Origin of the sequence: Algoriphagus iocasae (assembly GCF_014206875.1) — a bacterium.
GTDB lineage: Bacteria > Bacteroidota > Bacteroidia > Cytophagales > Cyclobacteriaceae > Algoriphagus > Algoriphagus iocasae.
Window position 1 is genome coordinate 1,225,677 of record NZ_JACIJO010000002.1, and the last position, 57,671, is coordinate 1,283,347.

Here is a 57,671-nt window from a genome sequence, read left to right on the forward strand (position 1 = left end):
ATCTATCAGAATTTGACGAAAAGCCAATGGTCGTTGAGGAGGAAGATTTTGTCAACAAATCAACTCCAAAATCTGAAAAACCCGCTTCAACTAACGCAGAGGGTAAAGAGGAGAAAATGGAATTCAAGGAGACAAATCCTGTCAAGTCAACGGGCGGGGTGACTAACCTAGATTCCTTGTTTGCTCTGGCAAAAGAGAACTCAATCGAAATGAAAAAGAAAGTAGTGTTCTCATGAAGGTAAGTCATTTTCTCATTTGCTCCCTGCTAATTCTCTCTTTGCCTAGCATGGAATTATTGGCGCAGACTCCTCCGGGCGTGGAAGAATTCCAAGAGGTAGAATCAGATATGGAATCTTTCTACGTCGCATTATCAAGACTATCTCTTGTTACCGGTGCCATCTCAGGGTTACTGGGAGGCCTGAGGGTTTACAACAATTGGCAGATGGGCCGACATCATATTGATGTAGAGGTAATCAGCTGGTTCGGAGCATGCTTGTTTCTCGCAACTGTCAGCTTTTTTCTTAGCGGACTTTACGGAGTTCCACTTACCTAAAACTTTACAACCAATTCAATATAGTCCATGAAATATTTTCTTACTAAAACCACAAATATCATGTTCAACAGAACTACAAAAAAGATCTCATGTGCCTTAGCAATGGCCATTGTTTCAATTTCTTCACATGCCCAGGGAGTACAGGGAATTACTGCTGCTGAATCCTCGCTATTAACCTACGTGGATCCTGTCGCAAGTCTTTGCCTGGTGATCGGTGCAGTGGTCGGGATTATAGGAGGTTTCCGAGTGTACAGCAAGTGGAATCAAGGCGATCAGGATATCAACAAAGAGTTGATGGGATGGCTGGGTTCCTGCATTTTCCTAGTGCTGGTGAGTGTGGTCATCAAAGCATTTTTCGGTGTCTAATGGCTAAGCAATTTCCAATATATAAGGGGCTTCAAAAGCCCCTTATATATCGTGGATTTCAAGGAAAATTTATCGGATGGGGAATTTCCTCATTGATTATCGGAGTCGTGCTGGGTGGAGTTATCGGAAGTTTGACCAGCATGATTGCAGGAGGTGTAATCACAATTTCAGCAATCGTAATTGGTCTATTGGTTACTTCTCAGCAACAAAAAAAAGGGCTGCATAGCAAAACAAGGCATGTAGGAGTATTCCAAATCGCAACATCCTTAAAACCTAAAAAATGATATTGAAGAATAAAAGGAATGAATTTAAGTTGCCCTATGCAGGTATAGAAACTGAATTCAAAGGATTCCATCTACTTTTTAATCTAAATGGGGATTTCGGATTAATTCTGAAACTTGAAAACCCTGTAGTCCAATATTCAGCAGATCCTTCCAGGTACGACTTTTTTCACCAGCAATATACGAACGTCATCAAAATATTAGGTGAAGGTCATTTGATCCAAAAGCAGGATGTTTTTTCCACTGAAAGCTATCATGAGGATAATTCAAAGGAGTACCTGCAGAGGAAATATGATGAACATTTTCAGGGTAGAGAATATGTTTCTCACAATACTTATTTGATTATCACCAAGCGGTCAAAAGGAAGGTATAGTGAAAAATCAGTGAATGATTTTATTCAATCCATCGGAAAAGTTACAGACCTTTTTGAGCGATCAGGGATTAAATCTAATGCTCTGAATAAAACAGAGATTGACCGCTATGTGAAAAGGATTCTCAGTATGAATTTCTACCAGGATAGAATTGTACTGGACAATTTGTTACCGGTGGAAAAACAAGTGGAAAGTGGCGATAGGGCATTCCGATCTATTTCGCTGGTTGACACCGATAAGGTAGAGCTTCCCGAAACGATAGCATCCCATTCAGAAAGAAGTGACAAGGATAGCCTCAAAGGATTTCCAGTTGATAACATGGGTTTTCTATTTGATGTCCCAAACTTCCAAACCATTGTTTACAATCAAGTCATCGAGATCGTAGAGCAAAGACCAACCCAACACAAACTTGAGGTCAAGCGAAAGCGACATTCAGGAATACCAGATCCTGCCAATGATATGTGTGTCCAGGACATTAACAGGTTATTGGAGGATGTGACAAGGAACAATCAGCTTTTGGTCAATTGTCATTTCAATGTTTTGGTTTCGGCTCAGAAAGAACATATCCAGGGAGCTTGTAACTATGTAGAATCGTCCTTATTTCAGCAGGGGATTATTGCCAACAAAAATTCTTACAACCAATTGGAGTTGTTCAGGACTGTCCTTCCATGCAATACAGCTGAACTGAAAGTTTACGATTATTTTTTGACCACTGCAGATGCTGCATTGTGCTTTTTCTTTAAAGAATCACTGAATCAAGATGAAAAAAGTGGTTTTCAGATTCGATTCACCGATAGACAGGGAATCCCCTTGAAAATTGATCCCTCAGATTTGCCCATGCAGACTAATCGGATCAACAATAGAAACAAATTTGTATTGGGGCCTTCCGGGTCGGGCAAATCATTCTTTATGAATGCGCTGGTGGAGCAGTATTGCATGTGGAACAAGCAGCCTGATCCTAAGTGGTTGATGGATGTGGTGATCGTGGATACGGGACATTCCTATTCAGGACTGTGTCAATATTACAATGGCAAATACATTACCTACACCGAAGAAAAGCCCATTACCACCAATCCTTTTGCCATTGCTGAAGAGGAATACAACATCGAGAAAAAAGACTATCTCCTGACGCTTGTTTCACTTCTATGGAAGACAGCTGAAGGTACCGTTTCACAGGTGGAAGCCGATGTGATCTCGTACACCATTTCAGCTTATTATTCTTCATTTTTCTCTGATAAAGGCAAAATTGATCGGCTTTGCTTCAATAGCTTTTATGACTTTGCCCTAGAGACAATTCCGGAAATTATGGAGCGTGAGCGAATCACATTTGAACTGGATGAATTCCGATTTGTGCTCAAAAAATTCTACCAAGGAGGAGAGTTTGAAAATCTGCTAAACGAAGAGGTTGACCAATCCTTATTCACCGAATCCTTTGTGGTTTTTGAAATTGACAGCATCAAGGAGCATAAGGTTCTATTTCCAATAGTGACGCTCATCATCATGGATGTATTTATCCAGAAAATGAGATTTCGAACCAAGTACCGAAAAGCTCTGATCATTGAAGAGGCATGGAAGGCCATCGCTTCTCCTTTGATGGCTGGGTATATTCTGTATCTGTATAAAACGGTTCGGAAGTTTTGGGGTGAGGCGATTGTAGTAACTCAGGAACTTGGAGATATCATTGGGAATGAAGTGGTGAAGGATAGTATCATCAACAATTCTGATACGATTTGCTTGCTAGACCAAACCAAGTTCAAAGACAACTATTCACAGATTGCTTCTTTGCTTTCCATCAGTGAGAAGGAGCGAAGGAAGATTTTTACCATCAACCAGCTGGACAACCAAGAAGGGCGTGGCAGATTCAAGGAAGTTTACATCAGAAGAGGGGCTACAGGCGAGGTATATGGAGTTGAGGTTTCTCTGTTCCAATACCTAACCTACACCACGGAAAAGCCAGAAAAATCGGCAGTAGAAATTTATGCCAATGCATTTGGAGGCTATAAAATGGGTTTGGACGCATTTGTAGAGGATTATACTACTTCTAATCTGAGTCTTCATAGTTTTTTCGAAAAGGTCAACAAAGAAGGATCTCCGCTCACTGATACATTTCTTTCACCGAATTACCGCATAGCATGATGAGGCATCTTCAACTGCTCATATTGCTGCTTTTCTCAGGGTCAACATTTAGTCAGACCGTTTATGTGGACCCGGCTGTTTCGGCTGCCACCGCCGCCCATGCTTTAGTTATAGACTCACAGCTTGAGGCGACTAATGAAAGGATGACTTTGATTGAGCGGGGCCAGCTGGCAATCACTGGAAACCTGACCATTGTCAATACGATGCAGGACAAAATCTACAAAGGACTTTCCGAGGTCAGTTCCATTTTGACCAACCTTTCCAATGTCAAGGAAATCGCACGAATGGCGACTGCCATTTCAGGAGATTTAAATGATGTGATGGAATTGGCGGGTGAGAATCCTGCTTTACTTCTGTTTGCCGAGCGAAACGCTACCATGTTTCAACAACGAGCAACTTCCCTAGCCTTGGAGGTCAGTTCTTTTGTCCTAAAGGGTGGAGAAAATAACCTTATGGATGCCGGAGAAAGATCCAAGTTGATCAACCAAATCTTGAATGAAATGGTAATCCTGAGGTCCTACACCTATGGCATGTATCGATCCATGTACTTTGCCCAGATGAAGGGAGTTTTCAAGGCCTTAAATCCTTTTCAGGGATACATCAATTTGGATATCCAACTCGCACAGGATATCGCCAGAAAAGCCAAAACCCTACAGCCATGAAAACCTTGATTCTAAGTTTAATTATTCTGTTTGCCAATGTCGGGACAAGTCTTGCGCAAACGAATGTAGCCTTACTTCATCAGTTGGTAGAGGAATCTAAGTCCGAGTACAATTTGCAAAAGGAGGCAAAAACAAATCAGGGAAAAAATGCTGTCAATGAGGAGGTCAATAACAACCTAGTTAAATCGGTCAAAGAAAAATACAGAAGGGTTCAGGAACGATTTGCCAAGCTTTCCATTGTCATCGATGCGATTGGAATAGGTACAACTGCTGGACCTTTGGTCAATTCCATCATTGATAACCAACAACAGATCCTGTATTACTGCAAGCAAGATCCTGCTCTCCTCCTTTTTGCAATCGAGACAGAAAAGCTCTTTGTCCAGAAATCCTATTCATTGATGAATTACCTCCTCGGTCTTTCGGCCAGCATAGGGGTGGTCAATCAAATGAAAGTCTCAGACCGAAGGATTCTTTTTCAGCACATTATTGAGGAACTGAGAGAGATCAATGGTATTTCTTACAACGCTTCCCAATCTCTAAAGCATCATTTACAGGGAAACTTAGGAATCAATCCTTATCTGGGATATGTGGCTACAGAAATGGGACTGGTAAACGAAATCATTCAAAACGCCAAAACACTTGCCAGATGAAGAAGCTCCTTTTCTTTTTGCTGTTTATCAATATCGCTCAGGCATATTCTCAATCAGTGACGGTGGTATTTGACAGAAACCATTTTGCGATTGTCAATGCAAATGCCGCTATGAGGAATGTCAGCGAAATAGGATATCACCAAACGTTGGATGTCATCAAGCAAAATACGGATGATATCGTTGTCAATTCATCCAGCCTGGCAATGGTTCAGACGATGATAGTCAAGTCCCTAACTCAGGTCAATGAAGGATTTAAGGATGCGATTCAGGTAAAGATGATTGGTGAGACTGTCTTGGATATCAAATCAATTTCAGCTGAGGCATTTGAGCTTGCCTCTAATAATCCGCTCCTTTTTCTTTTTGTCGAAGAATATACAGCTCAAGCTAAATCTAGAAGCATCAACCTTGCTGCCGAGGTGTCAAGCTTAATCCTAAACGAGGGTGATAATCTGCTGATCAATTACAATGTCCGGGACGAACTTTTAGATACTGTCCAGAAGGAACTGCAGGTAATCCGCGCTCTGATGCTTTCCGCAAAAAACAGCATCTATTGGGCGAAAGCCAATGGAGTAATCCGATCACTTAACCCCTATCAATCCTACGTCAACAAGGATTTAGGGCTGATCAATGAAATTATCATCAAGCAGAAAACTCTTACACGATGAGAACCTTACTTACAATTTCTATCATTTTTTGCATATGTCTCAAGAGTCATGGACAGACTTTAATTAAGGATAAAGCCATTATAGCCCAACAAGAGAGAATGGTTTTCAAGCAATGGGATGAAGACAAGTTTTATCCAAAGCCCATCAAAGTTTTAGGAATCCCTATTAACTACTTGTGGTACTCAACTTGGGCATTGCATCCCAATTATCCAGGCCTAGACAGAAGACCTTTATCAGCCAGCGGAGAGCAGACCCAGAGGCTTGGGTTGGCTGCTGCGATGCAGATCTCTTCCGACTACTATAAACAGCATTCGGATACTGTTAAGAATTTGGCTAGTGCAGAAATAGCTCGAATTTCAGGTGCTCTTTCGGCCTCGGATCCTCTTTATCAACTCTATTATAAGAAGGAACTTAAGCCGTTGGAAGACCCTGTTTCCTCAGCTTTTCAGGGAATTTCTCCAGAGGTAGTGGAGTACATGACCGACCATGGAGCCTATCGATGGTACTTGGACAACATGACATCTCTTTCCGAGCGCTATGGGTTTTCAAAGACCTTAGATATGGAGCGAGGTCAGCGAATCCTGATGTACCACAGGATTATGCTTGAAATGAGAGAAGTCCTTGAAAAATGGCAGTACAAGCTTGATATGTCAACCAATATGCTAGCCTTCCGGAAGCTCCATGAGCGGAAAGCAAATGGGGAGATCACTCTTTCAAATCCGCATGATGAAGAGGACATAGCCAAAAAAATCGCCAATCAAACCCAAGTCCTGAAATGAAGAAGCTTTTCACCGGAATTTTAATGTTCCTGGGCTTTTCGATCACGGGATTTGCCCAGTCTGTCAACCATGACGAGTACAAGGAGACTATCAGCTACTTGCAGGGAAACAGTATTTACGATAGAGGTGTGATGACCTTTTTCGAAGAAATGAGAGATTATGGATTTGCTCATTCCGACCCTTTTATCAGGGATGCGCAGACCTTGGCCTGTATTTTCATGCTGATTTTTTTCAGTCTAAAGTGCTACGAAATGATGGCAGGGGACAAGAGGTTGGAAATCATGCCGCTTTTAAGACCCTTCGCCTTGGTGATCCTGCTCATGTGGTGGCCAATTTTCTGTCAGATCATTGCTTTTCCCACTGATTTAATTGCGGCCAAGACAGAAGCTCTATTCAGTACGCAGAACGACACTAATAATTCTCTTCGTCTTGACCGTGCCGCTTATATGGTGGAGATGGGTGATCAGCTGGTAGAATACCAAGCAGTAACTGAAATGGCTTCGGATCAGGCTGAGGATTCAGATGAGGATTTGGGAACTGTGATCGTGGACGGTGTAAAAGGGTTCTTTTCAGACCAAATCCTTTCACCGATTATGCAAATGCGGATCAGAATGCAAACCAGTCTTCAACTGCTGGTAACTCAGATTATTGAACTGATTGCAATGTGGATTCTGAGGATTTGCGTCTATATCATTTTCATGATCCAGATCATTTATTCTACTGTGCTGGTCATTCTTGGTCCTTTTGCGGTGGTGGTCAGTATCCTACCGGCTTTTCGAGATGCTTTTACTACCTGGATAGCCCGTTTCGTCTCGGTCAATCTTTATGTAGGTGTCGCTTTTTTGATCCTATATATCACTGGAAGGCTCCAGCAATATGCTTTGGAAGTTGAAATCGATAAGTATGAGTATTTACTTTCCACAGGAGGCGGAGTGGATAGGCTTGAAAAGATGGCTTGGTTTGCAGGAAATGGCTTGCTGAGCTTCGGGCTGGTCATCGTCGCTTTTTTCGTCAGTGCCATTGCAATTCTGACAGTTCCCTCCATATCCACTTGGATCATATCTACTTCAGGTATTTCATCAGCTGCAACCACTGCAGGAAGAATGGGATCATCCGCAACCAAAACCATTTCCAGAGCTAAAGTAATCTAAGCATGATCATCAAAAACATAGAATCAAAAATCAGGTTGGCAACCATACTTTCTATTGGAAGTTTTTTGACCTCCATCATCATTTGCGGGTTTGTATCAGCCTATGCCTATCAACAGGTAGCTAACGCGAGACAGTCCATCTATATCCTGGATAACGACATTCCCATTTTGGCGAAGCAGACCAATATGCAAATGAACCGACCAGCAGAGTACAAAGCAGCAGTGGACTTGTTCCACAGCCTCTTTTTTAACCTGACTCCCGATGATAAACACATCGAATATCAGATGGAAAAGGCCATGTACTTTGTGGATGAAACCGGAGTAGGCCAATACAACAACCTGAAAGAGAAAGGTTATTTCAATTCCATCCTTTCATCAAGTTCAGTTTTGTCTATTCAGACAGATTCGATTGTAATTGACCAAAACAGGTTCCGCTATTACGGCAAGCAGAAGATCGACCGAAGAAGCGCAACGATCACCAGATCTATTGTCACTGAGGGTGATTTGATCGATATACCCAGGAGCGAAAACAACAGCCATGGGGTATTGATCACGAACTGGAAAACCATAGAAAATAAAGACCTCTCCAATGTTTCGAAAAATACCTTCTAAAGTAAGAGACACGACCGTGTTCCAAGAATTCAAAAATGAATTCTCGCCACAGGTAAAAGTACTCGAGGGGCTGGCCAGGGCCTTTCTGGACCGGCATGCGAAAGTAATTTTTAGCGTTATGATCCTTCTTATTGTGGCTTCTTTCATTCTGACCTTTTTTGTCCTTAAGCCCACATCGGGCGATCAGTCCCAAGGCAATAAAAAAGGACTGAATGCCATTCCCAGTGATTTGGGCGGTGAACTTTCAGCCCTGCAAGAACTCTCTTCTCGGGCAATTCAGATGAACGAATTGAAGACTCAGATTGAACGGATCATATCCCAGGAATCCATTTCAAAAGAAGATTCCATTTACCTAGAAAAAGCGATTGAACAATTGCAATACTTTAACAATCAACCGAAAGAAGATGAACATTGACTTTAAACAGCCAAAATACATTCTGCCGATTATCATGCTTCCCTTTTTGTGTTTGCTGTTTTACGGCTATAAATCATTCAGCAAGGACAGCCCAAACCAACCCATTCAGGGAACAAGCGGTATCCAGGCTCAGATAGGGAAAGTTTCAGAAAAGATCCAAAACAAACCGATTGACACAAAACTGGATGCGTCGCGGGAAACTTATAAAAGGAAGAATGACGGCTACACTGCCATCAAAGGATTGGAACTCGATATCGAGGAATCCAGTCAGATCAAGAGCCTATACAACGAAGAGGAAAAGAGGCTATTGGATTCCATTGACAATGCCCTAAAAAACTCAAGCTTTTATTCAAACCCATCTAAATCCAGCGACCCGGTTCCACCAGTTTCCCAAGGAAGTTCCAGGCAGAAAAGCTTTTCTGAAGAAGATGAAGAACTGTTGCAGGCTATCAACCAATTGGAGGGAGCAAAAACAACTAGCCCAGCAAATAAATACGAAGACCCAATGGATCTTTTCAGGGCTCAGATGGCCGTGATAGATTCCATTTCAAAAGCGAGTGACCCGGCCTTTCAGGAAAAACAGCAAAAAGAGAAAGAGTCAGAAATACCAAAGCAGGAAACTGAAAGGGATGTTTACCGAGTCCAAAAGACCAATGGTTCGGCAACAATGTTCAATACCATCACCCGAGAGAAAAAGGGGAGGTTTATTGAGGCGATTATTGACCAGGATATCAAGAACGAAACTCTTGGGGCAAGATTGAGAATCCGACTTTTGGATGATATACTGATCGGTAACGCCCTCGTGAGCAAAGGAACTTATCTCTATGCACTTATTTCTGGGTATCAAGCCCAACGGGTGAAGCTTACCATTTCATCGGTGATGGTTGGCGACCAGATTTATCCCATTGAGCTTTCGATTTATGATGTGGACGGGATGGAAGGGCTCTATGTTCCGGCCAGTGCCTTCAGGGAATTTTCCAAAGAACTCGGTAGCAATACCACTGGAGGAATGAGCATCAACATGCAGCAAAACTCGGATGATTTAAGCCAGCTGTATATGTCAGCCCTTCAGAAAATGTTTACCTCAACTTCTCAGGCAGTTTCCAAGACGATCAAAAAGAACAAGGCCAATATCAAATATGGAACCTCAGTCTATCTGATCGATCCCAACGAATTGCAGGAAAACGAAAAAACGATCCAAAACCAAAACTGATCCGCCATGAAACTAAAACTTATATTTCTACTCTTTTGGGCTATTTCTATTTCGGGCAATGCTCAGCAAACTGGAACCTTGTTGAAAACACAGCTTCCCAGAGTTTACATTGACGAGGAAATATCCCTCCATTTCCTTTCTCCGGAACCGATCCAGTATGTAGATATTTCCACAAACGATATGATCGGGGATATTCCCTTGGAAAATGTGTTTCGAGTGAAGGCAGTCCGGGACAGTGTTTCTGATTTGAACGGATATAATAAATCCCTTGGAGTGGTGACCATAATAGGCCAGAAGTTTATTGCCCAATATGATCTTTGGTATTCACATGACGAACGCCAACTGAAAACTCAGATTGAAATCCTTCCTATCAATACGAATCCATTGGAGGTAGGGGAGATTCCCATGAGTGATCAGGAACTTCGATTTTTTGCAACTGAAGCTTTCAAGGATAAAAAAAAGAATAAAATCACTCAAAGCACTCAGTACGGCATCACGGGGAAAGTCAACAAGATCTATACGGTTGATGATTATATCTTTTTGGACATCTCCTTCAAAAACAAAACAAACCTAAAGTTTGACCTGGACCAGCTCAGGTTTAAGATTGAGGATAAGAGAATTCTCAAGGCTACCAATGTTCAGTCCATAGAGATTGAACCCGAATACCAACTGTTTTCGACAGAGAGCTTTGATAAGAAATATCGAAATATCTATGTCTTCAAAAAGGTGACTTTCCCCAATTCCAAGGTGTTTACTATCGAATTGACAGAATCCCAAATCAGTGGGAGATCACTCAAGATGCGGGTCAAATACTCCGATCTTCTAAATGCAGACACACTTTAAAAAATGGGCATGAATGAGAAAAGAGAGTTAAAAAGCCTTCATGGTACATTCCAATTCATCGTTTATCTGATGGTGTTCATGGACATTCTAATGTTTGTCTATGCTCCGAAGCTGATGGAAATGGAAGAGATAGGGAAATTTCTTTTTCCGCTTTTTGATAGACTCCTTAATCTGAAAATCTATCAAAATGTCTTAATTGGGAAGATCGCCATCCTATTTGCGATTTGCCTTGCTACCATCGGTACAAAATCCAAAAAGAACCTGGATCTAAATCCGAAAAACCAAATCATTTTTCCCTTGGCGTTTGGGCTGATCCTTTTTTTTGGATCGGTCTATATCTACACCTTGGAAAACTCTTTTTTGGTAATCGACTATACTTCCATTGAAAATGTCGGTTACATCTTGAGTACATTCATTGGGGCTGTCCTAATTCATACATCATTGGACAATGTGTCCAAAATGATCAAATCCGGACTGGGCAAGGATGAATGGAATATCGAGGGAGAATCCTTTATGCAGGATAAAAAGAAGATCGAAAATCCCTATTCGGTCAATATCCCCATGAAATTCTATTACAAGGGAAAAGTCCGTAACGGTTGGATCAATTTAGTCAATCCATTCCGTGGAACCTTTGTGATCGGAACACCTGGTTCCGGAAAGTCTTTTGGGGTGATCAATCCCTTTATCCGACAGATGATCGGAAAAGGATTTACGATGTGTCTGTATGATTTCAAGTTTCCTGATTTGGCGCAGATCGCTTATTTCCATTACCTGAAAGCTCAAGACAAAAAGAGAAATTCAAATTTCAAATTCCATGTAATTAACTTGGATGAGGTAGAGTACTCCAGACGGATTAATCCAATCAATAGACGTTATCTGAAAACAGTTGCTAATGCATCCGAAACTGCAGAGGCAATTTTCCAGTCTCTTCAAAAATCCGATTCCTCGGGAGGAGCTGACAAATTCTTTGAACAATCGGCCATCAACTTTCTTTCCGCTTGTATATTCTTTGTGTCCAGGTATGAGGAAGGAAAGTACTCGACGTTTGCCCATGTGCTGGATTTCCTCAATAGAGACTATGAGGATATTTTCGACTGCCTAACCAAATACCCAGAGCTCAGGTCAATGATTTCTCCTTTTCGAAGTGCCTACGAAAAGAAGGTTTTCAAGCAACTGGAAGGTCAGGTCGGAACCCTGAAAATTTTCCTATCCAGACTTAACAACAAGGAAACAGCCTGGGTATTCAGTGGAGATGATTTTGACCTCAAAATCTCAGACCCCAACTCACCATCTGTTTTGGTCCTGGCCAATAGTACCGAAACACAAAGTATTACCGGGACATGCTATTCGGTTGTAATTAATAGACTCACTCGTTTGATCAACACCAAAGGGAATCTGCCAACTGCCCTGATTGCGGATGAGGCACCGACCTTTTACATCCACAAAATCGAAAATCTGATTTCAACTGCAAGAAGTAATAAAGTAGCTGTGTTGCTGGGGCTCCAAGAATTGCCTCAGTTGAACCAGTTACAGGGGAAAGAAACGGCTTCTACCATGACTTCGGTAATCGGAAATGTCCTTTGTGGCTCAGTTCGGCATAAGGATACTTTGTCTTGGTTGGAAATGATGTTTGGCAAGCGAAAGCAATTAGGACAGAGTGTTTCCATTGATCGAGAAAGAACGTCGGTGTCCTACAGCGAAAAGTACGAACCGCTTATTCCTGCAGGAAAAATTGCCTCCATGCATACAGGGGAGATTGCCGGGATAATCGCTACAGAGGGAACTGAATTCGACGGAAAATATAAAACCTCCAACGTGCATTGTCGGGTAAATCTTGACATGAAGGAAATAAAGCAGGAGGAAAGCTCTTATCGAACTACTCCGAAATACTATGATTTCAAAGGGAAAAAGGAGGAAATATTAGAAAAGAACTTTGAGAAAATTCACTGTCAAGTAACTGAAATCATTGAAAGACATCGAGAAATGGCTACTGTAGATTAAATCAAAACTTCTATGAATTGGACTATAGGTATGGCTCTTTTTCTTCTTGCCTCTCAGAATGGATTTGCACAATTCAATACCCATCAATTCCAAAAGGGAATTCCTAAAGTAAAAGTGATGCGACAGGCAGTTTCCCTAGAAACAGTCCCGGATAATTTGGGCAATTATTCCCAACTGATTCAGCCGATTGAAAAAGAGAATAAGGTTTTGCTCGCCTCTCTCCCATTGGATAGCTTTTCCGTGACATCGAGGTATGGACATCGGATTGACCCGATTACTAAGGATCGCTCCTTTCATCGAGGAATTGATCTTAAAACCAATAGATCCAAAGTCTATTCTATGCTGCACGGTAGAGTTGAATCGGTAGGAACAGATCCACTTTTGGGAAACTTTATCAAAGTACAGCACGGAAAGTACGAGGCTGTTTACGGTCATCTATCCTATGTGTCTGTATCGAAAGGCGAAAGTGTTTTACCAGGTTCTGTGCTCGGAATTTCTGGAAGTACAGGAAGGTCAACAGGGGATCATCTTCATTTGACCATCAAAAAGGGGCAGAAGTACATCAGCCCTACGCTTTTCATCCAGATGATTTCCAGGATTTCGAGTAAAGAAGAGCTATTAACCTATATATCAAACCAATAACAATATGAAAAATCAAAGTGCATTACCAATGAGGGATTTGGAGATTTTCGGAATCGTCAAAGACGGAAATTTTACCATTCCGGAAAAAGAAGTCCATGCCTTGAAAAATGGGAAAATGACTGATATCGTCGAATTGAAAGATTTGAAGGGGAAAGAGATCCAGATAGATAAGCTGCCGGCAAGACTTTCCATAGTTCGAGGAGAAGATGGGAACCCGTCCTTACGAATTGATCCTGTCTATAGAGAAGCGAACCCTCATCCAGATTTGAGCGAATCAGAACGAAATCAATTGGTCAAGAAGAAATTGGCAAACTTGAAGAAAAGCTACGTGGATAAGGATGGGAATATTCAGTCAGAAATCATAGAGTACGATCATCGAACCAAGCAATTTCTGTCTTACAATCCCAGGGATATTACAGCTCATCAAGAGGTCAATGGGGAAGCGCTTAGTCCGCAGCAAAAAAAGAAATACAAGGAAGGAGAAGTCGTGGCATTAGGAGACGGTACCGAATTTCAACTTTCACCTTCTGCACCCAAAGGCATTCGGTCCAACAATCGGGGTTTAGTCCTATCGGTATTGCTTGATGGAGGGATATCTTACTTGCTGATCACAGGTGTGCAAAAGATGTTGGGTAAGGAAAGCCAGGAAGAAAAGGCTTATAGTAAAGGCTATTTGCAAGCTGTCAAACAGGTTCAAAAACAAGTAGAACGTAGAATTTCCAGAAATCCTAATGACAAAGATGCAGTCCGTGACTTAAACAATATCAAGGAGGAATATTCCAAAATTTCCGCTGATGATAATCTCCCAAAAGAAGTCCGAGATGATTTTGATATCAACAAAATCAAGCGGCTAAACAGTATCGACACTGAAGAAGGAAGAAATCCAAGAAAGAAAAGTGGAGAGCAAGACAATGACCAGGAACGGGACATTTGATATTTTGACTTACAAGGGCGTTGAAAAGGATATTCAGCGCCTTTTTTCCATGCATGCCGTTCAAGATGAGAATGGGCAGGTCCTATTTGATTTTTTTGATCAAAACGGTAAGCTTGTCGATCAAGAGGTTCTCAGTCTTTATCATAATAAACGAGCTTCCTATGGGATTTCAAGTCTAAATTTTTCCGAGACCACACGCTCGGTTTTTGTCTCGGATTCCTATGCTTCCTTGATTTTTTTTACCAACCAGTTTAGGGCTAGGATTTCATTTGAGGAGGCGGGTTTTATGGTTGTGGGTGCAGCTTTTGATGAGTGCCTTTTGAAAAAATCATTCGAGGAAATCGCCAAAAGAGCCAAAATCAATACGGTATTCGGTTCATCGGTTTTGGGTAGAGTGATGGATTGCAAAGTTCAGGACTTAATCCATGATCGATATTGTTCCTACCGTTTGAGCAATGATCTTGTTAAGTTCGAAAATGCGAAGAAAGTTTCTTCAGAATCCATTCAATCATTTTCGCTACGAACCTATTGCATATCGCAAGGAGTGAGGCAAACAGTACGGACTTTCAAGCCCAAAAAGAAAGCAGTTGAGTCTTTTTACGGACTCAATCAACAGGCTTGGGATGTGGTTAAATAATATGGTTTTGCTATATTTAGCAATCAGCATCCTTACGATTACTAAACCAATTCCACAATGAAAAAACTGAATTACCTTTTACTTTTTGTTCTTGCCAGCCTATTCTTCGCCTGTTCCTCCGAAGATGAAGAACCCAAATTGGTGGAAAAAGACGTGACCATTGAAGTCGAAATGGGAGGAGATTATTCTGATTACCTGGTGACTTTTACAGTTCATACCATGCTGAGCGGCACATCCACTTTTGTCACTCCCCAATTGATTGAACCTTCTGCTTTGGAGTGGACTCAGATAATTGAACAAGGGAATTCTTACACCGTTACGTATGAACCTTCAGCGAGTTCTCTTGAGGTTCAATCCACTTCCGATATCCACAGCTTGGGATTTGTATTTAATGCTGTTCCATTGGATAGAAATACTGATGATACGTTTGATCTGATGTCTGCTAGTATTCGAGTTTTGGCAGATGGAGAAGTATATAGAGAATACGATTATGAGGCATTGCCCTCAGATCAGACTTCTGTTCCTTTGGCAGATGAGATCAATATTGATTGATTTAGCTACGAGGCATATTTTCCATTCAACTGCCTTTCATGTCGATGAATTCTAATGCCCCATTCTGGTTTTATCCAATTGTATGCACAAAGGTCGAACTGCCTGTCAGTTTCAAAAAATTGGAGCTTCTAGCAGAATTTTTCAAAAAACAGGGTTTCCTACGGACTACCTCCCAGTTTTTAACTTCTAATTTTTGATCACTTTCCAGACCGTCCTAAATGACCTGCATAAATTTTAACTAAAACCAAAATACTATGGCATTCTCAAAAAAGTACATCGGAAAAGGCAAGAAAGTCGAAAACATGGAAATAGTCGAAGTAAGCCTCAACATGGCTGAACTTCAAAACCACAGCTTCGAATACGAAGGAGAAACCTACGTCAAATTCAACGTCGCTGAGCTGAAAGAACCAGATCAGTTCGGGAAAACTCACACGGTTTATGTTTCTGTCAAAGAGCCAGAATCGGAAGAGTCTTGATCAAAAGCCCTTCGGGGCTTTTATTTATCTGAGAATTCTAATATATAAAAACGAATTTTCGAGAAAACTATTTAGTTCTAATCGACTTTAACCAAACTGGTCTTTCATCAACTTAATACCCAAAATCTTGAATTACTGTAATACAGTAACTTGGTAAGTTTTATTCAGTATTTTTTACATTTAAGATAATTTCGAATCTTGATACAAAGGATTCTAACTCTTTGTCAGAGTTGATAGTATAATCAAGACACTGAGGGCATTTTATGTTTTCTTCAAAAAAGTAATATTCTAAATCTGTTCCTGTAGGGGTGAACTCAAAATTGCATCTTGAACATGTTATTTTATTTTTTTCAAAAATGCTCAGAATTATCTCTAAAATATTAATGTTTGATTCATCTTCTCTGAAATCCCTGACCAGAACCATACTTATTAATCGCCTTAATGCTTTAGATTTTCTTAAAGTTTTATGTTCATGATCAGTTAAGTATCTAAAGTAAAGTTCATCAATCACAGAGGCAGAATACAATAGTAAATAGTAACAGTTGGTATAGAATGCGTGTAAATACTGATCTACATTTGATACTGCATCAAAAATAAAATTTAAGTCTTTGGCTTCGGTTTGATAGTGCCTATGATTTGTGACCACATGTATTGACTTATTTGTAAGCTCTTGAATTGCACCTTTGAAGGACTTATCGTATCTAATATCATAAACCAATGAAGAAAAAATCAAGAGGTTATATTTCATCTTTTTCTTACAATCATCGATTAATTTGAAATGATCTATTTTATTTTTACCTCTATCACTTGATGGGTCATACTTGCTAATATCTCCTTCGATATAAAAATTTTCAATAAACCCATTAGGGTCAACTAATAAACGTTCCAAAATTGTAAGTTCATCAGTAAATGGCTTTCTTAATAATGCAAAAGCGACAGTGGTTTTGCATTTTTGCGCTGAAGATATTGCTTCATAAACAAAATTGCTAAAATCTGATATGACTGCTGAACAGATTTTCTTTGTAATTGTGTCATTTAATTCCCTTCTGAGATTATTATCTAGTAGGAATTTCACAAGGTCATCTTCTGATTTAATATCTTCTAAATCTTCCTTACTAAATTTCCCGCTAAAGTCTATTTTCTGAGTTGTAAATTTTTCATAGTCTGAATACCTATACACATCTACAATCTGGTCATATAAAATTGCACAGATATTATTGATATAGTGAAAGTCCTCAGGTAGAACTGTTTCATCATATTTTTGGATAAATAGCATAGTTGTTTTTAAGTATGATTCTCAATATCACCCTTTTTTCCGTCATTTTTTTCTTCTTCAGAGTCGTAGTCTTCCGGACTTTTTATAAACGAAAGTGTAGCCGTATCTCTATAATTGGCAACTAAAATCACAATTGCAATAAACATTACTAGACTATGAAGATAGATCATTGTCTGGCTATATAATGAAGCTGGCTCAATAGGAGAAAATCCCGACAGTAAAGTTATACCTGAGCTGAAGAAATAGAGTTGTACAAAGTCATAAAAAAATCCACTGGGCTTTACTCCTGAAAATGTGTTTGGATCTGAGATATAGATAGAATGGTAGTATGCAGTAAAGTAAAAGGAGATATAAATCACCATTAAAAAAGTTTTTCCTATAAAGTGTTCGAAGACCTCCTTCTTGGCTAGTGCACGTTTAATGCCCTCTGCTTGAAAGGCCAAAAGATATGTCCCTAGATGGGTTACCATAAAGGATATTATTATCAGTCTTGACGAATTGTCCTCACCAATTCTAAATGGTCCATATGCAATAAGATAGGGTACTATTATCAAAACGAGATGAGGATATAGACGATGTTTTTTCATATGTTTTTATGATGGCGGTAGGGTAGAAAAAATTAGCGCTATCAATTTTTCAGAAGATTTTGATTTTTCTTTAGAGAATATTCCTAGCGAGGATGAAATGATGATTCTGGGACTGTTAATTATCAATAAGTAAGTTTAAGTGGTTCCTGGATAATAAATGCTTTGGCGAGACGGACTGAAATAGTCTAACCTCTTTTATAATGTCTAGTTTTTCAAAGGGCCTAAACGCATATAGCCAATAAAAACAATATATTCTTTCATACTTTCCCATTAGAGCTTCAAGCACATGAAGTTCATTTTTCAAATTTGATTGTATTGAAAAATCAATGATAATCGGAAGAATTCGCAAGTAAGCTCCAATCGACTTTTCGTCCGATATTGCTCTGATAAGAAATGAAAGTTCTTCGACGGATGAATTGTCAAAAGTGAAATCTTCTCTTTTTGGTAAATAATGGTAATTATTCCTTTCTAGGAAATCAGGAGGTATGGTTTATTTCCAGTGGTTTATAGACCATTCTTCTAGGTAGTATAATATGTTTTCGAAGGCAATATCTTCCTTAATCGATTTTATTTTCGGTTTGTATTTAGAAATATCAGAAGCAGGGTATTTTCGAGTCTCTGCCTCGAAATGTGCAAGTTCGCGGTGATAGTCTATAAGATTGTGGTAAGAAACTTGTGACTTTGTTAGAGTATAGGTGTCGAGTAGTTTGAAAAATGTGTTTTTGATTTGCGTCTCGGAATTGAATTTATTTTGTAATTCCAATTGCTCCTTTTGACCTTTGATTTCCACTCTTGTGTCTTTGAGCTCCTGACGATTCATTTCCAATTCTTCCTGTTGCATTAGAATTTGGAGTTGCTGGCCTAGGAAACCAACATATACAAATGCTAGTGCTGCAAAAGAAGCGAATGTTCCCGAAGTTCCACCTATAAAATCTCCAAGTTCATTCTCTCGGAAAAAGGAGTGACTTTGGAATACTTGGAAACCTGCCCAGATTAATGGGATAAGTGCCGCTACAGCAGAAATTCCACCAATCCATGTGAATAAGGTAATGCGTGTCTGAAGTTTCCTTTTTCTTGGTTCTAAATTCATCCTCAAAATCTACCGAATTCCATTTAAACTAAAAATTTTTCGATACTCTGACTTATCCATTCTCATTCTATTCAAATTTTGAGTTATCATCCATACAATAATGGAAGAAATTCATCACTCATTTCTGAAGCCGCCAATAGATTACCTCATAAACACGGTCTGCCCAAAACCTCTCATTTATTCCCTATCCATTTGGTCTCGATAGTTCAAAAGCTAGAAGATAGTAAGAGTTTTTTGCATCTAGAATTCCTCAGAAAGTTAGTCCTTTGGGCTCTGGGTGACCGTAAGCTTCCGACATAAAGCCGCTTGCTGTGCTGCGCTTTTTATTCCTTTGCCTTTCGGTCTTTGTCGCCCACGGCCTGATGAAGCTTCATAATTCATTGTTCCACAAAAACGAAAAAGATTATGGAGACTACAGAAAGAAAAATTGATTTGTTTGAAGTAGCTGAGATTAAGCTGAGCTATAGTGCTAAAGTAAAAAACTCACTTCGTCCTAAAGTGGGTTCGTCCAGACAAGTATATGAAGTATTTGCCCAAGCCTGGGAAGAAGATAGAATTGAGTTTGTTGAAGACTTTAAAGTAATGCTGCTATCCAGAGCCAATCGAGTGCTGGGAATTGTAACCATTAGCTCTGGAGGCACAGCCGGAACCGTAGTTGATGTAAAACTGGTCTATGCAGCTGCCATTAAAAGTGCTGCCCAATCAATCGTGCTTGCCCACAATCATCCCTCTGGAAATTTACTGCCATCAGAACAGGATAAAAGATTGACTCAGAGAATCAAGCAAGCTGGAAATATTCTGGATATTCCAGTGTTGGATCATTTGATCATGACATCAGAGGGATATTATTCCTTTGCTGATGAGGGAGAGCTTTAGGGCTCTCTTTTTACTTCATAAATGGGCGAGTTATTGGAAAACACAGCTAATGGAAGTTGCCGTAAATAACCAATCAATTTAAGAGGCCTGGATCAATGGGCTTTTCCTGACCTGAAGCGAGATAATTTGTAAGAATTTTTTCCATTTCCTTCCTCGGTTTGGTTATGTTGGTGTATTTGGAAACACCGTCCAGACTGAAGATACTGTCGTTTAGGTAGGCGTTAATTTGGGCTAGGCTTCGATAGAATGCTCCGTCCAGATGGCATTCAAGAGTGAACATAATCTGGTTTATGTATCCCAAGGCACTGCGATCTCCATCTGTGGAGTGGAATCTAATTTCGTCCAAGAGCCAATTGACTTGTTCTTGAGTTGCATTGATTCCATCGACCGTTAGCTGTAGTTGAAGCTCTTGGCTGATTTTCTCACGAATGTTTGGAAGATCTTTGGCAGTGAGGTTTTCCAGTATCAGAGAATAGTGGGTTTTGGGGTTGTATAGCAACCAGTTTTTCCTTCGGTTGACATAAAATACCGTAGCATTCCATTTTCCCAAGATCGCTGTATTCTCATCACCAACCGAAGGCGTGATATCCTTTTGGATCAATTTCTCTAGCTTTTTGCTGACGTGGATAGGAGTGGACATGGTTATGAATTTGAAGTGTAAAGGTGGGGATTTTTAAGAATACTATCGATTTATAGGGGCTTCCTTTCGGTCAGGCTATCCGCTCTCAATCTTTCTCTGTGAGCCCCAGGCCTTCGCTGAGAAAGGATTTCCACTTCTATCCCTAAGCCTATTCTTCGTTTCGCTCACTCCCTCTATTCAGATTCTTTCACGACATTTTTTAAATGAATGCTCCTTACTCCTCATTTCCGGAGAGAGCTTTCACTCCCCAAGGCTACCGCTTCACTTCACTCAGCCTTTACTCATTTCCCGTCAAGCCTGTTAATTGGGAAGTCCTATTGGTGAAGCAGTAGCCCAAGCCTCCTTTTGGGGGGCAAGCCGTTGTCCGCTTTTCTTTTCGAACGTCAGGGAGCGTTTTTCTTCCAAGCGGGTTGTCTGATCCGTTCCGGGTTTTTACTGGCGTTAAGTCCGCCCAATCAAGCAAAGATGAAAACCAGAATCTGGGATCGTCAAAAATTCGCTTCGCCCTGATGTGAAAAAGACTGTTTCCTACGGACTGCCTCCGACTTTTTCATTCAGGTTTTTGCCATGCCCAGAACCCAGTTTTCCATAGACGCTTGTCGGTCGGTACCTCAACACCAGTGGATAAAAAAAATGTCACTTCTCAGTCAAATATCCCCGCTCTCCCAAAAAAACAATGCTGTCCTGACTTTCGGGAAAAGCTCAGTAGTTGTCGGGTCGAGTTTCCTAACATCCTTGGATATGAGTGTGGATGCTTTGGCTAGGACAAATTCCTTTTTATCACTTAAAAATCAATCAAAATGAAAGCTTGGGAAAACTTCAACAAACTAGCGGAGACTGTCACCAATGAAATCATCGAGGGAATCCAAAATGAAAACCTTACTTGGGAGCAAGTTTGGAACCCTAGAAATGGGCCGAAAAATTATGCTTCAGACAGAGTTTATACAGGTTTTAATGCACTGTGGCTTGCCTGGGTGACAACTTCAAAGAAATTTAGTACTCCTTATTTCCTAACCTTCAAACAAGCAAAGCAATTGGGTGGAAATGTAAAAAAGGATGAAAAAGGAACAAAGGTTGTATTCTGGAAGATCTCCAAGTTTGTCAAGGAAAAGACTACTAATGAAGAAGGCGAAAACGAGGATGTTTTGGGCAGGAAGTTTACCCCCTTTATCTGGACGGTTTTCAACATCGATCAAATAGAAGGGATCGATTTTTCAATACAAAACACCGAGGAGGAGCGAGTTTTTTCGCCAATCGAAACCTGCGAGGCTATTATTTCAGGTTACAGTGATTGCCCAAATACCGTTTATCAAGGCAATGAAGCTTATTACAGCCCTGTCAATGATTATATCAATATGCCCGAGAAAGAAGCTTTCCAAGGGGAGGAGCAATTTTATTCCGTGCTTTTTCATGAGGCAATCCATTCTACGGGTCATTCAAGAAGATTAGGTAGATTTTCAGAAAGACCTGCTTTGGTGGGGTACCAATCTGCAGAATATTCTAAGGAAGAATTAGTTGCGGAAATGGGAGCAAGCTTTCTAAATGCTTACGCTGGAATTAAAGAAGTCAATTTTAAAAATTCCTTGGCTTACCTCAAAGGATGGCTCAAGCCTCTAAAGGATGATCCAAAAATGCTGATCTATGCAGCACAAAAGGCACACCAAGCAGCCAATTACATACTTGGAATTCAAGCTGAGGGGGAGGAGTAATTTCCCCTCTTTTTCTTATGCTTCGGTTTTTACTAACTTAACTTTTCTTAGGCTAAATCACTTAAACCAATATGTCGGAATCTTTGCTAATCGTGATATTATTTCTTGGAACTGGATTTGCCCTTTCCCTGATCCAAGATTCACACCTAAAAAAGCCCTTTCTTTCCAGAATGGGCTTTACATTGGTTAGCTTTGGTTCGTTTTGTTTTTTTCTGTTGGGATCTTTCGCTTCTTTGAAATTCCTTTTTGGATTCTAGAGTTTATCTAGGATTTCTCTGATTAGCCTTTCTCTGTCTAGTTCCTTTTTTCTTTTTGCTCGTAGGCTCAGGATATAAAGGATCCACACTCCCCAGGCAACTGCAAAAAGTGGAAAAGGATTTTCTGCTCCCAATGCCCCAATCATTGCAATGAAGCTGATGAATATTGTTCCTAAAAATTTTATTGTTGGCCACATAACCAGATAGTTTACTTGATGGTCTATAGTATTAGTTTACGATTAATTTTTATGAGAGTTCTTAAAAATGTAAATAAGTAAAGATGTTTTTATATAAAAATATTATTCATTGTGCTGATATAAATATTTCGTCATTTTTGCTTCTTTAGCAAGGTTGTTCCACCTTTTCTCCAGAGTCCAATATTTATCTCCAGGCTGGGCGTAAATCATATTTCTTAGATCATTTTCATCGTTTCCATCCGCCTTCATCCTAGAAAACATCATTTTTCTCATATAGGATGCCCCAATTGAGGTATAGAATTCAAATTGCTCCCAAGGAAATGTGTCAACGGAATATGTGCCCAATTCCCTTTCGTTCAATTTGTGTATAAACCACTTTTTAAAATCAAGTAAATGCCGAGTCGCATCTGAATATTTTTTTAGAGCCCTTTTTACATCATTGTCGAGATTATTTAGGTCATTCAAGAAATGAGCCCATTCGCCAAAATTCTTTCTTCGAATAGAGGCTATATTTTCAAGTTTATCTTTAAAGCTATTCGAGATCAATCCTTCTTTTGGATGATTAAGCAGAACTCTTAGGAAACCCATTGTGAAATCTTCCTCAATTTTAAAAGCAGATTCAAAATCCTTATCAATTAATGAGGTAGCATGATCCCAAGGGTAATGCAAAATGATTTGTGGTTTAACTTTTACAATTTCTCGTATTGCTGCTTGTACCTCTGCTAGTTTTATTAGGTTGTTTGGCGAAAATGCCAATTCCATTAATGAAAGCTTTGTGCATACTAGAGTGTATTGATTTGGGTCGGGAACCTGAATTGTATTTTTGCTCAATTCATACCAAATCATGGTATCACAAATAATTCTTGTCATTGAGAGGAAGTTTTAGTGACAATGAAGAATGGATATTTCAAATCGGCTAAAATTAACTTATTTCTTCTTTTCTCAGATTCCCAGATGCTTACCTCCAACAGATATTTTTGAAAGGATGACACAATTTGTCAGTTTAAAGAGAGTATAAGTCAATCAGATCTTTGCTCACCAATTCTCTTGAACCGATTCTTAGTACTCATTAAATATGAAGTTTGTATTAAAAGGCCTATCTCAAAAAATGAGATAATTGGTTTTTTTCTCTATTTTTAGTTTCGGACTTATTAAAGAGATGAACAGGATTAAAGAAGTGCTTGAGGAAAAGGGTATTACCCAAACTTGGCTTGCAGAGCAGCTGGGGAAAAGCTACAATATGGTCAATAGCTACGTCCAAAACCGTCAACAGCCCCGTTTGGAAATTCTTTTTGAAATCGCCAAAATCCTCCAAGTAAGCGCCAAAGATCTCCTGGTGGATCAAAATCCTGCAAATCAGTCCAATTGAAAAACAGCAAAAGATAAAAGACGAATGTCAGATCATACTACACAAGAAATGGATGGAAAGAGCCTTTCACCCACTGAAGAAAAATTGAAAGCTTTGAGGGAAGTACTTCCTGAGGTTTTTACCGAAAATCAGATCGATTGGGAAAAGCTCAAAGCCACTTTAGGTGAAAACATCAATTTTTCAAATGAACGCTATGTGCTCAACTGGGCTGGAAAAAGTGATGCTTTTAAGATACTTCAAATACCTTCCACTAAAACTCTGGTTCCTGCCAAAGATGAAAGCGTAAACTTTGATGAAACCCAAAACATCTTCATCGAAGGGGAGAATTTGGAAGTGCTGAAGGTGCTCCAGAAGAGTTACTTTGGCAAGGTCAAAATGATCTACATCGACCCTCCCTATAATACCGGTAATGACTCTTTTATCTATCCCGACAAGTTTTCAGAAACTAAAGCAGACTATGAGAAGCGTGTAGGCGATAAGGACGAGGATGGCTACATGACGAAGGATGGCATGTTTAAAAAGAACAGCAAGGAAAATGGGCAGTATCATAGCAATTGGCTCAATATGATGATGCCAAGACTCTATCTGGCCAAAAACCTACTACGACAGGATGGAGTGATCTTCATTTCCATCGATGACAACGAAGTCCATAATCTTCGCCTTTTGATGAATGAAATTTTCGGAGAGGAGAATTTTGTTGGACAGTTTATATGGCAATCGAAAAAAGGGGGAGGAAGTGATTCGACTACAGTAGTTCAGGATCACGAGTATGTAATTTGTTATTCAAAGTATATGCATTTTTTAAAAATTGGAATGGTTGAGATTATTTCAGAACCACTTGATAAGAAAGATGAAATTGGGGCATATAGACGGGGAAGAGAGCTAAATAAGTGGGGATCCAATTCAAGAAGGGTCGATAGGCCTACTATGTGGTTTCCTGTCCCTGGTCCGAAAGGCGAAGACGTTTACCCAATAAAGAATGATGGAAGTGAAGGATGTTGGAGATTCGGTAAGGAAAACATGATGAATTTTGTCAAAAATGGAAATGTTGAGTTTGTAAAAAGAGATGATGGATCTTACGTTGTGTATGAAAAAATCAGGTCTGAAGAAAGTAGATTTAAGCCATATAGAACCCTTTTAAAGGATGTTAATGCTACCTCTGAAGGGTCAATGACTGTTAGGGATCTTTTTGACGGGGAAAAAGTGTTTTCGTTTCCAAAGCCACATTCTTTACTTAAGAACCTGTTTAGTATTGGTGCAACAAGTTCGAAAGGGGAAATTATATTGGACTTTTTTGCTGGGAGTTCAAGCACAGCACATGCAATTATGGATCTAAATAAAAGTGACGGAGGTCATCGAAAACACATCTGTGTGCAACTTCCAGAACTTTGTGAGGAGAAAAGCGAGGCTTTTAGGGCAGGATATTCTACCATCGCAGATATTTCCAAGGAACGGATTCGCAGGGCGGCTAAAAAGATCCAAGGTGAAATTGAGGAGGAAGTCAATTCGCTTAGGCAAAAACTCAGAAAGCTGGAAGGAGAGATTCCGACTGGAGAGGTCAAAACAGAAATTGCAAGCCTCCAAGAAAAAATCCAATCGCTACAAACCCAGGATCTGGGTTTCAAGGTACTTAAGTTGGATGATAGCAACTTCAAGCAATGGAAGCAGCTTTCCGGTCACAGTGCCCAGGCTTTGGCCGAGCAGATCAAGCTCTTTGTTGATCCAGTAGCTGAGTCTGCCACTGAAGAAAGCATGGTCTATGAGCTCCTCCTTAAGAGCGGGAAAGATCTCAATAGCCAAATTGAGAAAAGATCAGATGCCTACTGGATCAATGGAAAAGAGCTAATCTTGATCTTGGACAAAGTTCCCGAAGACACGATCAAAGAAGTGATCGATGCAAAGCCCTCCAAGGTCATTGCTTTGGATAGGATCTTTAAGGAGAATGATCAGCTTAAAACCAATACCGTCCTGCAAATGAGAGATGCGGGGATAGAATTCAAGACGATTTAATCCATGGAGTTACTTGCTTATCAGTCACTTTTTAGTGACATCAAACAAAAAATCCAAAGATCTCAGATCAAGGCCGCTGTGGCTGTCAATTCTGAGATGATTCTATTGTATTGGGAGATTGGTAAATCCATCGCTGAAAAGCAAAGCCAAGAGGGTTGGTCTGCCGGTGTGATACCCCAATTGTCAAAGGACTTGCAAAAGGACCTTCCTGGCACCAAGGGTTTTTCAGAAAGAAATTTAGGTAGGATGTTGGCCTTTTACAGGGAATATCCAGAAGCTTCAATTTTGCCACAGCTTGTGGCAAAATTGCCTTGGGGTCACAATATCCTCCTAATCGAGAAAATCAAAGAAAAGGAACTACGGTTTTGGTATGCGGAACAATGCATCGCCAACAATTGGAGCAGAGATATATTGGATACCCAAATCAAAACCAATTTGTTCGGTCGGATAGGTAATTCAGTCAATAACTTTGAAGAAACCTTGCCTGCGCCACTTTCAGATCTTGCAAATCAAACACTGAAAGATCCCTATATTTTTGATTTTCTTACACTGGACGCACAACATCGAGAGCGGGATATTGAAAAGCAATTGATCCAGCACATTACCCAATTCCTATTGGAGCTTGGGAAGGGTTTTGCCTTTATAGGAAACCAGTATCACTTAAAAGTTGCAGAAAGCGATTATTACCTGGATCTGCTTTTTTTCCATACCCGCCTGAAATGCTATGTGGTAATAGAGCTGAAAAACACACGATTTATCCCTGAGTATGCAGGAAAGTTAAATTTCTATTTGTCAGCAGTAGATAGCTTGGTCAAGGATGTTGCAGACAATCCTACGATCGGGATATTGCTATGCAAAGACAAAAGTAATATCGAAGTGGAATTTGCCCTAAGAGACATCAATAAGCCGATGGGAGTGAGTGAGCTTAAATTGGTCGAAAACTTACCGGATAATCTCAAGAGCAGTCTTCCGACTATTGAAGAAATTGAAGTGGAATTTGATAAGATGAAGAAATGAAGCTAAGCTTTGAGTCAAACCTAGAACATCAGCTAAAAGCTGTCAAGTCCATTACAGATATTTTTGAAGGCCAACCTTTAGAGGATTCATTGGTAGAGTTCAACCTCCAAGAAGAAGGAACACTGAACTTGATCAATGGTGTCAGCAATAACCTTGTTCTTTCCGAAGAGCAAATTCTGGCTAATCTGAAACAAGTACAATCAGATAATGACTTGCCTCTCTCTAAGAAGTTGGACGGCATGCACTTTTCCGTGGAAATGGAGACAGGAACGGGTAAAACATACGTTTATCTGAGATCTATTTATGAATTGAACAAACTATACGGTTTTAAGAAATTCGTCATCGTGGTGCCTTCTGTGCCAATAAGAGAGGGAGTTTTGAAAAATCTGGAAATCACCCATGAGCATTTTCAAACGCTCTATGACAATACTCCGCTCAATTTCCAAGTTTATGACAGCTCAAAGGTTTCATCGCTGAGAGGCTTTGCTACCACAAACACGATTGAAGTTCTGGTGATCAATATTGATTCCTTTTCAAAGGATGAAAATATCATCAATAAGCCCAATGACAAGCTGAATGGCCAAAAACCATTGGAGTTTATCCAATCAACTCATCCAGTGGTGATTGTAGATGAGCCACAAAACATGGAGACAGAGAAAAGAACTGTAGCAATTGAAAATTTGCAAGGTTTGTGTACGCTCAGATATTCTGCTACCCATCGAAATCAATACAATCTTTGCTATAGTTTAAACCCTGTGAAAGCCTATGATTTGGGATTAGTGAAGCAAATCGAAGTTGATTCAGTGATGGAAGAAAATGCTTTTAATGATGCATTTATATCCGTAGAAGCGGTCAAAGCAACCAAAACAAAAGTCACTGCAAAGCTTGCTATAGATAGCAATGAAAAAGGCGGAGTGAGAAAGAAAACTGTAACAGTAGCAGTAGGAGATGATTTGTACAAGCTTTCGAATGATCGGGAGGCTTACGCTGATGGATATCTGATTGAAGAAATAGATGCAGCGAATAACTGTATCACAATTTCCAATGGGAATATCATTTATAAAGGAGATAGCCAGGGTGGTTTGACTGAAGAAGTGATGAAGTTCCAAATCCGTAAAACTGTTGAAGAGCATCTAAAAAAGGAGAAGCTTCTCAACAAACAAGGCATCAAAGTGCTCTCACTATTTTTTATTGATAAAGTTGCTAACTATAGGCAGTATGATGCTTCAGGTATTCCTACCCAAGGAAAGTTTGCACAATGGTTTGAGGAGATCTATTCGGATTTTATGGCGAAGCCCACATTTAAAGAATTGGATAAATTTCCACTGAAGGATGTGCATAATGGCTACTTTTCCCAAGACAATAAGGGAAGGATAAAGGATACCTCGGGTGAAACCAAAGCGGATGATGATACCTACAGTCTGATCATGAAGGACAAGGAAAAATTGCTTGGACTGACCAATCCGCTTCGATTTATTTTCTCACATTCTGCTTTGAGGGAAGGTTGGGACAATCCCAATGTATTTCAGATATGTACCTTAAATGAAACCAAATCCGAAATCAAGAAACGCCAGGAAATCGGAAGAGGTCTCAGACTTGCTGTAGATCAGAACGGAAAAAGAACCTATGACCGGAATATCAATAGACTGACTGTAATTGCGAATGAATCCTATGAGGATTTTGCCAAAAGTCTTCAACAGGAAATCGAGGATGAATGCGGTGTGTCATTTGCCGGACGAGTCAAAAACAAACAAACCCGCACGGCAATCAAATACAGGAAGGGCTTTGAGGCGGATCCGGCATTTTTGGATATCTGGGAAAAGCTCAAAAAACGCACCACGTACAAAGTGGATTATAAAACGGAGGATCTGATTGACAAAGCAGCAAAGCAACTTAAAGACCTTCCAAAAATCAACGCCCCATCTATTCGGTCTACAAAAGTTAGGATCAATATGGGTACAGCGGGAGTAGAAACAGAATATGCTGGTGACAAACTGGAATCATATGGTGGTTATTCCTGGAAGATTCCTGATGTATTGGGCTATATCCAAAGTAAAACTGAACTGACCAGAACTACTATTGAGCAAATCCTGGTTCAGTCTGGAAGGATAGAAGATATCTTGATTAATCCACAATTGTTTTTGGATCTATCCATTCAGACTATCAAGAGGGTTCTACATGACCTGATGATTGATGGAATTAAATATCAAAAGATTGGTACCAAGGAATATGAAATGTCCCTTTTTGAATCTCAGGAACTAGAAATTTATTTGAATACCTTTTCCTACAAGGTAAGGGACTCTTCAAAAACCATTTATGAAGAATATATCCCTTTGGATTCAGGTGTTGAGAGTCAGTTTGCTCAGGATTGCGAAAGCAGCGAACAGGTAAAGTTTTATTTCAAATTGCCTAACTGGTTCAAAATCCCAACGCCAATAGGAAATTATAATCCAGACTGGGCGGTAGTATTTGAAAATGAGGAAAAGATCTATTTCGTCGCCGAAACCAAGGATACAGGAACTCCAGTCGTTGATGTTTATAAGTTAAGTCCCGATGAACAAATGAAAATTAAATGCGGCAAAGCTCATTTCGAAGAGTTTAAAGATCTGGAATATAGGGTAGTCAGTAGAGTGGGACAGTTGATTTAGAAAGATGAGAGATAAACCTTTCAAATATTTTATTGAAGATTTTTTAGCTCCAATAATTAATGCAAAGCTCCAATTGGCTGAAATTCAAGTAGATTTAATCTCTGTAGAAAAAGAATATATGAGGAAAGGGATATTCGTGTTTTCCCTCTCCTTATTTGAGTCAAGCTTGTTAGACCTTCTCAAAATTTATTATTTTAACAGTCCCCAATCTATTCCTAAGAAGAGAATCCAAGAAATGGACGTGGATTTAGTAGTAAATACAACTTACTCCCATGAATTTCTTGAAGTAATTGTCTCGAACTACCTGAAATCAGCTACATATGACAGTATAATAGATATCATTTTACAGGTATGTTCAGTTCTGGATCTTCCAATAAAAGACTTAAAATTCAATCATAAGAACCTCAGAGAAATTAAAGCCAGAAGAAATGCTATTGTCCACAACAATAGTAGGGTAGATAAAGCATATGTTATATCAGCTTCTGTAAATCCAAATTTTATTAACACAAAACTGGGAATAGATACTCACTACTTCTTGGAAGCATTAAGCATTTTTGAAGAGATCTTAAATTCTATTGAAATCAAAATTAGAGAAAAATATTCTTCCCATACTAAGCAAAAGTTCATCACAGAAGCTTGGGAATATTACTTTTCTACCCTTCCTTTCAACAAGTTCTGTTTTTTTCAAGACGGTAACTTTCGGTTTCGGTCTAGTGTAGATTTGAAGGATGTTAAGTTGAATTTAAGTTCTAGTGAAAGGTCTTTATTGGCCTATTTTTGTCAAAATTATAGCCCTTCTATTTGTGATCTGATTTTTGAGTTTAGCGATCTTAACATGCAAGTCAGTACTCATAAGATGAAAGAAATGGTTGAGTTGTTTGATAGGCACCCGCTACTTTTGCAAGATGAAGGGTGAATTTGATTTTCTTATAGGATGGGGCGTCTCGGTTCATTTGGATAGATACTCTGATTTTTCTTTAATTCTATTGAATGGTCATATGTCACTTGAAAAAGTAATGGAACTAAGATTGGATCGATTTGGTGTTAAAGATCCAGAGAAGTTGTCCTTTTACTCAAAAGTAATAAAATTGAAACACCTGTTGGGGCAATCACCACATTCAGATTCTATAATTTATTCTTTGACAGAGCTAAATAGACTGAGAAACAAATTAGCTCATGAATTTAAATACGATGCAAAAAATGGCGAGTTCCACAGCTGGTCAGAGCAAGTCCATCTTAATTTTGAAGGTGAAAAATACACCAAGTTTACTCCAAGAACTAAAATTGTCCATGCATTCTCTTTTTTGGCTATAAATATTTTGGAGGCATCAAATCAAGAATAATAGTGACAATTTAAACTAGCAAGTTCCTCCCTATATGAGGGCAGTTCCCGAAAATTTTATTGCTGACCAGATAATTAGATAATTTGATTGATTTTCAGAGTTGTTTTTAAAAAAAAGTAAAAGAGTAAAGATGTATTTATATAATTAATACTCTCAGATTGTTGCCCTTTTTAATTCTCCAAAATTCATCTAGCTATATCAAAAGTATAGGCTATCTAATATACTGTTTCAAGATAGCGGTAAATAAAGGTAGTCTGATATAGAAGCTCTAATAAGCCATATTCCTTTTTCAGAAAAGTAGTAAATTTGAGTTGCTCCTAAAAAGGGAAATATGGAGTTTGATGCAATGAAAAATGATTATTTTCATGCTGAAAACAATCTGGAAACTATTTATTAAGACTTTAATTTGAAGCCATAACCCTGATTAAAATGAAAATATTTACACAAAAGGTCAAAAAATTGATTGAGAGAAAAGATTTTCAGGTGCTGGCTAAATTACTTTCAGAAAATCCTAATCTGGCAAACGAAGAAATTACGATTCCTTTCGAATTTTTTTGTAGACAAAAAGAACACCCACTTCATAGGATTTGCGATGCTATTTTTGCGAGAAAAATTTCGGATGATGATGGAATCATATTTGCAAAGATTTTCTTGGAAAATGGAGCAAAAATAGATGGCAACAAAATTAATGGTGGTGGAACTCCCATTCTTGCTGCAGCCAGTCTTCACGCTGAAAAACTCGGAATATTTTATATTGAAAGAGGTGCTGACATTCATTATACGTATCAGAACAATGGTGAAACTGCATTGCACTGGGCAGCATTTTGTGGTAGGGATAAATTAGTTGACCGGCTAATAAGGTCTGGGACCAAAATTGATGGACAAGACAAGACTTATAACAGCACCCCACTTGGCTGGGCAATCCATTCATTACAATCAAACGATACAGTAAATAAATTCCACCAAGTCGATTGCATAAAACTGCTCTTACAACACGGTGCAGAGGCAAAAAAGCTGGATAAAGGGAAAAATGACTACTTGCAATTGATGGCTAAAAATGATTTAGAATTGCAAACCCTAATGAATTGAAAAATTTGTAACGCCAGATATTACTCTATGAAGATAAATAGGGGCTGTCAATATTTATATTTTTTCAATGTTTAAGAACAACAAGGCTTGTTATCTTGAATAGGAGGACAAGGCACTGTTCCATAGGAGCAATAAACACAGCAATCTCCCTTCTTAGGTTTTAATATCACTTTACAATTCTCACATTCATAAAAGAATTGACAGGCGTCTGTCGGCATGGTTTCTTCTTTTTGATTTCCGCACTCAGGGCAGGTGATTATTGATTTAAGTAGGGCATTCATGCTAATTACTTTTCCTTTCTTTCTGTTACTTTGTATCCTGTGCTATTTATTGCTGTTTCAATTTCAGAAACATTCGTTTTTAAGCTGTCAAACTGTATAACAGCATTGCCGTTATCATATGATGTGGTCGAGCTGATTATTCCAGAAAGTTTATTCACTTCATGGTTTACATGTTCTTCACAACTTGTGCATGTCATCCCATTGATAGAAAACTCTACGGTCTGAAGATTTTCATTGTCAACCAGTTCCGTCTGGCTTCCTGTCTTGGGGTAGAAGATGTGCGAGTAACTTGGAAAGGCAAGCATGAGCATAGCAAATGCAGTCAAAATACCCAAAAATGTTTTAGTTTCAATCAACTTCGGTTTAGCCGGCGTTTCGCAATGGCAATCCGCTTCTCTTTTAGGTTTCAAAATCTGATACCAAGCAAAACCAAGAGTCAAAATTGTAAAAGCAATAAAGTAAGGTCTTGCTGATTCAAGCCAGGAAAAAGTGGATGCGATCCCGCTTGTTCCCGCGACAAGAGCAAAAACAGGAGTAATGCAACATATGGAAGCCGTAAAGGATGATAGAACTCCTGCGCCGATTAGTGTATTATCTTTCTTCATACAGTTTCGAAAACTTTATTTTCCTCAATTAATGTGAATATCGGTTTAAGCAGGATTTTATACTCTTCAGCTAAGGAGTAGAAAATAGTTTGCGCTTGTCTTTCAGCTTCGATGACCTTCTGATTTTTGAGTTTCCTGAGATGTTGAGAAATTGCCGATATGGTCATTCCTAGAATATCACTCAAATCACATACACATAGTTGTTTCTCTTCATAAAGCAGGAAAAGAATTTTCAACCTGACCTTATTCCCAGCCAGCTCAAGTCCCTTTGATAAATAGTCGAAGGATTCGTGAAGCTCAAAAACTCGGCTTTTGCAGCGGTTTAGTTGTTCAACGTCCGCTTGTTGCCTAATACAAGAAATGATATCCATGAATACAAAAATAAGAAAACTTCTTATTTAAGCAAATGCTTAAATACATTTTTACTTTTGTTTTAAAAATCCAATACTCTGCAACGTCAATATCCTAAAATCAAATATTTTTACTTAGTCTGAAATTATCCTTACCTACCGTTATTTCGAATAAAATCACTTCATTTTTTTCTATTTGCTCACTTTTAAAATTCTAAATGCCCCTTGAACAACCAGGACAAAAACAATTGTTCCTATAACTAGATCAGGTGTACTGGATTCTAGCCAATGAACTAATAGGCCTGCAGCAATTACACCTAAATTAATAATCACATCATTTGAAGTAAAAATCATACTTGCTTTCATATGAGCCTCTTCTTTGCTTTTCGATGTTTGCAACAGATAAAGACAAATTCCATTCGCCATGAGGGCAAGAATTGAGACAATAATCATTGTTGAAAAATCCGGAAGTTTCTCGACTCCAAAAAACCTTCTTAATACCTCTACAAATCCGATGATTGCAAGTATGATCTGAAAATATCCAGCCCATTTAGCAATCCGCTTTTTCCTATATATTGTTCCCCCCACTGCAAATAAACTAATTCCATACACAAAGCTATCCGCAAGCATATCCAAGCTATCGGCAACCAGCCCCATAGATTTGGAAATAATTCCCGTGGACATTTCGATTAGAAAAAATGCAAAGTTTATTGCGAGGACAGACCATAGTAACTTTTTTTGGTGAGTGTGTTCTGTAAAGACCGTTTGGTCAGTCTGTTCGGTGGAAATTTTCCTCCCTCCTAAATTTAAGTCCACAACAGACTTTTCGATGGCTTCAATTTCCCCCTGATGAAAAACTGTCAGTTTCCGGTTTGGAATATCAAATTCCAAATTTTTAATACTGGAAATACCGTCCAAATTCATCCTGATAAGATTCTCCTCCGAAGGGCAGTCCATTTTGGTTATCTCAAAGATTGTTTTTTGCATGTTGACTAGCTTGCCTATTGACTGCAAGATTTTTAAGATTTAAGTATATATTATCAATCAGAACTCTTCAGATCAATGTTGATATGGTCGGTATCTATATCGCTTAAAATTGCATGAATCTGTCCTTTTATTGCACTTGCATCCGACAATAATCGAATGTCTGAAACTATAACATGCACAGTGACTACAGCTTTTTCCTCCGTTAGCGACCATATATACAAATGCTCTACCTCTTTAACTTTGTCCAGGCAAAGTATTTTTTGACGAAGTTCAGGGAGATTGACGTTCTTCGGAACTTTTTGAAGCAGTATTTTTAGTGCCTGTACCAATTTATGCATAGCAAATACAAGAACAGTAAGGTTAATAACAATGGCCAGAATAGGATCCAATATTGGAACATCAAAAAGCAACATGACAATGCTCCCAACAAGAACAGCAACCCATCCAAGAGCATCCTCTAAAAGATGAATCATCATAACCTGTTTGTTCATCGATTTACCGGATTTCAACTTCCAAACACCGATTCCATTTAAGGCTATACCCAAAAATGAAATGCCAAGCATCCAATATGCATCAGGGTTCTGTGGATTTATTATTCGGTCAACAGATGCATAAACTATATATATTGATCCGAGTAATAATGTCACCGCGTTTATCATCGCTCCCAATAAAGAAAACCGGGCATATCCATAAGAATATTTATCCGTACTTCCTTTCCTGGATTTCTTTTCGAAGTACCAGCCTGCACCCAGTGAAAGGCTGTCAGCAAAATCATGGAGTGAGTCTGCTAAAATAGCGATACTGCCTGAAATCAAACCTCCTATGACTTCTAACACGGTAAAGGCTAGATTCAGGAAAAAGGCTGTCCTGATATTGTTATCTTTTTTTGCCACTGACTAGCTGTTATTTTTTAATCCACTTGAATGCAGTTTCTTTTTCTGAAATATCAAAGTATTTAACTTCACCTGAACTGAAAAAACCCATTAGGTCAGACATTTTTTCTTCCCACTTTTTTTCGCCTACCATGGCCACTTTATCAAAGTCATTGGCATGTTTTGCATCAAATTTCACATCTTCCCAAAAGGCTTTTAGTTCCCATCCCTCAAAATCAACCATTTCAAAATACCATCGAATCTTTGAATGTTTGTCGAGCGCGTTCTTCAATAATGGTAATAGCTTTTTGTAATCAACTTCAGTTAATTTTCCTGAGGCTTTTGTTGCTATGATACTGTTTTCCGTTTGCTCTAGTATCTGTAGCATACTATTGTTTTTAAGTTAAAATGTCCTCTCTGTATAAGTATTTATTCTATTTCATTACTGTGGCTTATTCATTTTCTCTGGTATCCCAACAGCCTTAAAGCATTTACTACAACGACTATTGTTGAACCTTCATGAATTAGCACTGCAATTCCTATAGAGGCGAATCCAAAGATCGTAGCAGGAATCAATACACCAACTACACCTAAACTGATCCACAGATTTTGCTTGATAATCCCCTTGGCTTTTCTGCTTAGCCCAATTGCAAAAGGCAATACTTCAAGTTTATCAGCCATTAACGCAATATCGGCAGTTTCCAAAGCGACATCAGACCCTGCTGCTCCCATGGCAATACCAACAGTACTTGCAGCCATAGCCGGAGCATCATTTACCCCGTCACCCACCATGGCGATTTTGGATTCTGACTGCTTTAATTGTTTGATAGCTTCCACTTTTTCTTCAGGCAGTAAGCTTCCCCTTGCACCAGTCAGTCCGACTTCATTGGCAATTGCATCGGCGACTTTCTGGTTATCGCCGCTGAGCATGATCATTTTTTCAATCCCAATTTCCTTCAGTTCACTTAAGGTAGCTTTGGCTGATTCCCTAGGGGTGTCCATCAGCCCAATGATTCCAAGATAGTTCTCATTTTTTCTGATAAGGATAGTAGTGTTGCCGTTGGACTCCAACTCTTCAATTTTTTTGACTATCTCATCAGAAGGTTTTTTATCATCCAGAGCTTCATACAAATCCAGGTTTCCGATATAGATTTTATCCGAACCCACATTGGCCTTAATTCCTTTACCCAACACTGCTTCCAATGAATCCGCTTTGGGAATTTCTTTGCCATCCATTCGCTCTTTGCCGTCTCTAACTACCGCTTTGGCAAGTGGGTGATCGCTCAGCTCTTCCACCGCTATAGCATCTGCAAGTAATTCTTCGTTGGAAATTCCTTCCAGGGCAATCACCTCTGTGATTTTGGGTTTTCCTTCAGTGAGTGTTCCTGTTTTATCAAAAGCGATTGCAGTCAAAACGCCTAAATCTTCCAAGGGTCTCCCCCCTTTGATCAACACTCCTTTTTTGGCAGCACGGGCTATACCGCTTAATACAGCACTGGGTGTAGCAATGGCCAATGCACATGGACTCGCAGCTACCAAAACTGCCATCGCTCTATAAAAGCTTTGGCTAAAAGACTCATCAATGACCAAAAAGGCAAAGCATAGTATCACCACCAAAACCAACACTGAAGGGACAAAATACTTTTCGAACTTATCAGTGAGTAACTGAGTAGGAGACTTTTGTGCCTTTGCTTCGTTGACTAAAGTGATCAATCTTGATACGGTGGAGTCCGTGGCTAATTTTAACACCTTTATTTCCAAGGTTCCATTTCCATTTATAGTCCCTGAAAATGCACGGCTTTCCTCAGGAACATCTTTAAGAGATAATTCATTTGAATCAGCATTTTGCATAGCAACTTTGTCCACCGGAATACTCTCACCTGTGATGGGTGCCTGATCAACGGCGCTACTACCTTTGATTACTACTCCATCGGCTGCAATGCGGGTGTTGGGCTTGACTAAAATAATATCCCCAATTTTCAATTCTTCAATACCAACTTCTGTGGTAGTATTCTCATCTTTTTTCAAGGCGGTTTTGGGAGCCAGAGTAGCTAGGGACTCAATCGATTTATGTGCTTTTCCCATAGCGTAGTGCTCCAATGAATGCCCTAGGCTGAATAAAAACAACAGCAACGCACCTTCTGCCCATTCCCCAAGGATCGCAGCACCAATGGCTGCGACCAACATGAGGAAATCAATTTCAAACCCTCCTTTAAGAATAGTCTCAATTGCTTCCTTGGCAGTATAGAAGCCTCCAAAAAAATAGGCTCCTATATAAAACCCAAGACTAACCCACTGAGGAACGGACTCCATAAAACTGAGACCAAACCCGATTCCCAACAAAACACCGCAGCAAATAGAGAAAATCAATTCACTGTTTTTTCCGAATATCCCTGAATGTTCTACTTTTTCCTTTTCCATGATTTCATATACCAGTTAGCGTATTTTTCCTTTGTTTTTCAATGATGCCCACCTTCTTCTTCGCTGTTTTTAGCTTTTGAAAGCAGCGTAAAAGCCCCTTCAGTGACCAGCTTGATTTCCTCATCGTTTCTAGCGGAATCCAATAATGTAACCTGAGTGAACCCATCTTCTTTATTCCCCATCATTACTTCTATCATCTCATAATCATAAGCCGGCTGTCCATTTTCATCCCGCTCCCCCAAGTAGGAAAAAATAAAATGCTTCTCACCAAAACGTACTACAGCATCATCTGGTGCTACCAACGCTTTTTCTGTAGCGATTTCTATTTTGGCAGTCACATACATTCCTGGGAGCAAATCAGTATTCTTGCTGTCAAAATGACCATGAACCGTCACTGATCTATCTTTTCTGACTCCCTTACCTACCAAAAACACATGCGCCTCTCTCCATTCTTCATCCGTATTGGCAATGTTGAATTTGATGCGTTGATCCTTCTTAATTTTAGGAATATCATTTTCATAGACAGAAAGCTCCACATGCAAATCATCTGAATTGGTTAAATCCATGATCACATCCTGCGGACTGACATATTTACCAATATTGGTATAAACATCCAGCACCGATCCGGATACAGGCGAATAGATGTTTACCACGGATTTAATCTCTCCTGTTTCCACTTTCTCGGGATCAAATCCGATCATTTTTAATTTCGCCCTGGATGTCTTTATTCTGGCTTCATTGGCCAGAAAATTACTTCTTGATTCTTCAAAGGTTTTTCCGGAAGCCACTTGTTCACCATACAATTTCTCCTGACGCTCGTACTCAGATTTTAAAAAGGAACTGTTAGCCAGACTCTCTAAATAATCCTGCTGAAACTGAATGAATTCAGGGTTTTCAATGGATACAAGCAGTTGCCCTTTTTTGACAGCATCGCCCGGAAGAAGTGTGGTGTTTTTCACAAAACCTCCATAAGGCATGGTAATGGAAATGTTATTTTGCGGTGGGACATCAATCACCCCATTCACCATAAGTTCACTTCCAATTTCCTTGAATTCCAATTTACCCAGCTCGATCCCTGTCACCTCATATTGCGCTTGAGACAGTTCTACCCTGGATTCATTTTCTTCGTGCTCTCCCTGAATTTCAACACTTTCAACTTTTGAATTACAGGAAGCTATAAAGCCTGCTATTGTTAAGGCAAATAGGCTGTTTATGATATATTTTTTCATTTTATAAGATTTTTAGAAATGGTATTATGGAATCGTGAAATGTTTAAACTCATTCTTCTATGTGACTTTTTAGTCATGCTCGATTTCATATTTTCCATTTTAATTGATACCAGATATGAATTCAATCTGAATGAGTGTCTGATTGGATTTGTCGAGCAAATCCAGATAATCAAAACTTACTGATAAACTTCTGTTTAACCCTTGAGTATATTCCACATAACCGATTGCACCGCTCTGGAAGCCCCTTTGAGATTGATTTAGAATGAGTTCAGCCTGTGGCAGAGCATTCGATTCATAAAAAGCCAAACTTGTCTGGTATTTTTCGTAATCCAGAAGTAAAGAAGCCAAGTGATTTTCAAGCTCGTTGGTAAATGCCGCTTCTTCCTGTTCTGCTTCAGCTATCCTTATGGATTTGGATTGAATGGTTGCGGACTGCGATTTCAGGCTGAAAATCGGAATTGCCAACCCAACCTGAAAACCATCGAATCGATCTTTAGAGGTGAAGAATTCCGGATTACCGGCCATAGTTTCACCCGGGCCATTAAAGGATTGATTGAAATATCCCAGTTTAATATCAGGCATCAACCTTGATTTTTCCACTGACTTTTCCTTTTCTGCAATTGTAATCTGCTGTTGAACCCAGGCTAATGTAGGATTACCATCCAAGCTTAATGAAGTTAAGGACACCTCAGAAAGCTTTTGCTCAAGCTTACCCAAATTAGGTTCGATAGCAGCATCTGAGTTTAAAAGCATTTTCAGCCTTCTCAAGTTAATCTCAACATCTGCCTGATTCTGTGCCAATAATGCTTCAATTTCAGCCACTTGTGCTTCGGCTGTTGCCTTTTCAAGCAGGTTGGTTTCCCCTGCCTCAAAGCGTAGGGTGGCAGCTGATGCAAACCGGGAATAAATACTATCCTGTCTGAGGAGCAGATTTCCCTTTTCCTTTGCTGCCCATAACGCATACCATGTTGACTTTACAGCTCTGATAAGTTCATTTTTACTCATTTCAACGGCCAATTCCCCAGAAGTTACTTTGGCCTCAGCCAGTCCATTTTGTCTGCTATAAGTAGTCGGAAATTCAAAGGTTTGTGAAACCGAAAAACGGGAATCGTTGGTAAATGCGCTGTTGGTCTGACCATACTCCATATCCACAGCAGTTTTGCCAATATTCCAGCTAGCCCCCTTTAAAGCCCGCTGCTGCTCCAACCTGAGCGATTCTGCTTTGACATTGGGATTGTTTTCCAGTGCCAGTTCTATTGCCTGATCTAAGGAAGAAATTCGTTGAGTTTCCTGAGCAAAAGTCGGGATACTTATAACAGCCAGAAACGTGATGGCGAGCAATCCTACTTTTCGGGTGGGTATTCTGAATCCTTTTTCGAAATAATAATACAAAACAGGTAGGACCACCAAAGTCAGAATTGTGGCAGTGATTAGCCCACCGATGACTACCGTAGCCAATGGTTTTTGAACCTCAGCCCCACTTGAAGAAGAGAGTGCCATAGGCAAAAAGCCCAAGGATGCTACAGAAGCGGTCATAATCACGGGTCTTAGTCTGGTACGTGTACCTGAATAGATTCGCTCAAATATATCCGTCATGCCTTCTTTTTTCAGATGGTTAAATTCGGCTATCAATACAATACCATTGAGCACCGCTACTCCGAAAAGTGCGATAAACCCTATTCCTGCAGAAATACTAAAAGGCATTCCACGTAGGGTCAAAGCGAAGATCCCACCAATGGCGGAAAGCGGTATCGCAGTAAATATCAATACACTTTGTTTGATAGATCCGAAAGTGAAGAAAAGTAAAACGAAGATGAGTAAGAGCGCCAGAGGAACGGCAATACCCAGTCTGGCTTTGGCCTCAATAAGATTCTCAAATTGTCCGCCGAATGTGACAAAGTAACCCGTGTCGAAATTCACAGCATTGTCAATTTTAGCTTCAATTTCATTGACTATACTTTCCACATCCCTATTTCTCACATTGAAAGCCACCACAATTCTCCGTTGGGTGTCATCCCGCTGAATCTGATAAGGTCCTTCTTTCACGGAGACTTCTGCTACTTGGTACAGCGGAATCTGATCTCCATTTGCTCGGGCAATAAATAAATTTTGAACATCTTCCAGTTCATTCCTTTTGGTCTGGTCAAGTCTGATCACTAGATCAAATCGCTTTTCCCCTTCGTAAACTTTTCCAGCGGAAGCCCCGGCAAAAGCTGCCTGAATTGAACGGTTTACTTCCTTGATGCTTAAGCCATATTTTGCCAATTGTGCCCGTTTATAATCGATGACGATTTGCGGCACTCCTGTCACTTCTTCTACATAAATATCCTCCGCCCCTTCTACACCTCTCGCTATCTGACCTATCTGATTGGCATATTCAGAAAGTCGGTTTAAATCCTCTCCGTATATTTTTATTGCCACATCCTGGCGAACGCCGGACATCAATTCGTTGAAACGCATTTGAATGGGCTGCTGGAAACCAAAGTTGACGCCTGGCAGGACCGCCAACGCTTCGGACATTTTATTCGCTAAATCTTCTCTGTTAGTTGCTGTAGTCCACTCACTTTTATCCTTTAAGACAATCATCAAATCAGCTGCTTCCACAGGCATCGGGTCGGTGGGAATTTCTCCTGCTCCAATTTTTGATACTACTTCAACTACTTCCGGGAATTGATCCAGTAGAATCTTTTCTGCCTGAGTTGTTGCCTTTATAGTATTCTGAAGAGATGACCCCGTAACTACACGTGTTTCCACCGCAAAATCTCCTTCCTCAAGGGTTGGGATAAACTCTCCACCCATCCGGGAAAAAACCCATCCTGAAATCAGTAATAATAACAAGGCGATACTCATTATTATACCTCTATGATGCATAGCCCACCGGATGGAAGGGTCGTAGAAACCATGGAGAAAATTCATGATTTTGTCAGAGATATTGGGCTTGCTGCTCAGTTTTTTACTCAGAAAAAGAGCTGAAATCATTGGCACATAGGTAAGAGAAAGAATAAATGCGCCAAGAATTGCAAATGCAACTGTCTGAGCCATAGGCCTGAACATCTTGCCTTCTGTGCCGACCAATGCTAGAATCGGGAGGTATACTATAAGAATGATGATTTCACCAAAAGCGGCTGAATTTCGGATTTTGCTTGCAGATAGGAATACTTCCTCGTCCATTTCAAGCTGGGTCAGCTTTCTTTCTTTTTTCAACAATCCTAAATGATGCAAGGTCGCCTCAACGATAATCACAGCACCATCTACAATCAACCCAAAATCTATCGCTCCCAGGCTCATCAGATTCCCCGACACTCCAAATAAATTCATCAATGAGAAGGCAAATAATAACGCAAGCGGGATGACTGACGCCACTATTAGACCCGCTCGTAAATTCCCCAGTAACAGCAAAAGAACAAAAATAACAATCAGTGCTCCTTCTATTAGGTTCTTTCTAACCGTGCCTATTGCGTTATCCACCAACTTTGAGCGATCTAGAAACGGTTCTATGGTTACTCCTTCTGGAAGTGTGTTTTTTATTTCAGCAATTTTTGCTTTCACATTATCGATAACTTCTGCTGAATTTTCTCCCTTCAGCATCATCACAATTGCGCTGACAACTTCTCCTTCGCCATTTCGGGTAGTTGCCCCATACCGTACAGCACTTCCCAGCTGGACATTAGCTACATCTTTTATCAATACCGGAATGCCATTTTCATTAACTCGAACTGGGATATTCTTGATATCATCAAAAGATCCCACTAGTCCTTCGCTCCGTATGAATAGTGCGGTTAGGTTTTTCTCAATGTATGCCCCACCGGTATTTTCGTTGTTATCTTCAAGCGCCTTAAAAATATCTGCGATCGAAACATTTAAAGATTTCAATCTGTCCGGTTCAATTGCTATTTCGTATTGCTTAAGGTAACCTCCGAAACTGCTCACATCTGCAACACCAGGTGTACCAAGTAGCTGTCTTCTTACAATCCAATCTTGGATAGTTCTCAGTTCTCTCGCATCGTACTTATCTTCATAGCCTGGTTCCACACCGACTACATATTGATAAATCTCGCCAAGACCTGTGGTGATCGGAGCCATTCCGGGAGCTCCAATACCTGGAGGAATTTGTTCTTTGACTTCGGACATCCGTTCATTGACCTGTTGTCTTGCCCAATAGACATCCACATTTTCCTCAAAGACAATAGTAACTACCGAAAGTCCGAAACGGGAAAAGCTTCGGATTTCTTCTATGTCGGGAATAGTTGCCATTGTGATTTCAATGGGAAATGTAATAAGCCGCTCAACTTCCTCAGCAGCCAGAGAGGGAGAGGTAGTGATTACCTGAACTTGATTATTGGTAATATCAGGAACAGCATCAATGGGAAGCTGAGTAAGTGAATACCCTCCCACAATGACTAATCCTATGGTAAGTAGGCCGATAATCAGTTTATTATTAACTGAAAACCGGATTATATTATCCAGCATAAGGAATTAATTTTTATGAAATGAAATGAAATGGAAATGGGCACAGGTGCCCTTAGAAAAAACTGAGCACAACAGATTTGATCAGTCAGTTGAAAAGAGCTGATCGAAAAGGGTAAATCTGGTGTGAAACGGGAAATTTAGCTCCTAGGAGGCTGAAAGAGTTCACCTAAAACCGGTGAAGTAAAAAGAAAGGTATAGTAAGTCGCTGGCTCTATTTTTTCATTAAAAGACCGGACTACAGAAAAATCATTTATTAAAGAGAAATAGATGGGAGCGTGTGAACAGGTATGACTACCATGAAAAGGTAAATTTTCATGACTTTCTTCATCATGGCTGGTATTGTTTGATCCATGATCAATATAATCTTCTACTACGAATTCAAATACGGAGTCGTCATGCAAAACTTTATGCTCCCCAAAATGTGAAAGTAAAAACGGGATTTTTTGAATCTGACAACATAGATCTAAATTCATCGATAGCATCCCCAAAAGGAGCAAAGCAATAAAAGATCTGTTTCTTATCAGTTTCATATTCTGCAAATCTATAAAATAAAGTAGTGCAAGGCTATTGCACAAAAACGCTAATCCCAGATTCAAGTGATAAGGCATAGCTACGACGCAATCTGAGCAAGGGAGGATTTTTTTTGTCTTTTCTTATCAGCGGTAACCTTATTTGGATTATTACGTATTTTAGAATTCAATTGGATTTATTTTCATTCTCATGTGAAAAGCCTATAATTGTAATAGTGAAGAAATCATTTTCCATAGTTTTAGCATTCTTACTTCTTTTCGCAAACATCGGTTTGGCGAAGAGCAGCCATATATGCATGGGATCTGAGATGTTAAATGCAATTGGCCTTTCAGCAAAAAATTTGGATTGCGGAATGAAACATCAATCGGAATCTCCTTCGAGTGATCAAGGAGGTTTAAGCAATGCTGATGAATGCTGCCAAAATAGTTTCGAACTCGTTCACAATGACAGTGATCAGAATCTTAAAGTAATACACTTCGACGCTGCCCAACTTATTTTTGTAGCAGCTTTCACCCAAGTATTTATTTTCGGAATTGACCCAGTTACTTCAACTGAATATTCCAACGTATTTATATCTCCCCCTGCGATTGATAAGGACTATACTGTTCTTTTTCAATCTTTCTTGATTTAATCCGGATAGGTAAACTTAGGTCTTGCAGACCGCCTTTTTCTATGAGCTCAATTGCTTGTAGCAAAGTTTATCCAGTATTCCATTTTCTTAGGATTATTTCATGCTTAACTCAATTATCAAGTATTTTCTTGAAAACAAATTAGTTACAGTTCTTTTGCTTATCGCTTTGATAGCTTGGGGAATTGTGACAGCTCCCTTCGGTTGGAAAGTAGGTTCGCTTCCATCAGATCCTGTCCCCGTTGATGCCATTCCTGACATTGGCGAAAACCAACAAATTGTTTTCACCCAATGGCCAGGTAGATCTCCACAGGATATTGAGGATCAAATCTCCTACCCACTTACTACCTATCTATTAGGAATTCCTGGAGTAAAGTCCATCCGTAGCTCTTCTATTTTCGGCTTTTCCAGCATATACATCATCTTCAATGAAGACACAGAATTCTATTGGTCTAGATCAAGAATCCTGGAAAAACTCAGTTCATTACCTGCAGGATTGCTTCCAGAGGCAGTTCAGCCAGGCCTGGGTCCTGATGCCACTGCTCTAGGCCAGGTTTATTGGTACACACTGGAAGGAAGAGATGAGCAAGGCAATCCGACCGGAGGATGGGATCTTCACGAGATAAGGACTGTTCAGGACTTCTTTGTTAAGTATGGCTTAAACGCCGTGGAAGGCGTTTCGGAAGTGGCTTCAATCGGTGGATTTGTACAGGAATATCAGGTAGATGTAAATCCCGACGCGCTTAAAGCCTATAATATTCCCTTAATGAAAGTCATGGAAGCTGTAAAGCAATCCAATAGGGACGTAGGTGCCAAAACCATAGAAATTAACCAAGCAGAATATTTAGTGCGCGGTTTGGGCTATATCAAAAAGGTAGAGGACTTAGAAGAGGCGGTGGTTGCAGTGGAACAAAACGTTCCGATCCGGATAAAAGACATTGGCGTGGTAAGCCTAGGACCAGCCAACAGAAGAGGACTTTTAGATAAAGACGGAGCTGAGGTAGTCGGCGGTGTAGTAGTCGCGCGATACGGATCTAATCCTCTTCAGGTTATCAACAATCTGAAAGAGAAAATCACAGAAATAGCTCCTGGCCTCCCAAAAAAGACCTTAGCCGATGGTCGTATTAGCCAGTTGACCATTGTTCCATTTTACGATAGATCTACACTGATTCAGGAAACCCTAGGCACCTTGGAGGAGGCGCTTTCTTTGGAGATTCTGATTACTATTCTGGTTGTGATTGTGATGGTCTATAACCTGCGAGCATCTATTCTGATTTCAAGCTTATTACCAATTGCAATTCTGATGGTTTTTATAGCGATGCGCTATTTTGGGGTAGATGCAAATATTGTAGCTCTATCTGGAATAGCTATCGCCATCGGTACGATGGTGGATTTGGGGATAATCCTTTCAGAAAACATTATCAAGCACATCGATGAAGCTCCTCCAGAGCAGAAGTTGGTCACGACCATTTACAAAGGATCATCAGAGGTAGCCACTGCAATCCTTACCGCTGTGTCCACCACTATTGTGAGTTTTATTCCGGTTTTCACAATGGAGGCTGCCGAGGGGAAATTATTTGGACCTTTAGCCTATACCAAGACTTTTGCACTTATAGCAGCATTGATCGTATCCTTGCTTATTCTGCCAATGTTGGCTCATGTGTTCTTTGGTTTCAAAATCAAAAATCGGCGAAATAAGCTTCTAGGAAATGCATTGTTGTTAATTCTAGGAGTAGGAGCACTGATTTACGGCTACACTTGGGCAGGAATTATGTTGTTACTATTTGGCATTATTTCCTTCGCCAAATTTTATGTAGAGAAAAAGACTGTTGAAATCCCGAGGCGCATTCAGCCAATTTATAACCAATTGGAAATCATCCTGGCAATCCTTGGGGTAGTTTGGCTTTTGGCCACTTACTGGTTACCACTTGGTGCCTCACATTCCCTGTTCTCAAATGTGATTTTCGTCGCTGTTCTGGTAATTCTGATACTGGGAGCTTTCTCTTTATTAGAATACAATTACAAGCGGGTCTTGACCTGGTGTTTGGATAATAAAGCAGTATTCTTAACAATCCCTGCACTACTGATTTTATTGGGAGGCACGATCTGGCTTGGATTCAATACCACCTTCGGTATAATTCCAAAAGCAGCTAGCCTGATCGGGTGGGATATAAAGTCCAGTAAACCTTGGTCGAGTATAGCTCATACTTTCCCAGGTATGCAAAAGGAATTTATGCCTTCCCTGAATGAAGGCAGTTTCCTACTGATGCCAACCGCCATGCCGCATTCCGGCATAGCTTATAACAGAAAAATTATAGGTCAGCTGGATATGCTGTTGACCAATATTCCTGAAGTGGATCTCACTGTTGGCAAACTTGGTAGAGCTGAATCAGCTTTGGATCCTGCACCGATCTCTATGTATGAGAATATCATTAATTATAAACCAGAATATCTTCTCAATGAAAAGGGCCATAAACAGCGGTTTAAAATTGACGAGGAAGACCGATTCATTTTTACCACGGGGGATACCCTTTCCAACCAAGATGCAATCGCACAAAATAAGCCTGCCAAAAACTTAATTCCTGACGAGGAAGGCATGTATTTCCGAAACTGGCGGGAACACATCAAATCTCCAGATGATATATGGAAAGAAATCATCGCAGTTACCAAAATACCGGGAATCACTTCCGCTCCTAAATTACAACCGATAGAAACCAGATTGGTCATGCTCCAAACAGGTATGCGAGCACCAATGGGTATTAAAGTATATGGACCTGATCTACAGACTATAGAGAACTTTGGTATTCAACTGGAAAACATCCTGAAGCAAGTTCCATCCGTCAAAGAGGAAGCAGTTTTCGCAGACAGAATCGTCGGAAAACCTTACCTGCATCTAAACATCAACCGAGAAAAAATCGCGCGATTTGGGCTGACTATAGAAAATGTACAGCAAACTATAGAAACGGCTATTGGTGGCATGAACATAACCACTACAGTGGAAGGCAGAGAGCGTTTTCCTGTGCGTGTTCGCTATCCAAGAGAATTGCGCGATGACCCTGAAAGCTTGACTAAGATCTTTGTTCCAACTCCTACCGGAGCTCAAATTCCTTTAGGGCAACTCGTGGATTTTGAGTACAAACGTGGCCCTCAAGCCATCAAAAGCGAAGAGACTTTCTTGGTCGGGTATGTGCTTTTTGACAAAAGAGACGGGAATTCTGAGGTGACCGTGGTTGAAGATGCACGACAGTTGATCCAAAGCAAAATTGATTCAGGGGAATTGGATGTGCCCGCAGGAATTACCTACAAGTTTTCTGGTAGCTATGAAAATCAGGTTCGTGCTGAGAAACGGCTGAGTATCATCGTTCCGGCAGTATTGGCCATCATCTTTTTGATTCTGTATTTCCAATTCAAATCTGTCACTACTTCCCTGATGGTATTCACAGGAATAGCCATGGCCTTCAGTGGGGCATTTATCACACTTTGGTTTTATGGACAAGGATGGTTTGCTGATTTTGATCTCTTCGGCACCAATATGCGAGACCTGTTCCAGGTTCACCAGATCAATCTAAGTGTGGCAGTCTGGGTGGGCTTCATCGCGCTTTTTGGTATTGCCACTGATGATGGAGTGTTAATGGCCACATATCTGGATCAAAGTTTTGAACGAAATAAAACTGATACTCCAAAAGGGATACGAATGGCTATTGTGGAAGCAGGTCAGCGAAGAATCAAGCCCGCCGTGATGACTTCAGCTACCACGATCATCGCACTGCTACCTATTTTAACCTCTTCGGGAAGGGGATCGGACATCATGATTCCTATGGCTATTCCAGCCTTTGGAGGTATGATCGTAGCAGCTATCACCTACTTTATTGTACCAGTTCTTTACTCCATTCGGGAAGAACGAAAACTTAAAAAAAGCTGACAATGAAAACTATCATCATATCATCCCTTTTGTTTCTCGGAGTATTCTGCTCTGCAGCTTCCCAAAGCTTGGAAGATTATTTTCAGCTAGGAGCAGAAAATAACCCAGGGCTTCAGGCTAAATACAAAGCATTTGAAGCTGCCATGGAAAAAATCCCACAGGTTGGATCACTACAGGACCCCAATTTATCTTTTGGCTATTTCCTTTCTCCTGTAGAGACTCGTGTTGGGCCCCAAAAAGCAAGGTTTTCATTGACACAAATGTTCCCATGGTTTGGGACACTGCGTGCACAGGAAGATGCAGCTGCATTGATGGCTGAAGCGAAATACCAAGAATTTCTAGATGCTAAAAATCAATTATACAGTCAATTGGCTACGGTGTATTTCCCACTGCAAGAGTCTCATGAGCTGATTGCTCTGGAGGAAGAGAATCTAAGAATTCTTCGCACCTATTATAGTCTGGCTACTTCCAAATTTGAAAACGGCCAAGGGAGTCTAGCCGATGCACTACGGGTGGATATTATGATTCAGACTTCAGAAACAAATTTGGAGGTACTTCATAAGAAAATTCAATCTACCAACTCCTGGTTCAACTCACTGCTTTCTAGACCACATGACAGCGAAGTACCCATAAGTGAAAAATTAAATATTTCAGTACAGGATCGAATGATTCTCCCTGATTCCATCCAGTCCAATCCCATGCTGGAAAGTCTGGATTTGAAAATTCAGGCAAGCGAAGCGAATGAGCGTGTAGCCCAAAAACAAGGTATGCCCAAGTTAGGTGCAGGTTTGGACTATGTACTTGTGGGCGAGCGAGAGGATATGGTGGTCGCTGACAATGGTAAAAATGTACTCATGCCTATGGTGACAATGAGTCTTCCCATTTTCCGTGGAAAATACAAAGGGGCCCAAAAAGAAGCTCAGCTGATGCAGGAATCCTATTCACTGGAAAAAGAGGAGCTTACCAATAGGCTATACGGGTCTTATTACCGCTACTCCTTTGATATGAAGATACAAGATGATTTGCTCCTTCTCTATGACAGACAAATCAAAACCACCGAACAGACCTTGGACTTGCTGTACAATTCCTATAGCAATTCAGGGAGGGATTTTGAGGAGGTTTTGAGAATCCAGCAGCAATTACTCGAATTCCAAAAAATGAAATTAAAAGCCATAGTGACATACAATACTTCCCTGGCACAAATCAATTATCTAACCGCTAAAACCTACTAATTATGAAAAGCAAAAGCTATGTAAAATTCGCAGCAATGATGGCAGTTTCATTCGTCATTATGTATGCAGTCATGTTTTTGAATGCAGATCTTTTCGAGCATGTCATGCTCAGTACCACCAGAACCTATATGACCATTTTGATGATTGCTCCTATGGCAATCTCCATGATGTTATTTATGTGGGGAATGTACGAGAACAAAAAAGTCAACTACCTGATCCTAGGCTCCGCGCTGATCATCTTCATAGGCACATTGACTATGCTAAGAAATCAGACTTTGATCGCAGATGTGCAGTGGATGAAAGCAATGATCCCACATCACTCTTCAGCAATCATGGTAAGCCAAAAAGCGAATCTTCAAGATCCAGAGGCTCAGAAACTGGCGCAAGATATCATTGAGGCCCAAAAGCGGGAAATAGCCCAGATGCAGGATATGATAAAAAGACTGGAGGCTAAAAAGTAACAAGATATGATAAAGCTAAACCAATTACCTCATCTAATCACATTGCTTTCCCTTATGGTTGTAACCATGGCGACTGGTTATTCCCAAGAGATACCGACGGATACTTCGACCTATACACTTACTTTAAAGCAAGCAATGGTCTCGAAGGCAGGAAAGCCTGTCGCTGCAATGACGGTAAATGATGGAATTCCCGGGCCAACTCTGCGATTTATAGAAGGAGGCTATGCTGTAATCTATGTCAAGAATGAAATGGACGAAGAGACTTCTGTGCATTGGCATGGCATCTTATTGCCAAATTTCTTCGATGGAGTACCCTATTTGACAACACCCCCCATCAAGCCGGGTGAAACTCAGAAATATGAGTTCCCACTGAAACAAGCTGGCACCTATTGGTATCATTCCCATACCATGCTCCAGGAACAAAGTGGAGTGTATGGTTCTATTGTGATTGAACCTAAGGAGGAAACATTATCCTATGATTCAGAATTAGTGATTGTTCTTTCTGATTGGACTAATCAAAAACCCCAAAACGTATTACGGAATCTCAAGCGCGGTAACGAATGGTACAATATCAAAAAAGGAACTGCAACTCCTTTGAATCAGGTGATTAGTCGAGGCGGATTTGGTGCTCAGCTTAATTTTTGGAAACAACGAATGGAAAGTGCGGATATCGCAGATATCTATTACAATGCATTCTTGAATAATGGGGAAACCACTACTGAATATCCAGATTTTAGCCCTGGAGAAAAAGTGCGTGTGCGTTTCATCAATGGTTCAGCTTCCTCTCAGTTCTGGCTGACTTTCGGAGGTAAGGATCCATTACTTGTCTCAGCCGATGGCCTGGACGTGGTGCCTATCGCTCACAATAAAACTTTTATCGCTATTGCAGAAACCTATGATTTTATAGTTACGATCCCACAGCAGGGCAAATTGGAAATCCGTGCAACTGTGCAAGATGGTTCTGGACAAACTTCCACCTTCTTAGGAAAGGGAGATATTATTTCTGCTCCTGCTGTTCCCCGACCCGATAAAATAGATATGATGATGAAAATGGCGAAAATGGACATGAAAATGGGTGCTCCTGCTATGAAATTTAAGCCATCTGAGGAGGATCCCAAAGAAATGATGGACAAGTGGGGAATGCAGATGGGTGATGAAATGAATATGGGTGAAATGGATCATTCAAAAATGAATTCCACAGACATGGGCACGGATCATTCCCAAATGATGGACAAGAAAAATCGCACTGATTCTACTAGTAAACCTTCTACGAAAAGCATGGACCATTCCAACATGAACCATAATGATCCCATGGATAATTCGATGCAGATGAATGACAAGATAGAAATGGGGACATCAATGGATAAAACACCGGGCATGGACATGTTTGCTGAGTACAATTATGACTACCTCAAGTCCCCTGAGAAGACCAGCTTTCCCACCGGCCGACCTGTTAATGAAGTACTACTGAATCTTACAGGAAATATGTGGAGATATATATGGAGTATGAATGGAGTCCCTCTTTCAGAAGCTGATAAGATCAAAATTGAAAGTGGAAAAGTAACTCGAATTACTTTAAACAATCTTACGATGATGCATCATCCCATGCACCTACACGGGCATTTCTTCCGGGTGATCAATGATAAAGGAGAATATTCACCGCTAAAGCATACCGTAAATGTACCTCCAATGCAAAAGATCACTATAGAATTTGAAGGGACTGAGGAAGGTGATTGGTTTTTCCATTGTCATGTTCTCTATCACATGATGGGTGGTATGGCACGCGTGTTCTCTTACGACACCCCACGTGATCCAAGATTGAAAGGCTTTCCTTTAAAAAAACTCCTCCATGAAACAGACGACCTATTTAATTGGGGGACGGCAGAAGTTTCTTCTCAAATGCTCGGACTGAACCTGATGTCATCCAATATCAGAAATCAACTGAACCTGAACTTAGAATATGGATACAACCAGAATTTTGAGGCAGAAGTAAGTTACGAGCGATACCTCTATGATTATTTCAGAGTCTTTGCCGGGGTAAACATGGAAAATGAAATCGAAAAAAGCCTGGATGAAATCAGCACAACGGCCGTGATCGGTATTCGATTCCTAACTCCATACCTATTCAATCTCGATGTAAGAATGGACAGTAAGCTGAGACCAGAATTCCGGATAAGCAGAGAGATTATGGTCTTCCCTCGCACCACCATCTTCGCAAATTATGAATATCAAATGGATTTTGGGTGGACTGATACCCTTCCTGAATCCGGAGAAAACTCAAATTATAAGGGAGAAACTACTTGGTCTGCCGGAGCTAGCTATATCCTTTCCAGAAATTTCTCATTGATGGGACTTTATGATAACCGTTTCGGTGCTGGTGGGGGCTTAACTGTCAGATTTTAAGCATTCAATTAAAACTAAAAGAGCTACACTATGGATCATTCACATCACAGCAGTACGCAACATGCCTCTCCTCATAAGGAAAAGCATGAAATGAAAGGAATGGAAGGACATGATCACAGCATGCATCATATGCATATGATCGAAGATTTCAAAAAACGATTTTGGATTTCATTAGTGATCACCTTACCAATAGTAGTCCTTGCACCGATGATTCAGAGCCTTGTAGGGTATGAATTCAGATTTGACGGTGATAGATACCTACAGTTTGCACTTTCATCAATAGTCTTTTTTTACGGTGGCTGGCCTTTCTTAATCGGCATGGTCGATGAATTGAAAAAGAGGAAACCAGGTATGATGACCCTGATAGCATTGGCTATTTCGGTAGCCTACTTCTATAGCTCCGCAGTGGTATTTGGCTTATCAGGAAAAATGTTCTTTTGGGAGCTCGTCAGTTTAATCGACATCATGTTGCTGGGGCATTGGATAGAAATGAAATCTGTTATGGGCGCATCAAATGCCTTGCAAGAACTTGCAAAGATGATGCCCTCCGAAGCAAGGAGAATTAAGGACAATGGAGAATCCGAAGATGTACCCATTGCAGAGCTAAAGTCTGGAGACACCATTCTGGTGAGGCCAGGTGAGAAAATCCCAGCTGACGGACAGGTTCTCGAAGGAAGCAGTCATGTAAATGAATCCATGCTTACCGGGGAGTCCAAGCCTGTAGCCAAGCAAAAAGACGATGAAGTAATAGGTGGGTCAGTAAATGACAACGGTGCGCTGAAAATAATGGTGAAGCACACCGGTGAAGATTCGTATCTGTCCAAAGTAATCGGGTTGGTGACAGAAGCGCAAAAGACAAAGTCAAACACCCAAAATTTAGCAGATAAAGCAGCGGGATGGTTATTTTACATCGCTTTGGCAGCAGGGATTATCACGCTGGTAGTATGGTTAAGTTTAGAAAAAGACTTCAATTATGCGCTGGAGCGAATGGTAACTGTTATGATAATCTCCTGTCCCCACGCATTGGGACTGGCAGTACCATTGGTCGTTGCGATTTCCACCTCTGTATCGGCCAAGCATGGCTTATTGATTCGCAACAGGACAGCTTTTGAAAACTCTAGAAAACTGACCACCATCATATTTGATAAGACTGGAACCTTGACAAAGGGGGAATTTGGAGTGACTCGATTCAAAAGTGTAAATGCAGAAACTGACGATCAAGAATTACTTGCCATCGCAGCTGCTCTTGAAAATAATTCTGAGCATCCTATAGCTGCTGGAATAGTTAGGAAATCCAAAGAACTAGATCTGAAACTTGACAAGGCAGAAAACTTCCAGAATATCACTGGAATGGGTATAGAAGCTAATCTCAATGAAAAAGAAATCAGCATTTTAAGCCCTGGAGGATTAAAACAAAAAGGAATCGAACAACCAGAAGGAGCTTTTAAAACAGAAGACGAAACTGTGGTTTTTGTTCTTTCGGATGAAAAACTAATCGGCTTCATCGCATTGGCAGATGAAATTCGAGAGGAATCCAAAGAGGCAATAGATACCCTCAAAAAGCAAGGGATAAAAGTTCTTATGGCAACAGGGGACAATGAAATAGTTGCAAAGGCTGTAAGTGAAACGCTGGGTTTGGATGGCTACTATGCCGAGGTAATGCCAGAAGACAAGCAAAAGATTATTAAAAACCTTCAGGGGAAAGGTGAATTCGTCGCAATGACCGGAGATGGAGTGAATGATGCACCTGCTTTGGCTCAGGCAGATGTGGGAATCGCAGTGGGCTCAGGAACTGACGTTGCTGCTGAAACTGCCGATATCATTTTGGTCAATAGTAATCCAAAAGACATTGCCAATTTAATCCTTTTCGGGACGGCCACTTACAGAAAAATGATGCAGAATATCTGGTGGGCGGCAGGCTACAATATCGTGGCAGTACCTCTGGCTGCAGGAGTATTAGCAGGTGTAGGAATTATTCTTAGCCCTGCAATCGGTGCAGCTTTGATGAGCCTCAGTACTGTGATCGTAGCACTTAACGCACAATTATTAAAAAGACAAATTAAATCCTAAATAAACGTGCTTTACTTATAATTCCCTGTGAGCAACTAAATCAATTAAGTAACCAATTTAAAATTCAAAATTATGAAAACTCAAAAATCAATTTTATCGCTGGCACTCATTGCCGGACTGGCAATTTCCCTTATCGCCTGTGGAGAGAAAAAACTAGATGACCACGCTGAAGGATCAGAAGAACATAACCATAAGGCTATGTCTGAAACTATAGAAAATATGGATCAAGAAATGACCATGGCCGGAACTGCTTCTAAAACAGAACTTATTAACGAATACTTGGAAATTAAGAAAGCTCTAAGTGCCAACAACAAAGAGGATGCTGCCAAAGCAGCATCCAAACTTGCTGAAAATGCCAAAACGATCTCTTTCGATCAGGTATCTACTGATAATAAAACAACTGTAAATGAAATTCTTGAAGTTATTCAAAAACACAGCGAACACATTGCCAAAAGTGAAATGGATCATCAGATTGAACATTTTCAGGCCATGGGTAAGGATTTTGAAGATCTACTGGCCATTGTAGGTTCGGACAGAAAACTTTATGAGCAATACTGCCCAATGTACAATAATAATGAGGGGGGTATGTGGCTGAGTGATTCAGAAGAAATTGTTAATCCTTTGTTTGCTGGAAAGATGCAAACCTGTGGTTCTGTTAAAAAAGTAATTGACGTCGGGTGAAAAAGGCAACCTTGGTTTACTTGTTTATACTCATAATTGTATTGGTGGGAATTCAATTCATTCCCACCAACCACAATCCAAACATACCTGCAGGTCCAGATGACTTTCTGATTCTCAATAATACCCCAGTCCAGATAGGAAAGATGCTTAAAACATCGTGCTACAACTGTCATAGTGAACAGATCAACTACCCTTGGTACAGTAATTTTCAGCCAGCAGGCTGGCTATTAGATAAGCATATCCGAGAGGGAATGGCAGAGTTAAATTTCTCAGAATTTGGTAATCTATCTGGGCGGATGAAAAAGATGAAATTGGAAAGTATGATCAAACAAATTGAGCAAGAAAAAATGCCTATCCCTTCTTATACACTGATTCACAGAGATGCAATATTGTCTGATTCTGAACGGAAGGAGCTTACAACTTATTTAAAAACTCTGAATTAACCCTAAAATCTACATATGGAGAGGCCTCTTGGATAGATTAAAAATAGATCGCAAAAATGAAAAATATACTCAATAACAAGCTTGTAATGCTTGTCACCGTATTGGTGGTAGGAATAGCTGTAGGCTGGCTGACTAAACCAGATACAGCTCCGAACATGGAAGTGGATGAACATGATCATGTAGAATCGATTGCAGGAATACCTATTACGTACACATGCTCCATGCATCCTCAGATAAGACAGAATGAACCAGGTGATTGCCCTATCTGTGGAATGGATTTGATCCCTCTGGAAAATGAAAATGCAGAAGCTGACCCAATGGCTATCACAATGTCTCCTACTGCTATGCAATTGGCAGGTATCCAATCATTGGTCGTTGGAAATTCTTCAAGTGACAAGTCAATAAGGCTCAATGGAAAGATCCAAGCTGATGAACGCCAAAACTATACCCAGTCAGCCCATATTTCTGGGAGAATAGAAAATCTGACAGTTAACTTTACAGGAGAGTATGTTAAAAAAGGTCAGACTTTAGGACAACTCTATTCTCCGGAATTGGCTACAGCTCAAGAGGAATTGTTTCAGGCTCAGAAAATTAAAGATTCTCAGCCTGCACTTTTCGCTGCTGCAAAATCAAAACTGAAAAACTGGAAATTAACAGATGGTCAAATTGATCAAATTCTGGCAACAGGAAAAGTAACTGAACAGGTACCAATTTTAGCTAATGTTTCTGGATACGTGACTGAGAAAATGGTGAATCTGGGTGATTATGTAAACCGTGGAGAGCCTATCTATCAGATCGCTGATCTCAGCAAAGTTTGGGTGCTGTTTGATGTTTATGAGTCAGAATTACAATGGATTAATAAAGGTGATGAGATTGAATTTACTGTGCAGTCACTTCCAGGAGAGACTTTTACAGGAAAGGTTAGCTACATAGACCCCATGGTCAATCCTCAGACTAGAGTTGCGAAAGCAAGGCTGGAACTGAGCAATTCTAACCTGAAGTTCAAGCCGGAGATGTTTGTTTCAGGAAAAGTTGAGAGTGAAGGTTCCTCAAAGGATAATAGCATTGTGGTGCCAAAAACTGCGGTAATGTGGACTGGAACCCGTTCAGTAGTATACGTTAAGACAGCTACCAATCAGTCCGTAACCTTCCAACTGAGAGAAGTGACTCTAGGCCCGGCTCTGGGGGATCATTATCAAATAGAATCGGGGTTGTTGCCAGGAGAAGAAATAGCAGTGAATGGCACATTCAGTATAGATGCCGCTGCCCAATTGGCAGGAAAACCAAGCATGATGAGTCCTGATGGAGGTTCAGCAATGTCTGGGCATAATCATGGCGGTATGGCAATGCCTGTTTCAAATACCTCAGCTACTGCAAATCCCGAATTCATATCTCAAGATGCTAAAAATGTGTTAAAGCCTCTTTTTGATAGCTATTTTGAGTTAAAAGATGCCTTGACCCAAGATAAGTTAACAGCCTCTTTGAACTCCGCAAGGAAAATGAAATCGATCATTTCAAAAGTAAACATGAGCAAATTCAAAGGTGAATCCCATATGAGTTGGATGAAATATGAAAACAATCTTAAAACCCATCTTGATAAGTTTGTTGAGCAAAAATCACTTGATGAGGTGAGAAAAAACTTCCTTAATATTTCTGATGAAATGGTATCAATGGCAGAGAAATTCCATCCCTATCCTTCAAAAATATATGTTCAACATTGTCCTATGGCAGATAGTAATAGAGGCGCAGATTGGTTAAGTCTCCAGGATAAAGTAGTCAACCCATATTTCGGCCCTTCCATGCTTAGCTGTGGGGAAGTAATTAAAATAATCGACTAATTGCACGAATCCAACTTGTTAAAAATCAATTTTTATTCGTACACCTCGTACACCTCGTACCCCTCGAACCGTACGAATTTTACGAGGTGGAAATGAGAGTCAAAACCATTCAAATGAATTCAATTCTGAAAAACGCTAAAACATTCAAATATGCAGAAATTTCAAAGGTTCATTTTCTGATTTAGACCATACAGAAAACAG

General features: G+C 40.1%; 54 protein-coding genes (1 of these 54 only partly in view). 38 read left to right on the forward strand and 16 right to left on the reverse strand.

Annotation, left to right across the window (positions count from 1 at the left end; translation table 11 throughout):
• The 20 genes from FHS59_RS12675 to FHS59_RS12770 form a co-directional block, all read left to right on the forward strand.
• Window positions 1-236: the 3' portion of a hypothetical protein gene (locus tag FHS59_RS12675; protein WP_184495510.1), read on the forward strand. Its footprint begins 136 nt before the window's first position; 236 of the gene's 372 nt are visible here — the last part of the coding sequence; its start codon lies beyond the left edge, outside the window; the stop codon is at window positions 234-236.
• Entirely contained in the window at window positions 233-553 is a 321-nt protein-coding gene (locus FHS59_RS12680) for a DUF4134 family protein (RefSeq protein ID WP_184495511.1), read from the forward strand. Before FHS59_RS12675 ends, FHS59_RS12680 begins: the two co-directional genes overlap by 4 nt.
• 60 nt (window positions 554-613) lie before the next feature.
• The gene (locus FHS59_RS12685; RefSeq protein ID WP_184495512.1) at window positions 614-919 is read left to right on the forward strand and encodes a DUF4134 domain-containing protein; all 306 of its coding nucleotides are present in this window, start codon (window positions 614-616) and stop codon (window positions 917-919) included.
• Window positions 919-1,203 (forward strand): DUF4133 domain-containing protein, encoded by a 285-nt coding sequence (locus FHS59_RS12690; RefSeq protein WP_184495513.1) that lies wholly within the window; start codon window positions 919-921, stop codon window positions 1,201-1,203. The genes FHS59_RS12685 and FHS59_RS12690 overlap by 1 nt, the downstream gene beginning before the upstream one ends.
• Window positions 1,200-3,707, forward strand: a complete 2,508-nt coding sequence (locus FHS59_RS12695; RefSeq protein WP_221444496.1) for a TraG family conjugative transposon ATPase — start codon at window positions 1,200-1,202, stop codon at window positions 3,705-3,707. The genes FHS59_RS12690 and FHS59_RS12695 overlap by 4 nt, the downstream gene beginning before the upstream one ends.
• Window positions 3,704-4,369 (forward strand): hypothetical protein, encoded by a 666-nt coding sequence (locus tag FHS59_RS12700; protein WP_246388425.1) that lies wholly within the window; start codon window positions 3,704-3,706, stop codon window positions 4,367-4,369. Before FHS59_RS12695 ends, FHS59_RS12700 begins: the two co-directional genes overlap by 4 nt.
• A complete protein-coding gene (locus FHS59_RS12705; RefSeq protein WP_184495514.1) occupies window positions 4,366-5,019 on the forward strand; it encodes a hypothetical protein in 654 nt (217 codons plus the stop codon). Before FHS59_RS12700 ends, FHS59_RS12705 begins: the two co-directional genes overlap by 4 nt.
• Window positions 5,016-5,684 (forward strand): hypothetical protein, encoded by a 669-nt coding sequence (locus tag FHS59_RS12710; RefSeq protein ID WP_184495515.1) that lies wholly within the window; start codon window positions 5,016-5,018, stop codon window positions 5,682-5,684. Before FHS59_RS12705 ends, FHS59_RS12710 begins: the two co-directional genes overlap by 4 nt.
• Complete coding sequence (locus FHS59_RS12715; RefSeq protein ID WP_184495516.1) at window positions 5,681-6,463, forward strand: TroA family protein; 783 nt, start codon at window positions 5,681-5,683, stop codon at window positions 6,461-6,463. Before FHS59_RS12710 ends, FHS59_RS12715 begins: the two co-directional genes overlap by 4 nt.
• On the forward strand, window positions 6,460-7,614 hold the full coding sequence (locus FHS59_RS12720; protein WP_091692301.1) for a plasmid transfer protein: 1,155 nt from the start codon (window positions 6,460-6,462) through the stop codon (window positions 7,612-7,614). Before FHS59_RS12715 ends, FHS59_RS12720 begins: the two co-directional genes overlap by 4 nt.
• 2 nt (window positions 7,615-7,616) lie before the next feature.
• On the forward strand, window positions 7,617-8,225 hold the full coding sequence (traK, locus tag FHS59_RS12725; RefSeq protein ID WP_184495517.1) for a conjugative transposon protein TraK: 609 nt from the start codon (window positions 7,617-7,619) through the stop codon (window positions 8,223-8,225).
• Window positions 8,226-8,241: 16 nt separating this feature from the next.
• Window positions 8,242-8,640: a hypothetical protein gene (locus FHS59_RS12730; RefSeq protein ID WP_091692299.1), complete on the forward strand. Its 399-nt coding sequence runs from the start codon at window positions 8,242-8,244 to the stop codon at window positions 8,638-8,640.
• The gene (gene traM / locus FHS59_RS12735; protein ID WP_184495518.1) at window positions 8,630-9,853 is read left to right on the forward strand and encodes a conjugative transposon protein TraM; all 1,224 of its coding nucleotides are present in this window, start codon (window positions 8,630-8,632) and stop codon (window positions 9,851-9,853) included. Before FHS59_RS12730 ends, traM begins: the two co-directional genes overlap by 11 nt.
• A gap of 6 nt (window positions 9,854-9,859) precedes the next feature.
• Complete coding sequence (traN, locus tag FHS59_RS12740; protein WP_221444497.1) at window positions 9,860-10,696, forward strand: conjugative transposon protein TraN; 837 nt, start codon at window positions 9,860-9,862, stop codon at window positions 10,694-10,696.
• 9 nt (window positions 10,697-10,705) lie between these two features.
• Entirely contained in the window at window positions 10,706-12,697 is a 1,992-nt protein-coding gene (locus FHS59_RS12745) for a type IV secretory system conjugative DNA transfer family protein (protein WP_091692857.1), read from the forward strand.
• A gap of 12 nt (window positions 12,698-12,709) precedes the next feature.
• Window positions 12,710-13,339 carry a M23 family metallopeptidase gene (locus FHS59_RS12750; RefSeq protein ID WP_184495519.1) on the forward strand — a complete coding sequence of 210 codons (630 nt, stop codon included), beginning with the start codon at window positions 12,710-12,712 and terminating at the stop codon, window positions 13,337-13,339.
• A gap of 4 nt (window positions 13,340-13,343) precedes the next feature.
• The gene (locus tag FHS59_RS12755; protein ID WP_091692296.1) at window positions 13,344-14,273 is read left to right on the forward strand and encodes a DUF4099 domain-containing protein; all 930 of its coding nucleotides are present in this window, start codon (window positions 13,344-13,346) and stop codon (window positions 14,271-14,273) included.
• Window positions 14,251-14,910, forward strand: coding sequence for a hypothetical protein (locus tag FHS59_RS12760; RefSeq protein WP_139235861.1), 660 nt, complete (start codon window positions 14,251-14,253; stop codon window positions 14,908-14,910). The genes FHS59_RS12755 and FHS59_RS12760 overlap by 23 nt, the downstream gene beginning before the upstream one ends.
• A gap of 57 nt (window positions 14,911-14,967) precedes the next feature.
• Window positions 14,968-15,462, forward strand: a complete 495-nt coding sequence (locus tag FHS59_RS12765; protein WP_091692294.1) for a hypothetical protein — start codon at window positions 14,968-14,970, stop codon at window positions 15,460-15,462.
• 254 nt (window positions 15,463-15,716) lie between these two features.
• A complete protein-coding gene (locus FHS59_RS12770; RefSeq protein WP_184495520.1) occupies window positions 15,717-15,938 on the forward strand; it encodes a hypothetical protein in 222 nt (73 codons plus the stop codon).
• 160 nt (window positions 15,939-16,098) lie between these two features.
• Here FHS59_RS12770 and FHS59_RS12775 read toward each other — a convergent pair whose 3' ends face one another.
• The 3 genes from FHS59_RS12775 to FHS59_RS12785 form a co-directional block, all read right to left on the reverse strand.
• Entirely contained in the window at window positions 16,099-17,214 is a 1,116-nt protein-coding gene (locus FHS59_RS12775; protein ID WP_184495521.1) for a hypothetical protein, read from the reverse strand.
• An 8-nt stretch (window positions 17,215-17,222) separates the two neighbouring features.
• A complete protein-coding gene (locus FHS59_RS12780) occupies window positions 17,223-17,684 on the reverse strand; it encodes a hypothetical protein (RefSeq protein ID WP_184495522.1) in 462 nt (153 codons plus the stop codon).
• A gap of 607 nt (window positions 17,685-18,291) precedes the next feature.
• Window positions 18,292-18,891 carry a hypothetical protein gene (locus FHS59_RS12785; RefSeq protein ID WP_184495523.1) on the reverse strand — a complete coding sequence of 200 codons (600 nt, stop codon included), beginning with the start codon at window positions 18,889-18,891 and terminating at the stop codon, window positions 18,292-18,294.
• A gap of 405 nt (window positions 18,892-19,296) precedes the next feature.
• Between FHS59_RS12785 and FHS59_RS12790 the strand changes: the two genes are divergently transcribed.
• Window positions 19,297-19,767: a JAB domain-containing protein gene (locus FHS59_RS12790; protein WP_184495524.1), complete on the forward strand. Its 471-nt coding sequence runs from the start codon at window positions 19,297-19,299 to the stop codon at window positions 19,765-19,767.
• A 73-nt stretch (window positions 19,768-19,840) separates the two neighbouring features.
• Here the strand turns inward: FHS59_RS12790 and FHS59_RS12795 are convergent, their stop codons facing one another.
• Window positions 19,841-20,407, reverse strand: coding sequence for a DUF6933 domain-containing protein (locus tag FHS59_RS12795; protein WP_184495525.1), 567 nt, complete (start codon window positions 20,405-20,407; stop codon window positions 19,841-19,843).
• Window positions 20,408-21,207: 800 nt separating this feature from the next.
• Between FHS59_RS12795 and FHS59_RS12800 the strand changes: the two genes are divergently transcribed.
• On the forward strand, window positions 21,208-22,116 hold the full coding sequence (locus FHS59_RS12800) for an ArdC family protein (protein ID WP_184495526.1): 909 nt from the start codon (window positions 21,208-21,210) through the stop codon (window positions 22,114-22,116).
• A gap of 253 nt (window positions 22,117-22,369) precedes the next feature.
• On the opposite strand, the gene FHS59_RS12805 is transcribed toward FHS59_RS12800, so the two are convergent.
• Window positions 22,370-22,570 carry a hypothetical protein gene (locus tag FHS59_RS12805; protein WP_184495527.1) on the reverse strand — a complete coding sequence of 67 codons (201 nt, stop codon included), beginning with the start codon at window positions 22,568-22,570 and terminating at the stop codon, window positions 22,370-22,372.
• Window positions 22,571-22,672: 102 nt separating this feature from the next.
• The gene (locus FHS59_RS12810; protein WP_184495528.1) at window positions 22,673-23,440 is read right to left on the reverse strand and encodes a hypothetical protein; all 768 of its coding nucleotides are present in this window, start codon (window positions 23,438-23,440) and stop codon (window positions 22,673-22,675) included.
• Window positions 23,441-23,729: 289 nt separating this feature from the next.
• Here FHS59_RS12810 and FHS59_RS12815 point away from each other — a divergent pair, with 289 nt between their 5' ends.
• The 7 genes from FHS59_RS12815 to FHS59_RS12845 all read left to right on the forward strand — a co-directional run bounded on the left by FHS59_RS12815 (window position 23,730) and on the right by FHS59_RS12845 (window position 32,046).
• Window positions 23,730-23,939, forward strand: a complete 210-nt coding sequence (locus tag FHS59_RS12815; RefSeq protein ID WP_091692286.1) for a helix-turn-helix transcriptional regulator — start codon at window positions 23,730-23,732, stop codon at window positions 23,937-23,939.
• Window positions 23,940-23,963: 24 nt separating this feature from the next.
• Window positions 23,964-25,949 carry a DNA methyltransferase gene (locus FHS59_RS12820; RefSeq protein ID WP_221444498.1) on the forward strand — a complete coding sequence of 662 codons (1,986 nt, stop codon included), beginning with the start codon at window positions 23,964-23,966 and terminating at the stop codon, window positions 25,947-25,949.
• Window positions 25,950-25,952: 3 nt separating this feature from the next.
• Window positions 25,953-26,966: a PDDEXK nuclease domain-containing protein gene (locus tag FHS59_RS12825; protein ID WP_184495529.1), complete on the forward strand. Its 1,014-nt coding sequence runs from the start codon at window positions 25,953-25,955 to the stop codon at window positions 26,964-26,966.
• The gene (locus tag FHS59_RS12830; protein ID WP_184495530.1) at window positions 26,963-29,614 is read left to right on the forward strand and encodes a restriction endonuclease; all 2,652 of its coding nucleotides are present in this window, start codon (window positions 26,963-26,965) and stop codon (window positions 29,612-29,614) included. Before FHS59_RS12825 ends, FHS59_RS12830 begins: the two co-directional genes overlap by 4 nt.
• A gap of 4 nt (window positions 29,615-29,618) precedes the next feature.
• Window positions 29,619-30,530 carry a hypothetical protein gene (locus tag FHS59_RS12835; protein WP_184495531.1) on the forward strand — a complete coding sequence of 304 codons (912 nt, stop codon included), beginning with the start codon at window positions 29,619-29,621 and terminating at the stop codon, window positions 30,528-30,530.
• The gene (locus FHS59_RS12840; protein WP_184495532.1) at window positions 30,520-30,957 is read left to right on the forward strand and encodes a hypothetical protein; all 438 of its coding nucleotides are present in this window, start codon (window positions 30,520-30,522) and stop codon (window positions 30,955-30,957) included. Before FHS59_RS12835 ends, FHS59_RS12840 begins: the two co-directional genes overlap by 11 nt.
• Before the next feature lie 429 nt (window positions 30,958-31,386).
• Window positions 31,387-32,046: an ankyrin repeat domain-containing protein gene (locus FHS59_RS12845; protein WP_184495533.1), complete on the forward strand. Its 660-nt coding sequence runs from the start codon at window positions 31,387-31,389 to the stop codon at window positions 32,044-32,046.
• Window positions 32,047-32,117: 71 nt separating this feature from the next.
• Here the strand turns inward: FHS59_RS12845 and FHS59_RS23295 are convergent, their stop codons facing one another.
• From FHS59_RS23295 to FHS59_RS12890, 10 genes are all read right to left on the reverse strand, one after another.
• Window positions 32,118-32,327 (reverse strand): GDCCVxC domain-containing (seleno)protein, encoded by a 210-nt coding sequence (locus FHS59_RS23295; RefSeq protein WP_091692277.1) that lies wholly within the window; start codon window positions 32,325-32,327, stop codon window positions 32,118-32,120.
• A 5-nt stretch (window positions 32,328-32,332) separates the two neighbouring features.
• Window positions 32,333-32,932, reverse strand: coding sequence for a mercuric transport protein MerTP (merTP, locus tag FHS59_RS12850; RefSeq protein WP_091692276.1), 600 nt, complete (start codon window positions 32,930-32,932; stop codon window positions 32,333-32,335).
• Window positions 32,929-33,303 carry an ArsR/SmtB family transcription factor gene (locus FHS59_RS12855; protein WP_057938480.1) on the reverse strand — a complete coding sequence of 125 codons (375 nt, stop codon included), beginning with the start codon at window positions 33,301-33,303 and terminating at the stop codon, window positions 32,929-32,931. The genes merTP and FHS59_RS12855 overlap by 4 nt, the downstream gene beginning before the upstream one ends.
• A gap of 171 nt (window positions 33,304-33,474) precedes the next feature.
• Window positions 33,475-34,269, reverse strand: coding sequence for a cation transporter (locus tag FHS59_RS12860; protein ID WP_184495534.1), 795 nt, complete (start codon window positions 34,267-34,269; stop codon window positions 33,475-33,477).
• 53 nt (window positions 34,270-34,322) lie between these two features.
• Entirely contained in the window at window positions 34,323-35,162 is an 840-nt protein-coding gene (locus FHS59_RS12865) for a cation diffusion facilitator family transporter (protein ID WP_184495535.1), read from the reverse strand.
• A gap of 10 nt (window positions 35,163-35,172) precedes the next feature.
• Window positions 35,173-35,529, reverse strand: a complete 357-nt coding sequence (locus tag FHS59_RS12870; protein ID WP_184495536.1) for a SpoIIAA family protein — start codon at window positions 35,527-35,529, stop codon at window positions 35,173-35,175.
• Window positions 35,530-35,597: 68 nt separating this feature from the next.
• The gene (locus FHS59_RS12875) at window positions 35,598-37,562 is read right to left on the reverse strand and encodes a heavy metal translocating P-type ATPase (protein ID WP_184495537.1); all 1,965 of its coding nucleotides are present in this window, start codon (window positions 37,560-37,562) and stop codon (window positions 35,598-35,600) included.
• A 38-nt stretch (window positions 37,563-37,600) separates the two neighbouring features.
• Window positions 37,601-38,791: an efflux RND transporter periplasmic adaptor subunit gene (locus FHS59_RS12880; RefSeq protein ID WP_184495538.1), complete on the reverse strand. Its 1,191-nt coding sequence runs from the start codon at window positions 38,789-38,791 to the stop codon at window positions 37,601-37,603.
• Between the two features lie 99 nt (window positions 38,792-38,890).
• Window positions 38,891-43,261 (reverse strand): CusA/CzcA family heavy metal efflux RND transporter, encoded by a 4,371-nt coding sequence (locus tag FHS59_RS12885; RefSeq protein ID WP_184495539.1) that lies wholly within the window; start codon window positions 43,259-43,261, stop codon window positions 38,891-38,893.
• Window positions 43,262-43,398: 137 nt separating this feature from the next.
• Window positions 43,399-43,791, reverse strand: coding sequence for a hypothetical protein (locus tag FHS59_RS12890; protein ID WP_184495540.1), 393 nt, complete (start codon window positions 43,789-43,791; stop codon window positions 43,399-43,401).
• Between the two features lie 215 nt (window positions 43,792-44,006).
• On the opposite strand from FHS59_RS12890, the gene FHS59_RS12895 reads away from it, so the two are divergent.
• The 9 genes from FHS59_RS12895 (at window position 44,007) to FHS59_RS12935 (ending at window position 57,470) form a co-directional block, all read left to right on the forward strand.
• On the forward strand, window positions 44,007-44,423 hold the full coding sequence (locus FHS59_RS12895; protein ID WP_449355834.1) for an HYC_CC_PP family protein: 417 nt from the start codon (window positions 44,007-44,009) through the stop codon (window positions 44,421-44,423).
• Window positions 44,424-44,523: 100 nt separating this feature from the next.
• Complete coding sequence (locus FHS59_RS12900) at window positions 44,524-48,342, forward strand: efflux RND transporter permease subunit (RefSeq protein ID WP_184495542.1); 3,819 nt, start codon at window positions 44,524-44,526, stop codon at window positions 48,340-48,342.
• 2 nt (window positions 48,343-48,344) lie between these two features.
• Window positions 48,345-49,574: a TolC family protein gene (locus tag FHS59_RS12905; protein WP_184495543.1), complete on the forward strand. Its 1,230-nt coding sequence runs from the start codon at window positions 48,345-48,347 to the stop codon at window positions 49,572-49,574.
• 2 nt (window positions 49,575-49,576) lie between these two features.
• Complete coding sequence (locus FHS59_RS12910; RefSeq protein WP_184495544.1) at window positions 49,577-50,035, forward strand: DUF305 domain-containing protein; 459 nt, start codon at window positions 49,577-49,579, stop codon at window positions 50,033-50,035.
• A gap of 54 nt (window positions 50,036-50,089) precedes the next feature.
• Entirely contained in the window at window positions 50,090-52,438 is a 2,349-nt protein-coding gene (locus FHS59_RS12915) for a multicopper oxidase domain-containing protein (protein WP_246388462.1), read from the forward strand.
• Window positions 52,439-52,468: 30 nt separating this feature from the next.
• Complete coding sequence (locus FHS59_RS12920; RefSeq protein ID WP_184495546.1) at window positions 52,469-54,508, forward strand: copper-translocating P-type ATPase; 2,040 nt, start codon at window positions 52,469-52,471, stop codon at window positions 54,506-54,508.
• 72 nt (window positions 54,509-54,580) lie between these two features.
• Window positions 54,581-55,189, forward strand: coding sequence for a DUF3347 domain-containing protein (locus FHS59_RS12925; RefSeq protein ID WP_184495547.1), 609 nt, complete (start codon window positions 54,581-54,583; stop codon window positions 55,187-55,189).
• A gap of 20 nt (window positions 55,190-55,209) precedes the next feature.
• Entirely contained in the window at window positions 55,210-55,632 is a 423-nt protein-coding gene (locus FHS59_RS12930; RefSeq protein WP_246388426.1) for a heme-binding domain-containing protein, read from the forward strand.
• A 56-nt stretch (window positions 55,633-55,688) separates the two neighbouring features.
• Window positions 55,689-57,470, forward strand: a complete 1,782-nt coding sequence (locus tag FHS59_RS12935) for an efflux RND transporter periplasmic adaptor subunit (protein ID WP_184495548.1) — start codon at window positions 55,689-55,691, stop codon at window positions 57,468-57,470.
• The last annotated feature ends 201 nt before the right edge of the window (window positions 57,471-57,671 follow it).

What these genes read in the sequence shown, in the direction of transcription:
- FHS59_RS12680 (WP_184495511.1), top strand. Translation starts at nt 233, where the DNA reads ATGAAGGTAAGTCATTTTCTCATTTGCTCCCTGCTAATTCTCTCTTTG.
- FHS59_RS12685 (WP_184495512.1), top strand. Translation starts at nt 614, where the DNA reads ATGTTCAACAGAACTACAAAAAAGATCTCATGTGCCTTAGCAATGGCC.
- FHS59_RS12690 (WP_184495513.1), top strand. Translation starts at nt 919, where the DNA reads ATGGCTAAGCAATTTCCAATATATAAGGGGCTTCAAAAGCCCCTTATA.
- FHS59_RS12695 (WP_221444496.1), top strand. Translation starts at nt 1,200, where the DNA reads ATGATATTGAAGAATAAAAGGAATGAATTTAAGTTGCCCTATGCAGGT.
- FHS59_RS12700 (WP_246388425.1), top strand. Translation starts at nt 3,704, where the DNA reads ATGATGAGGCATCTTCAACTGCTCATATTGCTGCTTTTCTCAGGGTCA.
- FHS59_RS12705 (WP_184495514.1), top strand. Translation starts at nt 4,366, where the DNA reads ATGAAAACCTTGATTCTAAGTTTAATTATTCTGTTTGCCAATGTCGGG.
- FHS59_RS12710 (WP_184495515.1), top strand. Translation starts at nt 5,016, where the DNA reads ATGAAGAAGCTCCTTTTCTTTTTGCTGTTTATCAATATCGCTCAGGCA.
- FHS59_RS12715 (WP_184495516.1), top strand. Translation starts at nt 5,681, where the DNA reads ATGAGAACCTTACTTACAATTTCTATCATTTTTTGCATATGTCTCAAG.
- FHS59_RS12720 (WP_091692301.1), top strand. Translation starts at nt 6,460, where the DNA reads ATGAAGAAGCTTTTCACCGGAATTTTAATGTTCCTGGGCTTTTCGATC.
- traK (WP_184495517.1), top strand. Translation starts at nt 7,617, where the DNA reads ATGATCATCAAAAACATAGAATCAAAAATCAGGTTGGCAACCATACTT.
- traM (WP_184495518.1), top strand. Translation starts at nt 8,630, where the DNA reads ATGAACATTGACTTTAAACAGCCAAAATACATTCTGCCGATTATCATG.
- traN (WP_221444497.1), top strand. Translation starts at nt 9,860, where the DNA reads ATGAAACTAAAACTTATATTTCTACTCTTTTGGGCTATTTCTATTTCG.
- FHS59_RS12745 (WP_091692857.1), top strand. Translation starts at nt 10,706, where the DNA reads ATGAATGAGAAAAGAGAGTTAAAAAGCCTTCATGGTACATTCCAATTC.
- FHS59_RS12750 (WP_184495519.1), top strand. Translation starts at nt 12,710, where the DNA reads ATGAATTGGACTATAGGTATGGCTCTTTTTCTTCTTGCCTCTCAGAAT.
- FHS59_RS12755 (WP_091692296.1), top strand. Translation starts at nt 13,344, where the DNA reads ATGAAAAATCAAAGTGCATTACCAATGAGGGATTTGGAGATTTTCGGA.
- FHS59_RS12760 (WP_139235861.1), top strand. Translation starts at nt 14,251, where the DNA reads ATGACCAGGAACGGGACATTTGATATTTTGACTTACAAGGGCGTTGAA.
- FHS59_RS12765 (WP_091692294.1), top strand. Translation starts at nt 14,968, where the DNA reads ATGAAAAAACTGAATTACCTTTTACTTTTTGTTCTTGCCAGCCTATTC.
- FHS59_RS12770 (WP_184495520.1), top strand. Translation starts at nt 15,717, where the DNA reads ATGGCATTCTCAAAAAAGTACATCGGAAAAGGCAAGAAAGTCGAAAAC.
- FHS59_RS12775 (WP_184495521.1), bottom strand. Translation starts at nt 17,214, where the DNA reads ATGCTATTTATCCAAAAATATGATGAAACAGTTCTACCTGAGGACTTT.
- FHS59_RS12780 (WP_184495522.1), bottom strand. Translation starts at nt 17,684, where the DNA reads ATGGTAACCCATCTAGGGACATATCTTTTGGCCTTTCAAGCAGAGGGC.
- FHS59_RS12785 (WP_184495523.1), bottom strand. Translation starts at nt 18,891, where the DNA reads ATGAATTTAGAACCAAGAAAAAGGAAACTTCAGACACGCATTACCTTA.
- FHS59_RS12790 (WP_184495524.1), top strand. Translation starts at nt 19,297, where the DNA reads ATGGAGACTACAGAAAGAAAAATTGATTTGTTTGAAGTAGCTGAGATT.
- FHS59_RS12795 (WP_184495525.1), bottom strand. Translation starts at nt 20,407, where the DNA reads ATGTCCACTCCTATCCACGTCAGCAAAAAGCTAGAGAAATTGATCCAA.
- FHS59_RS12800 (WP_184495526.1), top strand. Translation starts at nt 21,208, where the DNA reads ATGAAAGCTTGGGAAAACTTCAACAAACTAGCGGAGACTGTCACCAAT.
- FHS59_RS12805 (WP_184495527.1), bottom strand. Translation starts at nt 22,570, where the DNA reads ATGTGGCCAACAATAAAATTTTTAGGAACAATATTCATCAGCTTCATT.
- FHS59_RS12810 (WP_184495528.1), bottom strand. Translation starts at nt 23,440, where the DNA reads ATGACAAGAATTATTTGTGATACCATGATTTGGTATGAATTGAGCAAA.
- FHS59_RS12815 (WP_091692286.1), top strand. Translation starts at nt 23,730, where the DNA reads ATGAACAGGATTAAAGAAGTGCTTGAGGAAAAGGGTATTACCCAAACT.
- FHS59_RS12820 (WP_221444498.1), top strand. Translation starts at nt 23,964, where the DNA reads ATGTCAGATCATACTACACAAGAAATGGATGGAAAGAGCCTTTCACCC.
- FHS59_RS12825 (WP_184495529.1), top strand. Translation starts at nt 25,953, where the DNA reads ATGGAGTTACTTGCTTATCAGTCACTTTTTAGTGACATCAAACAAAAA.
- FHS59_RS12830 (WP_184495530.1), top strand. Translation starts at nt 26,963, where the DNA reads ATGAAGCTAAGCTTTGAGTCAAACCTAGAACATCAGCTAAAAGCTGTC.
- FHS59_RS12835 (WP_184495531.1), top strand. Translation starts at nt 29,619, where the DNA reads ATGAGAGATAAACCTTTCAAATATTTTATTGAAGATTTTTTAGCTCCA.
- FHS59_RS12840 (WP_184495532.1), top strand. Translation starts at nt 30,520, where the DNA reads ATGAAGGGTGAATTTGATTTTCTTATAGGATGGGGCGTCTCGGTTCAT.
- FHS59_RS12845 (WP_184495533.1), top strand. Translation starts at nt 31,387, where the DNA reads ATGAAAATATTTACACAAAAGGTCAAAAAATTGATTGAGAGAAAAGAT.
- FHS59_RS23295 (WP_091692277.1), bottom strand. Translation starts at nt 32,327, where the DNA reads ATGAATGCCCTACTTAAATCAATAATCACCTGCCCTGAGTGCGGAAAT.
- merTP (WP_091692276.1), bottom strand. Translation starts at nt 32,932, where the DNA reads ATGAAGAAAGATAATACACTAATCGGCGCAGGAGTTCTATCATCCTTT.
- FHS59_RS12855 (WP_057938480.1), bottom strand. Translation starts at nt 33,303, where the DNA reads ATGGATATCATTTCTTGTATTAGGCAACAAGCGGACGTTGAACAACTA.
- FHS59_RS12860 (WP_184495534.1), bottom strand. Translation starts at nt 34,269, where the DNA reads ATGCAAAAAACAATCTTTGAGATAACCAAAATGGACTGCCCTTCGGAG.
- FHS59_RS12870 (WP_184495536.1), bottom strand. Translation starts at nt 35,529, where the DNA reads ATGCTACAGATACTAGAGCAAACGGAAAACAGTATCATAGCAACAAAA.
- FHS59_RS12875 (WP_184495537.1), bottom strand. Translation starts at nt 37,562, where the DNA reads ATGGAAAAGGAAAAAGTAGAACATTCAGGGATATTCGGAAAAAACAGT.
- FHS59_RS12880 (WP_184495538.1), bottom strand. Translation starts at nt 38,791, where the DNA reads ATGAAAAAATATATCATAAACAGCCTATTTGCCTTAACAATAGCAGGC.
- FHS59_RS12885 (WP_184495539.1), bottom strand. Translation starts at nt 43,261, where the DNA reads ATGCTGGATAATATAATCCGGTTTTCAGTTAATAATAAACTGATTATC.
- FHS59_RS12890 (WP_184495540.1), bottom strand. Translation starts at nt 43,791, where the DNA reads ATGAAACTGATAAGAAACAGATCTTTTATTGCTTTGCTCCTTTTGGGG.
- FHS59_RS12900 (WP_184495542.1), top strand. Translation starts at nt 44,524, where the DNA reads ATGCTTAACTCAATTATCAAGTATTTTCTTGAAAACAAATTAGTTACA.
- FHS59_RS12905 (WP_184495543.1), top strand. Translation starts at nt 48,345, where the DNA reads ATGAAAACTATCATCATATCATCCCTTTTGTTTCTCGGAGTATTCTGC.
- FHS59_RS12910 (WP_184495544.1), top strand. Translation starts at nt 49,577, where the DNA reads ATGAAAAGCAAAAGCTATGTAAAATTCGCAGCAATGATGGCAGTTTCA.
- FHS59_RS12915 (WP_246388462.1), top strand. Translation starts at nt 50,090, where the DNA reads ATGGTTGTAACCATGGCGACTGGTTATTCCCAAGAGATACCGACGGAT.
- FHS59_RS12920 (WP_184495546.1), top strand. Translation starts at nt 52,469, where the DNA reads ATGGATCATTCACATCACAGCAGTACGCAACATGCCTCTCCTCATAAG.
- FHS59_RS12925 (WP_184495547.1), top strand. Translation starts at nt 54,581, where the DNA reads ATGAAAACTCAAAAATCAATTTTATCGCTGGCACTCATTGCCGGACTG.
- FHS59_RS12935 (WP_184495548.1), top strand. Translation starts at nt 55,689, where the DNA reads ATGAAAAATATACTCAATAACAAGCTTGTAATGCTTGTCACCGTATTG.